General features: G+C 42.2%; 53 protein-coding genes, 1 tRNA gene, 1 pseudogene and 1 riboswitch. Of the genes and pseudogenes, 33 read left to right on the top strand and 22 right to left on the bottom strand.

Features of this window, described 5'->3' with window-relative positions:
- Positions 1 to 219: 219 nt before the first annotated feature.
- On the bottom strand, positions 220 to 1,110 hold the full coding sequence (locus tag AC3WLU_RS06515; protein WP_492597011.1) for a TetR/AcrR family transcriptional regulator: 891 nt from the start codon (positions 1,108 to 1,110) through the stop codon (positions 220 to 222).
- Positions 1,111 to 1,729: 619 nt separating this feature from the next.
- Between AC3WLU_RS06515 and katA the strand changes: the two genes are divergently transcribed.
- The 3 genes and pseudogenes from katA to AC3WLU_RS06500 all read left to right on the top strand — a co-directional run bounded on the left by katA (position 1,730) and on the right by AC3WLU_RS06500 (position 6,169).
- Positions 1,730 to 3,184: a catalase KatA gene (gene katA, locus AC3WLU_RS06510; protein WP_440439562.1), complete on the top strand. Its 1,455-nt coding sequence runs from the start codon at positions 1,730 to 1,732 to the stop codon at positions 3,182 to 3,184.
- Between the two features lie 197 nt (positions 3,185 to 3,381).
- A complete protein-coding gene (locus AC3WLU_RS06505) occupies positions 3,382 to 4,914 on the top strand; it encodes a glycosyltransferase (RefSeq protein ID WP_492597010.1) in 1,533 nt (510 codons plus the stop codon).
- A gap of 60 nt (positions 4,915 to 4,974) precedes the next feature.
- A pseudogene (locus AC3WLU_RS06500) lies at positions 4,975 to 6,169 on the top strand (M14 family metallopeptidase).
- Positions 6,170 to 6,609: 440 nt separating this feature from the next.
- Here AC3WLU_RS06500 and AC3WLU_RS06495 read toward each other — a convergent pair.
- Positions 6,610 to 6,936, bottom strand: coding sequence for a hypothetical protein (locus tag AC3WLU_RS06495; RefSeq protein ID WP_241636476.1), 327 nt, complete (start codon positions 6,934 to 6,936; stop codon positions 6,610 to 6,612).
- Positions 6,937 to 7,211: 275 nt separating this feature from the next.
- Between AC3WLU_RS06495 and purT the strand changes: the two genes are divergently transcribed.
- The 9 genes from purT to rpsN all read left to right on the top strand — a co-directional run bounded on the left by purT (position 7,212) and on the right by rpsN (position 14,788).
- Positions 7,212 to 8,372, top strand: a complete 1,161-nt coding sequence (gene purT / locus AC3WLU_RS06490) for a phosphoribosylglycinamide formyltransferase 2 (protein WP_106027105.1) — start codon at positions 7,212 to 7,214, stop codon at positions 8,370 to 8,372.
- A gap of 891 nt (positions 8,373 to 9,263) precedes the next feature.
- The gene (locus tag AC3WLU_RS06485; RefSeq protein ID WP_413008086.1) at positions 9,264 to 10,631 is read left to right on the top strand and encodes an alkaline phosphatase; all 1,368 of its coding nucleotides are present in this window, start codon (positions 9,264 to 9,266) and stop codon (positions 10,629 to 10,631) included.
- A 20-nt stretch (positions 10,632 to 10,651) separates the two neighbouring features.
- Positions 10,652 to 11,299 carry a DUF4352 domain-containing protein gene (locus AC3WLU_RS06480; RefSeq protein ID WP_413008088.1) on the top strand — a complete coding sequence of 216 codons (648 nt, stop codon included), beginning with the start codon at positions 10,652 to 10,654 and terminating at the stop codon, positions 11,297 to 11,299.
- A gap of 103 nt (positions 11,300 to 11,402) precedes the next feature.
- The gene (locus AC3WLU_RS06475; RefSeq protein ID WP_072272311.1) at positions 11,403 to 11,555 is read left to right on the top strand and encodes a YpzG family protein; all 153 of its coding nucleotides are present in this window, start codon (positions 11,403 to 11,405) and stop codon (positions 11,553 to 11,555) included.
- A 194-nt stretch (positions 11,556 to 11,749) separates the two neighbouring features.
- Complete coding sequence (locus tag AC3WLU_RS06470) at positions 11,750 to 12,130, top strand: nucleotide excision repair endonuclease (protein ID WP_413008149.1); 381 nt, start codon at positions 11,750 to 11,752, stop codon at positions 12,128 to 12,130.
- A gap of 157 nt (positions 12,131 to 12,287) precedes the next feature.
- Entirely contained in the window at positions 12,288 to 12,458 is a 171-nt protein-coding gene (locus AC3WLU_RS06465; RefSeq protein WP_400450258.1) for a hypothetical protein, read from the top strand.
- A gap of 411 nt (positions 12,459 to 12,869) precedes the next feature.
- Complete coding sequence (locus tag AC3WLU_RS06460) at positions 12,870 to 14,057, top strand: GTP-binding protein (protein WP_492597059.1); 1,188 nt, start codon at positions 12,870 to 12,872, stop codon at positions 14,055 to 14,057.
- Between the two features lie 22 nt (positions 14,058 to 14,079).
- Positions 14,080 to 14,229 (top strand): 50S ribosomal protein L33, encoded by a 150-nt coding sequence (gene rpmG / locus AC3WLU_RS06455; RefSeq protein WP_034310390.1) that lies wholly within the window; start codon positions 14,080 to 14,082, stop codon positions 14,227 to 14,229.
- A 289-nt stretch (positions 14,230 to 14,518) separates the two neighbouring features.
- Complete coding sequence (gene rpsN / locus AC3WLU_RS06450; protein ID WP_057277996.1) at positions 14,519 to 14,788, top strand: 30S ribosomal protein S14; 270 nt, start codon at positions 14,519 to 14,521, stop codon at positions 14,786 to 14,788.
- Positions 14,789 to 15,546: 758 nt separating this feature from the next.
- On the opposite strand, the gene AC3WLU_RS06445 is transcribed toward rpsN, so the two are convergent.
- On the bottom strand, positions 15,547 to 17,190 hold the full coding sequence (locus AC3WLU_RS06445) for an alkaline phosphatase (RefSeq protein WP_492597058.1): 1,644 nt from the start codon (positions 17,188 to 17,190) through the stop codon (positions 15,547 to 15,549).
- Positions 17,191 to 17,367: 177 nt separating this feature from the next.
- Positions 17,368 to 17,772, bottom strand: a complete 405-nt coding sequence (locus tag AC3WLU_RS06440; protein WP_054398933.1) for a VOC family protein — start codon at positions 17,770 to 17,772, stop codon at positions 17,368 to 17,370.
- Between the two features lie 304 nt (positions 17,773 to 18,076).
- On the opposite strand from AC3WLU_RS06440, the gene AC3WLU_RS06435 reads away from it, so the two are divergent.
- The 3 genes from AC3WLU_RS06435 to AC3WLU_RS06425 all read left to right on the top strand — a co-directional run bounded on the left by AC3WLU_RS06435 (position 18,077) and on the right by AC3WLU_RS06425 (position 20,570).
- Complete coding sequence (locus tag AC3WLU_RS06435) at positions 18,077 to 18,346, top strand: DUF1292 domain-containing protein (RefSeq protein WP_413004459.1); 270 nt, start codon at positions 18,077 to 18,079, stop codon at positions 18,344 to 18,346.
- 176 nt (positions 18,347 to 18,522) lie between these two features.
- Complete coding sequence (locus AC3WLU_RS06430; protein ID WP_430187395.1) at positions 18,523 to 18,957, top strand: cell wall hydrolase; 435 nt, start codon at positions 18,523 to 18,525, stop codon at positions 18,955 to 18,957.
- Between the two features lie 146 nt (positions 18,958 to 19,103).
- Complete coding sequence (locus tag AC3WLU_RS06425; RefSeq protein ID WP_230135493.1) at positions 19,104 to 20,570, top strand: PAS domain-containing sensor histidine kinase; 1,467 nt, start codon at positions 19,104 to 19,106, stop codon at positions 20,568 to 20,570.
- A gap of 37 nt (positions 20,571 to 20,607) precedes the next feature.
- Here the strand turns inward: AC3WLU_RS06425 and AC3WLU_RS06420 are convergent, their stop codons facing one another.
- Positions 20,608 to 21,600, bottom strand: a complete 993-nt coding sequence (locus AC3WLU_RS06420; protein WP_440439566.1) for an NADPH:quinone oxidoreductase family protein — start codon at positions 21,598 to 21,600, stop codon at positions 20,608 to 20,610.
- A gap of 162 nt (positions 21,601 to 21,762) precedes the next feature.
- Between AC3WLU_RS06420 and AC3WLU_RS06415 the strand changes: the two genes are divergently transcribed.
- A complete protein-coding gene (locus AC3WLU_RS06415) occupies positions 21,763 to 22,203 on the top strand; it encodes a peptidylprolyl isomerase (protein ID WP_034310415.1) in 441 nt (146 codons plus the stop codon).
- A 77-nt stretch (positions 22,204 to 22,280) separates the two neighbouring features.
- Here AC3WLU_RS06415 and AC3WLU_RS06410 read toward each other — a convergent pair whose 3' ends face one another.
- Both AC3WLU_RS06410 and AC3WLU_RS06405 read right to left on the bottom strand, forming a co-directional pair.
- Positions 22,281 to 23,219: an oxidoreductase gene (locus AC3WLU_RS06410; RefSeq protein ID WP_492597009.1), complete on the bottom strand. Its 939-nt coding sequence runs from the start codon at positions 23,217 to 23,219 to the stop codon at positions 22,281 to 22,283.
- A gap of 107 nt (positions 23,220 to 23,326) precedes the next feature.
- Entirely contained in the window at positions 23,327 to 24,097 is a 771-nt protein-coding gene (locus tag AC3WLU_RS06405; RefSeq protein WP_492597008.1) for a sulfite exporter TauE/SafE family protein, read from the bottom strand.
- 214 nt (positions 24,098 to 24,311) lie between these two features.
- On the opposite strand from AC3WLU_RS06405, the gene AC3WLU_RS06400 reads away from it, so the two are divergent.
- Entirely contained in the window at positions 24,312 to 25,094 is a 783-nt protein-coding gene (locus AC3WLU_RS06400) for a TrmB family transcriptional regulator (protein WP_034310422.1), read from the top strand.
- A 274-nt stretch (positions 25,095 to 25,368) separates the two neighbouring features.
- Here AC3WLU_RS06400 and AC3WLU_RS06395 read toward each other — a convergent pair whose 3' ends face one another.
- On the bottom strand, positions 25,369 to 25,722 hold the full coding sequence (locus AC3WLU_RS06395) for a hypothetical protein (protein WP_106027115.1): 354 nt from the start codon (positions 25,720 to 25,722) through the stop codon (positions 25,369 to 25,371).
- A gap of 165 nt (positions 25,723 to 25,887) precedes the next feature.
- Between AC3WLU_RS06395 and nagZ the strand changes: the two genes are divergently transcribed.
- The gene (nagZ, locus tag AC3WLU_RS06390) at positions 25,888 to 27,123 is read left to right on the top strand and encodes a beta-N-acetylhexosaminidase (RefSeq protein WP_492597007.1); all 1,236 of its coding nucleotides are present in this window, start codon (positions 25,888 to 25,890) and stop codon (positions 27,121 to 27,123) included.
- Positions 27,124 to 27,213: 90 nt separating this feature from the next.
- Entirely contained in the window at positions 27,214 to 27,402 is a 189-nt protein-coding gene (locus tag AC3WLU_RS06385; protein ID WP_063234131.1) for a hypothetical protein, read from the top strand.
- Positions 27,403 to 27,998: 596 nt separating this feature from the next.
- Here the strand turns inward: AC3WLU_RS06385 and AC3WLU_RS06380 are convergent.
- Positions 27,999 to 28,400 carry an SET domain-containing protein gene (locus AC3WLU_RS06380; protein WP_133351407.1) on the bottom strand — a complete coding sequence of 134 codons (402 nt, stop codon included), beginning with the start codon at positions 28,398 to 28,400 and terminating at the stop codon, positions 27,999 to 28,001.
- 272 nt (positions 28,401 to 28,672) lie between these two features.
- Positions 28,673 to 30,298 (bottom strand): M4 family metallopeptidase, encoded by a 1,626-nt coding sequence (locus tag AC3WLU_RS06375; protein WP_057277987.1) that lies wholly within the window; start codon positions 30,296 to 30,298, stop codon positions 28,673 to 28,675.
- 442 nt (positions 30,299 to 30,740) lie between these two features.
- On the opposite strand from AC3WLU_RS06375, the gene AC3WLU_RS06370 reads away from it, so the two are divergent.
- The 3 genes from AC3WLU_RS06370 to AC3WLU_RS06360 all read left to right on the top strand — a co-directional run bounded on the left by AC3WLU_RS06370 (position 30,741) and on the right by AC3WLU_RS06360 (position 34,353).
- Positions 30,741 to 32,222, top strand: coding sequence for an amino acid permease (locus tag AC3WLU_RS06370; RefSeq protein ID WP_492597006.1), 1,482 nt, complete (start codon positions 30,741 to 30,743; stop codon positions 32,220 to 32,222).
- 243 nt (positions 32,223 to 32,465) lie between these two features.
- Positions 32,466 to 33,566 carry a CaiB/BaiF CoA transferase family protein gene (locus tag AC3WLU_RS06365; RefSeq protein WP_492597005.1) on the top strand — a complete coding sequence of 367 codons (1,101 nt, stop codon included), beginning with the start codon at positions 32,466 to 32,468 and terminating at the stop codon, positions 33,564 to 33,566.
- A 262-nt stretch (positions 33,567 to 33,828) separates the two neighbouring features.
- Entirely contained in the window at positions 33,829 to 34,353 is a 525-nt protein-coding gene (locus tag AC3WLU_RS06360) for a hypothetical protein (RefSeq protein WP_492597004.1), read from the top strand.
- A gap of 103 nt (positions 34,354 to 34,456) precedes the next feature.
- On the opposite strand, the gene AC3WLU_RS06355 is transcribed toward AC3WLU_RS06360, so the two are convergent.
- From AC3WLU_RS06355 to AC3WLU_RS06345, 3 genes are all read right to left on the bottom strand, one after another.
- Entirely contained in the window at positions 34,457 to 35,632 is a 1,176-nt protein-coding gene (locus AC3WLU_RS06355; RefSeq protein WP_492597003.1) for an MFS transporter, read from the bottom strand.
- A gap of 156 nt (positions 35,633 to 35,788) precedes the next feature.
- Complete coding sequence (locus tag AC3WLU_RS06350; RefSeq protein ID WP_061466270.1) at positions 35,789 to 36,091, bottom strand: ArsR/SmtB family transcription factor; 303 nt, start codon at positions 36,089 to 36,091, stop codon at positions 35,789 to 35,791.
- A 209-nt stretch (positions 36,092 to 36,300) separates the two neighbouring features.
- A complete protein-coding gene (locus AC3WLU_RS06345) occupies positions 36,301 to 37,404 on the bottom strand; it encodes a 5-methyltetrahydropteroyltriglutamate--homocysteine S-methyltransferase (protein ID WP_492597002.1) in 1,104 nt (367 codons plus the stop codon).
- A gap of 81 nt (positions 37,405 to 37,485) precedes the next feature.
- A riboswitch (SAM riboswitch) is annotated at positions 37,486 to 37,587 on the bottom strand.
- Positions 37,588 to 37,743: 156 nt separating this feature from the next.
- On the opposite strand from AC3WLU_RS06345, the gene AC3WLU_RS06340 reads away from it, so the two are divergent.
- The 6 genes from AC3WLU_RS06340 to AC3WLU_RS06315 all read left to right on the top strand — a co-directional run bounded on the left by AC3WLU_RS06340 (position 37,744) and on the right by AC3WLU_RS06315 (position 43,933).
- Complete coding sequence (locus AC3WLU_RS06340; RefSeq protein ID WP_413004479.1) at positions 37,744 to 38,163, top strand: hypothetical protein; 420 nt, start codon at positions 37,744 to 37,746, stop codon at positions 38,161 to 38,163.
- Between the two features lie 172 nt (positions 38,164 to 38,335).
- Positions 38,336 to 38,878 carry a glycerol-3-phosphate responsive antiterminator gene (locus AC3WLU_RS06335; protein WP_283906240.1) on the top strand — a complete coding sequence of 181 codons (543 nt, stop codon included), beginning with the start codon at positions 38,336 to 38,338 and terminating at the stop codon, positions 38,876 to 38,878.
- Positions 38,879 to 39,104: 226 nt separating this feature from the next.
- Complete coding sequence (locus AC3WLU_RS06330; RefSeq protein ID WP_034310441.1) at positions 39,105 to 39,929, top strand: MIP/aquaporin family protein; 825 nt, start codon at positions 39,105 to 39,107, stop codon at positions 39,927 to 39,929.
- A 21-nt stretch (positions 39,930 to 39,950) separates the two neighbouring features.
- Positions 39,951 to 41,441 carry a glycerol kinase GlpK gene (gene glpK / locus AC3WLU_RS06325; RefSeq protein ID WP_413004482.1) on the top strand — a complete coding sequence of 497 codons (1,491 nt, stop codon included), beginning with the start codon at positions 39,951 to 39,953 and terminating at the stop codon, positions 41,439 to 41,441.
- Positions 41,442 to 41,932: 491 nt separating this feature from the next.
- Positions 41,933 to 43,585 (top strand): glycerol-3-phosphate dehydrogenase/oxidase, encoded by a 1,653-nt coding sequence (locus tag AC3WLU_RS06320; protein ID WP_492597001.1) that lies wholly within the window; start codon positions 41,933 to 41,935, stop codon positions 43,583 to 43,585.
- A 192-nt stretch (positions 43,586 to 43,777) separates the two neighbouring features.
- A complete protein-coding gene (locus AC3WLU_RS06315; RefSeq protein WP_098187451.1) occupies positions 43,778 to 43,933 on the top strand; it encodes a sugar diacid recognition domain-containing protein in 156 nt (51 codons plus the stop codon).
- Positions 43,934 to 44,107: 174 nt separating this feature from the next.
- Here the strand turns inward: AC3WLU_RS06315 and AC3WLU_RS06310 are convergent, their stop codons facing one another.
- The 4 genes from AC3WLU_RS06310 to AC3WLU_RS06295 form a co-directional block, all read right to left on the bottom strand.
- Complete coding sequence (locus tag AC3WLU_RS06310) at positions 44,108 to 45,328, bottom strand: PucR family transcriptional regulator (RefSeq protein WP_492597000.1); 1,221 nt, start codon at positions 45,326 to 45,328, stop codon at positions 44,108 to 44,110.
- 133 nt (positions 45,329 to 45,461) lie between these two features.
- Positions 45,462 to 46,928, bottom strand: coding sequence for a sodium/proline symporter PutP (putP, locus tag AC3WLU_RS06305; RefSeq protein WP_440439576.1), 1,467 nt, complete (start codon positions 46,926 to 46,928; stop codon positions 45,462 to 45,464).
- 167 nt (positions 46,929 to 47,095) lie between these two features.
- Positions 47,096 to 48,637 (bottom strand): L-glutamate gamma-semialdehyde dehydrogenase, encoded by a 1,542-nt coding sequence (gene pruA / locus AC3WLU_RS06300; protein ID WP_034310468.1) that lies wholly within the window; start codon positions 48,635 to 48,637, stop codon positions 47,096 to 47,098.
- Positions 48,638 to 48,694: 57 nt separating this feature from the next.
- On the bottom strand, positions 48,695 to 49,612 hold the full coding sequence (locus AC3WLU_RS06295) for a proline dehydrogenase family protein (protein WP_413004494.1): 918 nt from the start codon (positions 49,610 to 49,612) through the stop codon (positions 48,695 to 48,697).
- Positions 49,613 to 50,000: 388 nt separating this feature from the next.
- On the opposite strand from AC3WLU_RS06295, the gene AC3WLU_RS06290 reads away from it, so the two are divergent.
- Positions 50,001 to 50,165 (top strand): hypothetical protein, encoded by a 165-nt coding sequence (locus AC3WLU_RS06290; RefSeq protein ID WP_156500233.1) that lies wholly within the window; start codon positions 50,001 to 50,003, stop codon positions 50,163 to 50,165.
- Between the two features lie 322 nt (positions 50,166 to 50,487).
- On the opposite strand, the gene AC3WLU_RS06285 is transcribed toward AC3WLU_RS06290, so the two are convergent.
- Positions 50,488 to 50,718, bottom strand: coding sequence for a helix-turn-helix domain-containing protein (locus AC3WLU_RS06285; RefSeq protein WP_034310472.1), 231 nt, complete (start codon positions 50,716 to 50,718; stop codon positions 50,488 to 50,490).
- Between the two features lie 237 nt (positions 50,719 to 50,955).
- On the opposite strand from AC3WLU_RS06285, the gene AC3WLU_RS06280 reads away from it, so the two are divergent.
- The 3 genes from AC3WLU_RS06280 (at position 50,956) to AC3WLU_RS06270 (ending at position 53,159) form a co-directional block, all read left to right on the top strand.
- Positions 50,956 to 51,351: a VOC family protein gene (locus tag AC3WLU_RS06280; protein WP_278089181.1), complete on the top strand. Its 396-nt coding sequence runs from the start codon at positions 50,956 to 50,958 to the stop codon at positions 51,349 to 51,351.
- 24 nt (positions 51,352 to 51,375) lie between these two features.
- Positions 51,376 to 51,747, top strand: coding sequence for an MmcQ/YjbR family DNA-binding protein (locus tag AC3WLU_RS06275; protein ID WP_063574829.1), 372 nt, complete (start codon positions 51,376 to 51,378; stop codon positions 51,745 to 51,747).
- Positions 51,748 to 51,956: 209 nt separating this feature from the next.
- Positions 51,957 to 53,159 (top strand): aminotransferase-like domain-containing protein, encoded by a 1,203-nt coding sequence (locus AC3WLU_RS06270; protein ID WP_413004498.1) that lies wholly within the window; start codon positions 51,957 to 51,959, stop codon positions 53,157 to 53,159.
- Between the two features lie 234 nt (positions 53,160 to 53,393).
- On the opposite strand, the gene AC3WLU_RS06265 is transcribed toward AC3WLU_RS06270, so the two are convergent.
- The 3 genes from AC3WLU_RS06265 to AC3WLU_RS06255 form a co-directional block, all read right to left on the bottom strand.
- Positions 53,394 to 53,466, bottom strand: a tRNA-Ala gene (locus AC3WLU_RS06265).
- Between the two features lie 267 nt (positions 53,467 to 53,733).
- Positions 53,734 to 54,750, bottom strand: coding sequence for a YVTN family beta-propeller repeat protein (locus AC3WLU_RS06260; protein WP_492596999.1), 1,017 nt, complete (start codon positions 54,748 to 54,750; stop codon positions 53,734 to 53,736).
- 501 nt (positions 54,751 to 55,251) lie between these two features.
- Entirely contained in the window at positions 55,252 to 55,959 is a 708-nt protein-coding gene (locus AC3WLU_RS06255; RefSeq protein WP_057277968.1) for an MgtC/SapB family protein, read from the bottom strand.
- Positions 55,960 to 56,110: 151 nt separating this feature from the next.
- Between AC3WLU_RS06255 and AC3WLU_RS06250 the strand changes: the two genes are divergently transcribed.
- Positions 56,111 to 57,010, top strand: coding sequence for a DMT family transporter (locus tag AC3WLU_RS06250; protein ID WP_413004506.1), 900 nt, complete (start codon positions 56,111 to 56,113; stop codon positions 57,008 to 57,010).
- 32 nt (positions 57,011 to 57,042) lie between these two features.
- Here AC3WLU_RS06250 and AC3WLU_RS06245 read toward each other — a convergent pair whose 3' ends face one another.
- Complete coding sequence (locus AC3WLU_RS06245) at positions 57,043 to 57,228, bottom strand: hypothetical protein (protein ID WP_034310479.1); 186 nt, start codon at positions 57,226 to 57,228, stop codon at positions 57,043 to 57,045.
- Positions 57,229 to 57,671 lie beyond the last annotated feature (443 nt).

Raw genomic sequence — 57,671 nt, 5'->3', positions numbered from 1 at the left:
GCGAGGAGGCTCCCGGACCGCCCGCGGAAAGGGAGCGCCTGTAGTGGAAATCAACGTTTCTTTTTACAAACGTTTCAGCTAGTTTTCTTCAATCCGTTGCGGATTTTATAAAACAGTAAAAAACCATGAAGGATAACTTGGTTTTTTATAAAATTATGGTTGGTGATAAGGCCATTCCGAACCCTATTTGTCTACAAAATGGGATTCATTAGGTTCTCTTTAGTTGTTGGCAATGATCTTTTCGAATTCACTTAATTCCAAAGTGTTTTTTAATTTGGGATTGGTGTTTAAGGAAAGAAGGGCACTTTCAATAAGAAAGGTTCGCGGTTCAACGTTTTGTAATAATTCCTCTTGGATAAAGTGAATCAATTTTAAGTTTTTAACCCGTTCCGCTTCATCATCTTGGCAAAGCCTCAAGATCATCTTTTTTAGGTCATTTGCAGAGTGCAGGAGTGCTGTATTAAAATCTTGCTGGTTATGGAAGCACTCAGGCAGCCATTGCTTGATGAGATCGGGTTCCAAAAGCTGTGCATTTGACTTGCTGACATCTTCGAAAATCGATTTAATCCTATCCACACAATAACGGATAATTTCAGTAGGGTTGAACTCGGGCTCTTTAGCCAAGGCATTAAAATGAATCGTTTGATGCATCATTCCCGAGTAAAGAATGGCACAGTCCAAAATATAAGGTTTTTTATCAGCACCGAAAATATCCAGAAACCGTTTTGATAACCAATGGATATGCTGGAATTTAGCATGTGTTATGAAGTTCTTAAGTTCGTTATCATTTGAAATCATTACTTCTTCATATAAGAAAAAGATTTTGTTGTTTTTGTTTGAGTGCATTTGTAATTCTGATTGTTTGATGAATATTTCAATATCTGCAAGGTTTTGCCCAATCAGCAATTCATTCCGCTCTTTTTCGAATTTTTCTTGCGAAGTTAGGAAGACTGCCTTAAGCAATTCGCTTTTAGAAGAAAAATAGTTGTAAAATGTTCCTTTTGAAATGCCGCTATAATCTAAAATATCCTGAATGGAAGTTGCTTGGTAACCCTTTTCAATAAATAATTGGTGCGCATATTTAACTACCATTTGTTTGCGCTCATTCATATATATCACCCTTACTCTTATTGGACGGTCATTTTAACGTAATAGTATCTTATTTTCTATATGAACACAAACCAGTATGTTTATAAATTCCCTAGCAAAATAAGGGGGATGGCCTTTTGTTTCAGCTGATTCAGGAAGGGCTCTGTTGAAAGATAGGATTCACAAAAACAATGATAAATTCAGTTTCTATGCATCCGGCTATTCGTCATTCTGTAAATAAAGTCTGCAGAAGTGAACAAAGTCACAGGAGAACAATTCGGTTTGTTATAAGATGAATAGAAGGAAAGAGGTAAAGTAGTTCAAAGTATCTATGATTATTCGTCAACCATTCTCGATTGCTATCCCATTGGTAGGGGAAATGATAAAATCACTCGTCATGAAGGAAAATCGCCTATAAGGGTCGTATACCATTATTAGGAATGGAATTATGTGAATAGGCTGTTCCTCCAGCGTTTATACCTTTTACACTATTCATATTATGGATGTGTTTGGTGTTGTATCATCAACGAATGAATAATGAATTGATTATTATATTAAAATTATTATAAATAAGTATTGATTTTTTTCTGAGAAGCTTTATCATTATATACATAAATAATAATGAAAAGGTGGTTCAATTATGTCGAATAAGAAAAACCTTACTACAAGCTGGGGAGCACCAGTTGGAGACAATCAAAACTCTATCACTGCCGGCGAACGCGGCCCTGTGCTCATTCAAGATGTACACTTATTGGAAAAGCTAGCCCACTTCAACCGTGAACGTGTCCCTGAACGTGTGGTTCATGCGAAGGGTGCCGGTGCATACGGCACTTTCGAAGTAACGAACGACCTTTCTCAGTACACGAAAGCTAAACTTTTCAATGGTGTGGGCAAGAAGACAGATCTTTTTATCCGTTTCTCCACAGTTGCAGGTGAATTGGGTTCTGCAGATACAGTCCGTGATCCGCGTGGATTTGCCGTTAAATTCTACACCGAAGAAGGAAACTACGATATTGTCGGAAATAATACGCCAGTATTCTTTATTCGCGATGCGATTAAATTCCCCGACTTCATTCATACACAAAAGAGAGATCCTAAAACACATTTGAAAAATCCTACGGCTGTTTGGGATTTCTGGTCACATTCACCGGAATCTCTGCACCAAGTGACGATCCTGATGTCCGATCGGGGCATTCCTGCTACACTTCGCCATACACATGGTTTCGGTAGCCACACATTTAAATGGGTGAATGCAGAAGGAAAAGGCGTTTGGGTGAAATACCACTTCAAAACAGAACAGGGCATCAAAAACCTAGATGTGGATCTTGCTGCAAAACTAGCAGGGGAAAACCCTGATTACCATACGGAAGATCTTTTCAATGCCATTGAAAAAGGGGACTTCCCTGCCTGGAAATTATATGTTCAAATCATGCCTCTGGAAGATGCGGATACATACCGTTTCGATCCATTCGATGTGACGAAGGTATGGTCTCAAAAGGATTATCCGCTGATTGAGCTTGGCCGTATGGAATTGAACAGAAATCCTGAAAACTACTTTGCTGAAGTAGAGCAAGCCACATTCTCACCGGGAACATTCGTACCGGGAATTGAGGCTTCCCCGGACAAGATGCTTCAAGGGCGTCTATTCGCATACGGAGATGCACACCGTTACCGTGTGGGCTCGAACCATAACCAGCTTCCGGTTAACCGTCCGAAAGTGGAAGCGAACAACTATCAGCGTGATGGCTTCATGCGTGCAGATGACAATGGCAAGGGATCTGTTTATTATGAGCCGAATAGTTTTGGCGGCCCTGCCGAATCAACGGAAAATAAAGTCACTCCTTTCGAGGTGACCGGGAAAGCTGCACAAGTTGGTCATAATAGTGAAGATCACTACACTCAAGCAGGTGACTTATACCGTCTATTGAGTGCCGAAGAGAAAACGCGCCTTGTTGACACGATCGTGGGTGCAATGAAACCTGTGGAATTAGAGGAAATCAAGCTTCGTCAAATCGGTCATTTTTATAAAGCCGATCCGGAATACGGAACGCGCATAGCCGAAGGTTTAGGTTTATCAGTACCGCAGGAAGTGTAATATATGGTTCTCCCAATCTAGTAAATGCAAAAGGCATCCATTCATGAATGGATGCCTTTTTTGTGTACGCAGGACGCCGTTTTTAAATGACATCCGACAAGTTCGTTAAGAATATATAGTTATAAATGTCTTCAGGGGAATTTTTGCAGTCAGATTAATTGGGGGCCAGTTAAGATCAACAGTAAAGGGTGGTATTAATGACCAGTAAAAAGGTTCGGGTGTTAGTGGGCAGTCCAATTTACCAAAAACCACATATTTTACAAAAGTTCCTGCTTTCACTCAAACGGTTGGATGCGGAGGGGAAGGAACTTGCCTATTTCTTCATTGACGACAATGAAGATGAGCGATCAAGCCAGATGCTCGAAGATTTCAGTCAGGAGCAGAACAATGTCAAATTACTGGCATCCAATCAAAGCGATGTTTATGTGTGTAATGGCACTACCCATTACTGGAATGAAAATTTGGTATGGAAGGTCGCGGATTTCAAAAATATGATAATCGAACATGCGATCAAAGAACAATATGATTATTTATTTCTAATCGATTCAGACCTCCTGCTATATCCTCAGACCATCAACCAGCTTATATCTGCAAATAAGGATATCACCTCTAATATCTTCTGGACAAAATGGCAGCCTGATGCCGAAGAGCGGCCTCAAGTATGGTTATATGATGAATATACCCAATGGGAGATATCACGCGGTCAGGCGTTGACGGACTCGGAGATCAACACACGTTATCAATCGTTCATCCGACAGATGCGAACACCTGGTGTTCATAAAGTTGGGGGACTGGGTGCCTGTACACTCATCAGCCAAAAAGCTTTGAAAGCTGGGGTGAATTTTAATAGAATCGAGAATCTGACATTTTGGGGTGAAGACCGGCATTTTTGTATCCGTGCAGCAGCTTTAGGGATTTCGATGTATGTTGATACCCACTTACCCGCTTATCATATATACAGGGATTCGGATTTGGAAGGTGCGATGGAATTTCTTGATCGAACGGATATGGGGGAAGGTTCAAAGGTAGCATCACATCCTAAATTAACGCTGAGCATGGTCATGAAAAATGAAAGCGAGCGCTATCTAAGGAAGGTTTTAGAGGAAATTCGTGATTATATTGATGAAGCCGTGATTATTGATGACGGCAGCACGGACAATTCCGCAGAGGTTTGTTTAGAGGTATTGAAAGGGATACCCGTGCGTATCATCAGGAATGACATCTCCAAGTTCTCCAATGAAATTGAACTTCGTAAGATGCAATGGACAGAGACAGTGAAGTCAAATCCCGACTGGATTTTAAATCTTGACGCCGATGAAGTGTTTGAAAATAGGTTCAAAGAGGAAGTCAGGCAGCTGATAAGCGATCAAGAAGTGGATGTATATTGCTTCCGGTTATATGACTTTTGGAATGAAACCCATTACAGGGAGGATGAACACTGGTGCGCTCACCAGTATTACCGGCCGTTCCTGGTCAGATATCGGGAGGGGTTTGAATGCAAATGGAACGATAGGCCGCAGCATTGCGGTAGATTTGCCGAAAATGTCTTTGAATTGCCTCACAAGTTATCCGACATACGATTGAAGCATCTGGGCTGGGTCAAAAAAGAAGATCGGATGGCGAAATTCAAAAGATATCGGGAATTAGACCCTGATGGTACGTATGGAAGTACTGAGCAATATCAAAGCATTCTGGATGAAAAACCCAATTTGATTCGTTTTGAGGAGTGACTTTTGCTTTGGCAATAATTGAATCGAATCTGCATACATTTGGTTAAGAGGAGGTGCAGTATGGACGTTTTTGTGCGGCAAAATGATTCCTTGTGGTATTATAGCCAATTATTCAAGGTGAATTACCAACTTATCATTGATTCCAATAGTGGGATTGATCCACTTGCACTTATGATTGGCCAACAAATCAAAATACCTGGCTTTACGACGACCGGCTATACCATAAAGCAAGGTGATTCGTTATGGGCAATTGCCAGGTCACGCAATCTTTCATTGGATGCCCTATTTTTAGTTAATCCCAATCTCAACCCGAATGCCTTGCAAGTCGGTCAGACAATTTCCGTGCCATTAAGGATTACGTGGAGGCTCATTCAAGGTAATCGGGAATATGCTTATGAGACGATGATGACCGATGGTAGACGTTTGAAAACAATCTATCCATTTATAAAAACCTCCCCCATCGGAGACTCCGTGCTTGAAAGGGATATCCCCGAAGTTCTGATTGGAAATGGCAACAAACGAGTTCACTTATAATGGTTCCTTTCATGCGAATGAGTGGATAACGACGCCTGTGATCATGACCTTTTTAAATGATTATTTACTCGCAATCACGAGTCAGGCTGACATCCGCGGTCTAGATATGTTTCCCTTTTATCAACAGACGATGCTGTCGATCGTCCCAATGGTGAATCCGGACGGAGTGGAGTTGGTTTTGAAAGGACCGCCTGCAGATGAGTCTTTGAGAGGACGGCTCATCGAATGGAATAATGGCAGCGAAGACTTCTCTGGCTGGAAAGCCAATATTAACGGGGTGGATCTGAATGATCAATTTCCCGCCAAATGGGAACTGGAGCAAGCTCGCAATAATGTAACGGAGCCAGGTCCGGCAAATTATCCAGGGGAAGGGCCGCTTACACAGCCAGAGGCCATTGCAATGTCAGAGTTGACAAAAAAACGTGATTTTGGCAAAGTCCTTGCTTTCCACACCCAAGGAGAGGTCATTTATTGGGGGTTTGAAGGTTTGGAACCACCCGAGTCGGAAACGATAGTCAATGAGTTTGCGAGGGTCAGTGGATATGAGCCTGTCTAATCCGCCGGTAGTTACGCAGGGTATAAGGATTGGTACATTCAGGATTGGCGCAGGCCCGGGTTTACCGTGGAGCTGGGCAAAGGAACGAATCCCCTTCCCATATCACAGTTCGATGAGATTTATCAGAAGTCGCTTGGGATTTTATTGGCAGGGTTATATATGTGAAATTTGACCAAATAAAAAAGCTCAACTCCGTTTCCATGGGGTAGAGCTTCTTAGTCTTATAAACTATTAGACTTGAAACGATGAGGGCTGCTGCAAAAAATAAGTAAAGTTATGCTTTACTTATCGATTGCATGATTAAATTGCTTTTTAGCTTGAAATGAACGGACATTTTCCATGCCTCGGTTATATTGCAGCCCCTACCAAAAGGAAATCTAATAGTTTTACGGTAAAGAAGTTAACCTTCCTTAGCGCTAGTATTGGCCCCACCTACGCCATATACTGTGACGGCCACGCATGCCATCCAACCTAATTTCATTATAATAGAAAGCGCTTACATTTTCAAAAATAATCGTATTGCAAATTTCGACATTTGTATAAGTGTCCCTTACCAGTAGGTGGAGAATGGGCATATTACTGATAAGGGCCCTATAAGATTCAGGTTAATTTGCAATGAATTCCTGTAGCTTTTGCCTTAGGCCACCATTGCCGAATTTAATGAACTTTGTCTTTCCGGCTTCCTGTTCCGAGGTAGAAGCGAAATCCAAAAAGGCTAAAAGGTTGATCCGGCGGTGAAGAATATGGACAATGCCGTATTCATAGAACCAATGATCGATCGTGTTGTAAACCCCTTTATTCAGTCGATATTTCTGCTGGCACCAGTGGAAAAATAGCCTGTCAGGAAGATTAAGGTACTCCATATCTTCTAAGCCCCCATTTTTCTTCTCATTCATGACAGGGGAAATGGTCCTTAGCAATTCCTTTTGCATAGTAAACTCCTCCCTCATTGTAAAAACGAAAAAACCCCCTATTCCTGTTGAATAGAGAGCCTCCAGTAGACTAGTCAGCTTATATATATTCCTTATATAAAAGCAGTATAAAGTGTATTAATCCTATTTGTCAAGTTGGTATTTGATAACGGGAAATAAATCTATTCATTTCCTGTTTTCAGTGTGATTTTAAATGAAAATACGAATAAATATTTATGTTTATTCGTTTATAGTTCGTATATAATGTTTTTGAGGAATTAAGGAGGAGAGACTGAATGTATAAATCGAAAAAGATTTTATTATTGGGCTCGGGTGAATTGGGGAAAGAGGTCATACTTGAAGCTCAGCGACTTGGTGTGGAGACCGTTGCTGTAGACCGCTATGAACATGCCCCTGCCATGCAAGTCGCTCATCGCAGTTATGTGATCGATATGCTGGATGCGGAACAACTAAGGGGAGTTGTAGAGAAAGAACAACCCGATTTGATTGTACCGGAAATAGAAGCCATCGCCACATCCGAATTAGTCAAGTTGGAAGAGGAAGGCTTTCAAGTCATTCCGACAGCAAGAGCCGCTAAATTGACGATGGATCGTGAGGGGATCAGGAGGCTGGCTTCTGAAACTCTGGAGATTCCGACAGCAGCCTACAAATTCGCAAACACTTATGAAGAATTTGTCCAAGCTGCCAAGGAAGTTGGGTTTCCCAATGTCGTCAAACCGCTGATGAGTTCTTCAGGTAAAGGGCAAAGTGTGTGCCGCACGGAAGGTGACCTGGAGGATTGCTGGAAAATCGCGATGGAAGGCGGCCGGGTTCAAAATGGACGGGTGATCATTGAAGAATTTATCCGTTTTGATTCGGAAATCACGCTGCTTACTGTCCGGGCCGTAAATGGTACCATGTTTTGTGCTCCAATCGGTCACATTCAGCAGGGCGGGGATTATATTGAATCCTGGCAGCCGCATAATATGACAGAAGCACAAATAATGGAAGCGAAAAGAATTGCCCATGCCATTACGGATGAACTTGGCGGGTACGGATTATTCGGGGTAGAGCTGTTCCTCTCAGGGGATAAAGTTTATTTCAGTGAAGTTTCCCCACGTCCGCACGATACGGGGCTAGTGACATTGGTGACTCAGAATTTGTCCGAGTTTGCCCTTCATATTCGGGCGATTCTAGGATTCCCCATCCCGGAAATCAAGCTGATCAGTCCGGGTGCCAGCCGTCCATTAAAAGCGCAAGATGAGTTATCGGAATATTCAATAGTCGGTGTTGAACAGGCTTTGGCTTTACCTAATACACAAGTGCGTCTTTTCGGAAAACCTGTTACAAAGGCAGGTAGAAGGGTTGCGGTCGCCCTGTCGTCTGCCGATTCCATTGAGGTGGCGAGAGTGAATGCGGCCCGTGCTTTGGAATGTTTAGTTATAGAGAAAGAATAGTGAAAAAAGCGCTCTTTGAATGGAGCGCTTCAGCTTGTCGACAAGAGGGAGCAGATTTCTTAAATCAAATGGAACATGATCTTCACTCCAGGTACTCGCTTTCCGCGGGCGGTCCGGAAGCCTCCTCGGCGCCATTTGCGCCTGTGGGGCCTCCCTTGGACACGTTTTTCCCGCAGGAGTCTCGAACACCCGCTCCAATCAACTGGAATGGTTTTTAAAGTAAAACGTAGGCTGGTCTCATCCCGAACGGTTTAAGAATAGTTTTTACTTCATGATTTTCCTGCCGAATAACTGGCTAGCCGAGACTCAGCTAGATGCTTGCGGCAGACAGTCAGTCGGCGAAAATGCAGATTTTCAAAAAAATGTAACGTTTCTCAAAGATGACTTTGTCTGCTGTCTTACTCTAAAGCATCCTTATTTGGATGCTTTATTTTTTTGGCTCTTTTCGTAAGGATTGTTGTTTTTAAAACGAAACTATTTAAGGTTGATTGGAGCGGAAGTGCGAGACTCCTGCGGGAGCAGCGGGACAGATGAGACCCCACAGGCGTTTTCGCCGAGGAGGCTCACCGCCGCCCGCGGAAAGCGAGCATCTGGAGGGGAAATCAACCACAACTCACTACCTGGTAAATAGCAACAAAGTATGTGAAAACAGCCATTTTTTTCTCCATTAATAGCACATTAAACTCCTAACAATCATCCGATTTGAAGATGTTCAATGGCCTGTAAATATACCCTAGCTACTGATGACTTCCCTGAATAACCAATTCCACATGCTGTCTTTACTTTGTCTTAACAATTATCCTGTCACTTTTTTACATAGCCTTGACATTGAGTTCATTTTCTTCACCTATAGTTAAATTAAATAGAAAACATTAACGGGAGGTCATTCATTTGAATCGCAATTGGAGTAAAAAGGTTTTACCCATCACGCTCGTTTCTGCATTGGCATTTGGAAGTTTATCATGGTCCGGTGCGGATCGTGTTTCGGCAAAGGGGAACCCAAATAAAGAACCGGAAATCAAGAACGTTATTTTCCTTATCGGTGACGGCATGGGTGTTTCCTATACCTCCGCTTACCGGTATTTAAAAGATAATCCTGGTACGAAGGTGGCAGAACGGACAGAGTTTGATAAATACTTGGTTGGCCAGCAGATGACTTACCCAGAAGACTCTGCACAAAATATAACGGATTCAGCTTCAGCCGCTACGGCAATGTCTGCAGGAGTGAAGACTTATAACGCTGCCATTGCAGTTGATAATGATAAATCCGAAGTCAAAACCGTATTGGAAGCAGCAAAGGAAAAAGGAAAAGCGACGGGATTGGTTGCCACTTCGGAAATCACTCATGCTACGCCTGCATCTTTTGGCGCCCATGATGAAAATCGGAAAAACATGAATTCAATCGCAGACGATTATTATAACGAATTAATCAAAGGCAAACATAAAATTGACGTCCTATTGGGCGGAGGGAAGTCCAATTTTGTCCGGCCTGATGTCAATTTGGCGAAAGCCTTCGAAAAAGACGGTTACAGTTATGTGACGGATAAAAATCAAATGCTAAAGGACAAAAATGATCAGGTTCTTGGTTTATTCGCTTCTGAAGGACTTCCGAAAATGATAGACCGCCCAAGTGAAACGCCTTCTTTGGCAGACATGACAAGTTCGGCGATCCAGCGCTTGAATAAAGATAAAGATGGATTCTTCCTTATGGTCGAGGGAAGCCAGGTCGATTGGGCAGGACATGATAATGATATCGTAGGTGCAATGAGTGAAATGGAAGACTTTGAAAAAGCATACAAAGCGGCCATGGAATTTGCGAAGAAAGACAAACATACCTTAGTGGTGGCTACGGCGGATCACTCTACAGGAGGATTCTCGATCGGAGCAAAAGGAATATATAACTGGTACGGTGAGCCAATCAAGGCAGCCAAACGCACTCCTGACTTCATGGCGGATGCCATCGTCAAAGGCGCTGATGTCGAAAAGACGCTAAAGCAATTTATTAACCAAAATGTAGTGAAGTTAACTGAAGGTGAAATCAAAACGGTAACTGAAGCTGCCAAATCAAAAAATGTGACGAATGTCGATAATGCCATCGAAGCCATATTCGATAACCGGACCAATACTGCCTGGACTACTGGGGGACATACGGGTGAAGATGTTCCAGTCTACGCATACGGGCCATATAAAGATCGTTTTGCCGGGCAGGTCGATAACACGGATCAAGCCAAAATCATTTTTGAGCTATTAAAGAAATAATGACTTCAGGGAGGGATTCAATGAACAGACTGATAATCGGTGCCCTGTTATTAACGGCATTTGGTGCTCTTAATACCCAACCAGCTTACGAAGAAGAAACGACAGCTAAAGAAAAAACAGAGGAAATTGCACGACCACTGGAAAAAAAGGATGTCTATGTTCCGAATCCGCAGCTTCCTGATGATAGAAACTTGAACCAGATCGGACAGAACGTTTCCGATGCCAAAGGCGAATTAACCTTGAAGGCCTATAAAAAAGTGAATGAAACGTTGAATGTTGGCCCGATCGAGGTTAACATCAAAGAAATGAAAGTGATGCATGCCACTCCGGATTACAGCATGATCGATTTCTTCCACGGCTATACGCATGATGAAGATTTCGATATCGTAAAAGTGAACGTGGAAATCAAAAACAATTCGGATAAAAAAATTAAGTTTTCGCCAGTTGCTTTCCTTGAAACGGACAGAGGAGAACATCTGACATGGGAAGATGAGATCTATTTGGAAGAACTTACTGGTGAAATAGAAGGAAACGGTTCAAAAAGCGGAAACATTGGTTTCATTCTAAATGATGGAAACATAAAAGGCATATCCGTCATGTCAAGTGATGCGGTGAATGACGAAGGGAAAGTCCTTGCAAAAGGCAAGTCAGCTGAATTCGCTTTTTAAAGAATATGTATAAATGGCTTGGAAAAATAAAATACTAGAACAAGTGATGGGGATTACTATCACTGAACGGAATATCCAAATCCTAATGATGAGGTGACACAGAATGAGCTATAAAGATCAATTAGATCCACATTCTCAAAAGTTTCACCATAATTGGACAAGACCTAAGCGTTCGAAATCTCAAGTTAATGGCCACACGCAAGAATCACAAACAAACATTATACTAAGAAGCAATGCAAAGGCTCACAGGTGGTAACGGATATTTCCGACAAAGAAGGAGGCTCCCAGCGAGTCTTCTTCTTTATATTTAGAATCATCTTAATCCAAGTAAGGCATTCATGGCTTTTCACTCATAATTATGATACCATTTACCTTTGAGATTGAAGTGATGAGCTTGGCGTGAAACTGAAGTCGATTGAAAGTTTCACCTTATACAAATAGAGGACGTGAATTGTATTGATTAAAATTGAAATCCCTGCAGCGGATATAAGCATCAAACAAAGAAAGCAAGTTATAGAAGGAGACGAAGCTGTCATTCCTGAAATTTACGGGTTTATCGATTTTCATTTGATTCCCCGTGATAAAGGCGGAATCATCTTGTTTTACAATGAGAATGATGAACTGATTTTTGTCGGTAAAGCCCGTAAATTAAGACCAAGGGTCAAGAAGCATTTCGAGGATAATGTTTCTCCGATTAAAGAGCACCGTAATGAAGTCAAGAAAATTGACATTCTTTTAGTCGAAGACGCTATGGAACGTGAAATCTATGAAACGTACATGATCAACAAGCTTCATGCTAAATACAACGTCGATAAAGTGTTTTATAAATAAGAAACACCTATGAAAAGCTGACTGCATATGCACTCAGCTTTTTTTGTGTTTAGGGATATGTACAGAAATAATTTCGTACATTTACAGCAGCTACATGTTAGGTTAACAATGTTGGTTTATATTTAGAGTATTCCAATACATTCTCAGGAGGAAGCTATTGAAGAAAATACTTTGTAAAAAGGTGTTGGTTATCTCGATCGGGACAGTGATTGCCTTTGGGAATTTAACGTGGTCCATATCACAAGCTTCTAAGCTGGCGAAACAGAGAGAGATTGAAACTTTTGAACAAAAGACAGTAACATCTTCAGGGTGGGAAATGGCGGAATAAGCACAATGGCCAATAATTTTTTTCTCGATTTGCAACAAAGAAAAAGAAAAATGTATTGGATAATGAAACGTTGTTAATGATCAGCTGTTTGTAAATATAGAGGTACATTAAAATGATTAAACTGCAATGGAGGTTCCTTACACATGATGTAATGTGTGATTGGGCTTCCATTTAATTTTATTGTTTTAATGTCAGACCCTTTCATTTATCCGTGGTGTGTCGGAGCAAGCGTGATTACATGGGTTCATGAGAAGTATTCGGAGGCAATTTTAAAAAAACTTGCAAATAGTAATGATTACGTTTTATTATTAGAGAGTGTCTTTATATGGTGATTGCTTCGGCATTTAAATCGTAATGATTTTGATTTACTTGAAGCAAAGATATTAGGTAAAGGAGTGGTAAGGGTTGGAGATGAAGAAAATTCCGATTACGGTATTGAGTGGATACCTTGGAGCAGGAAAGACGACGCTTTTGAATCATATTCTTGAGAATAGGGATGATCTGAAGGTTGCCGTCATCGTTAATGATATGAGTGAAATCAATATTGATGCTTCGCTGGTCAAACAGGGAGGGTTTACCCGGACGGATGAAAAACTGGTGGAAATGCAGAATGGCTGCATTTGCTGTACGCTTCGTGAGGATTTGATGATTGAAGTGGAGAGATTGGCGAAACAAGGGGACATTGATTACATCGTGATTGAATCGACTGGGATAAGCGAACCGGTCCCTGTAGCCCAAACCTTCTGTTATGTTGATGAAAGCATGGGAATTGATTTATCGAAATCTTGCCGGCTTGATACGATGGTTACCGTTGTTGATGGGTATAATTTTTGGCAAGACTTCACTTCCGGAGAAACGCTTATTGACAGGATGCAGGCAACTGATGCTGCGGATGGCAGGGAAGTGGTCGATCTATTAATAGATCAGATAGAGTTCGCCAATGTCATCCTGTTAAATAAGATCGATCTGATGGATGCTGATGCCGTTGCGGAATTGAAGGCGGTTCTTCATAAAATGAATGCCGATGCGAGAATTATCGAAACAAACCATTCCAAGGTGCCGCTAAAGGATGTATTGAATACACATTTATTTGATTTTGAAGAGGCAAGCCAAGGAGCCGGCTGGATAAAGGAATTGAATGAAGAGCATATCCCGGAGACCTTGGAGTATGGGATTTCTTCCTTCGTTTACAGGAGGGGAATACCCTTTCATCCCGAACGGCTGATGGAGTGGTTGGAAAACTGGCCCGTACAAGTGGTGAGGTCGAAGGGATTCCTTTGGCTGGCATCGAGAAATGATACGGCAGGCTTGCTTTCGCAGGCAGGACCGTCATTGACTTTACAAGCAGCCGGTAAATGGATTGCAGCTTACCCTGAGGAAGAACAGCGCCAAATTTTAAAGGAAGCACCTGAATTATTGGAACGGTGGAATGCAGTATACGGTGACAGGATGACGGAGCTTGTGATGATTGGCATTCAAATGAATCAACAGGAAATCGAAAATGAATTAGATCAATGCTTATTGACGGAAATGGAGATGCAGCAGGATTGGTCTCTTTATGAAGATCGATTGCCTGCATTTACGGAAATCGTTCATTAAAAAACTTTAGGAGGAAATAGAAATGAGAGTAAACATTACGTTAGCATGCACAGAATCAGGGGACCGAAATTATATTACGACGAAAAACAAGCGGAATAATCCGGACAGGATCGAATTGAAAAAGTACTGCCCGCGATTGAAGAAACACACGCTTCACCGTGAAACGAAGTAATTTTAAGGTTTAAATCGTAATGATTATGTTTTATCGAAGAGAATGGATGTAAAAGGAGGGAGGATTGGCTGAACAATTGGATAACCACATTCCGCTCAGCGTAAATCATGTGACCGGTATCGCAGTCGTTGCAATGGCACCCACCCGTGACATATAAACCAAGCATTGGCTGAACTTGAAATGCTCCCGATATCCAGGAATATATCGGGAGCAAGACAGGCAGCGGAACGAATTGTGAATAGTTTATAGATTTTTCATACAATCAAGATTTAAAAAAAGGAGAATATAAATGGCGAAAAAATCCAAGGTGATAAAAGCGCAAAAACAGGTGGCAATGGTCGAAAAGTATGCAGAACTTAGAAAGGAATTGAAGGAGAAAGGGGATTATGCCGCATTGGCCAAACTCCCTCGTGATTCCTCGCCGACAAGGGTTCACAATCGTTGTGGAGTAACGGGGAGGCCCCGTGGATATATGCGCAAATTCAACATGTCGCGTATCGTTTTTAGGGAACTTGCTCATAAAGGGCAACTGCCGGGTGTCAAAAAGTCAAGCTGGTGAAGCGGGGAGTTCTAAATCATTCATAAGAAAAGGGCCCTTGTTAAAAAAGGGCCCCTCAGTTTGGCGACAAAAAGGGGATGGAGTCCGAATAAAGGGCAGTGTAGTGCTTGTTTATACGGACGAAACCTCATTAGATTGAAGAAAAATTGCGGCACTCCTGCCGAAAAACTGGCTAGCCGAGACCCCACAGGCGCTTGCGGTGGCTTGGCAGACAGTCAGCGGAAAGGGAACGGATTTCTGAAATCTACTGGAATGTTTTCTAGAAAAAACTGAAGGCTGTCTCATCCCAACTTATATTTAGGACTAGTTAATCCTTTAAGTTTTTTACCTGTAATCCTCATTGGATGGAAGAAATCTGCGACAATCCTGCCGAATAACTGGCTAGCCGAGACCCCACATGCGTTTGCGGTGAGGAGGCTTGGCAGACAGTCGGCGGAAAGGGAGCGGATTTCTGAAATCAACTGGAATGTTTTCTAGAAAAAACTGAAGGCTGTCTCATCCCAACTTATATTTAAGACTAGTTAATCCTTTAAGTTTTTCACCTGTAATCCTCATTGGATGGAAGAAATTTGCGGCACTCCTGCCGAAAAACTGGCTAACCGAGACCCCACAGGCGTTTGCGGTGGGTGAGATGGCTTGGCAGACAGTCGGCGGAAAGGGAGCGGAATCTGAAATCAACTGGGGCTTTAATTGATTTGTTTACAGTCTGAGGAGCCCTTGTTAAAAACAAGGGCTCCTTCCCATTCAAAAGTGTTTGCTTACTTGACTGCCTTTAATGCTTGTTCGGATATATAAAAGTCTTTTCCGTTGTAAACGGTGATCGCATTAATTTCTTTTTCTTTAGTGGATTTAGGAGTCTTGCTGATAACGATATTCTTATTTGCAGGCAACTCCACTTTTTGCTGCCCCTTTTTCGCTACGAAAACCGGGTTATTCGGGTCTGTAACATCAATGCGGGTTGAATATCCTTTTTTCTCAAAGGAATCTTTAGCATTCATGTATAGTTTGTTCGATAGTTTTTGTAAATCAAAGCCCATGAAATCGGCCATTTTTTTAGCGAGGTCTGTATTCTCCACTAATCCAGTCGGTTTTGAAGGGCCATAAGAATAAAGGAATACGTCTTCCCCTGTATGCCCGCCAGTTGTAAAGCCAATGTTGGCACGGTTAGCAAGCAGCTTTGTCATTTCTGCACCTACATTTTTAGAAGAGGTAAGTTTTGCTGTTTCTTCAGAAGTCAGATTATCCAGTCCATACAGTGCTGCAACTTCTTTCAGATTGGAATGATCTGGTTTTAGCTTACTTAAGGCCCCTTCAACAGTCATTTTCGCTTTCTTTAATGGATCGATATAAGCTGATACGGGTGTTTCCGGGTAGGAGGAGTTCGTGTTTCCGTTACCCATTGTAATTCCGCTGTTCCCATGGTCCGTTACAGCAATGACCATCGTGTTTCCGTCATTTTTTGCAAACGTAAGGGCTTCGTTCACGGCATCATCAAAAGCTAAAGTATCACTAATCATTCCGATCGTGTCGTTTCCGTGAGCAGCCCAGTCAATCTTGCTTCCTTCAACAAATAAGAAGAAGCCATCTTTATCTTTTTTCAAGGTTTTAAGGGCTTTATTGGTCATTTCAGCTAAAGTGGGTTCACTTGGCTTTGTTGTTTTACGATCTAAATCATATGCCAGGGCGCTTGGTGCAAAGCTTCCCCAAATTTTATTCGATTTGGATTTTAACAGCTCGTCACGGGTTTCAACAAAATCATATTTGTCTTCATCGAGCACTTCCAAAAGGTTTTCTCCATCCATTCTTGCATTTTTTGTTTTACCTGGTAAAAGGGATTCTTTGCCGCCTCCCAAAACGACGTCAATCCCCTGATAAACCTGCTGTTCCGCAATATCACCATAATTGCTTCGATGTGTCACGTGAGCGGAGAAGCCTGCGGGTGTAGCATGCTGGATTTCAGATGTAGAAATGATGCCAGTAGCCTTTCCGGCTTGTTTCGCACCCTCCAAAACGTTAGCGACTGGTTTATGGGCATTTTTCGGATTAACCGGATCGAGCCCTGGAGAATTAACGATGGTTGGCAGGACACCGACAAATTTATCATTTGATTTATTTCCTGTCGCAAGCGCTGTTGCTGCAGGAGCTGAGTCGGTAATCGCCGATTCAGCCGAGTATGTACGCATGCCGCCAGACAGCATTTCGTCCATGGCTAGATTATCGCCTTTATACCACCTTGAAAGGGTTGTTGCTCCTGTGCTTGTTCCATCCATCACCATCATGATGACGTTGGTTGGTTCTTTTTTCTTGTCTTTAGCCTGAACATCTTCCTTCATTGTTGAGATACCAAGTGATGATATGGCCACCGCGCCCGCTAAAGTAATTCCTGCTACCTTTTTGCTCATTTTCCCCAAAATGCATACCTCCAAAAATATGATTACATTTAGGATAAATGCAGTATATTAAGAAATTACTTCATGTAAGTAAAGAAAGGATTTTTATCCTGTAAATTTTGTTTGGAGAATAGAGTGAATGTTAAAAAAAGCAGAAGTCTATAAGACTCTGCCTTTTTAGGATGGTTTTTACCTTTGGAAAAATTCAATCCACTCTTTTTCCGGTCCATATACGTAGAAATAGCGATAACCATTCGGAAGGGTGACAATCTCTTCATCAATCAGTTCGGTGTTATCCAAGCTTTTGATCCGGGCATATTCTTCTTCGATATCATCCACGGTAATGGCAAAATGGTGGATCGTTGCTTCGGAGGGAAGTGTGTCGCTATATCCCTGAATCAATTCTATTTCTGTTTCGTCCGACTCTTCGTAACCGAGGAATGCCAGTTCGATCACTCCATTAGTATGAGTCATGCGTTCCTTTAATTTCAAATCCAGCACATCTTGATAAAAGGCGATGGATTTTTCAAGATCTTTTACAACAACGCCAATGTGATCGACCCTTTTTACAGCCAAGAAATCTTCCTCCTTCATTAAAACCGTATGCAACTTGCTAATAGTAGTATATATAAGATTATTCGGAATTAAATTACTTTTTTATAGCCGTTTTTAGATAATTTTTAAAATGATGTTAATAAAGAGGAATTATTGGTAAATAATGAAAAAATGATAAATGGCTATGGGATAATACTTTTCTTCCATAGTATCTCTTGATAGATTCTTTTATTGGAAAGAAATGTATTCATCATTTTCCAGGGCAAAAATTTGTTTCTAAATGGAATAGTCGATATACTATGGAAACAACTCCATTATTAATGGATAGGAGAGGAGAGGTAGTATGGGAAAAATTCGTGAAGGTGAAGTTTTCACTCTTACTGATGACAGTGATGAAGGCCATGAAGTTGAGGTTTTAGGTTCATTGGATGTAGAAGGAACGGAATATGTTGCAGTAGGCTTGCTTGAAGATATTGAAGAGGATACGGATGAAGATATCGATATTTTCTTTTTCAGGGTCGAAGGCGAAGGTGAACTGCTCGATATCGAATCGGATGAAGAATTCGAAAAGGTATCATCGGCGTTTGAAGCGGCATTTGAAGCGAAAGAATGACAAGATAAAAGACGGCACAATGTGTGCCGCCTTTTTTATATGTATAAGGAAAGTATCGGCCCCGCCTTCGCCAAATACCATGATAGCCACGCGTGCTATCCAGCCTTACTTAAGTATAGGGTTGTATTATTGATAGGACGTGTACTACATATGAAGATTTTGTTAATAAACGGAGTATTTTTCCATATCGAAGACATAGGACTGATGCCGATATTGCCTTATTGGCAAGATTGCTTAGGGCGGAAGGCGAGGGTGAAGGTGATCAAGGTATGCTGATGATCGGTAATGTCGGGGTCAATCGGATTAGGTCGAATTGTTCCGATTTCAAAGGGTTGAGGACGATTCCAGACATGATTTATCAGGAGCATGCCTTTGAGGCTGTACAGAAGGGGTATTTTTATCAGCGGGCAAGAGACAGGGAAAAGAGGCTTGCACGCCGTAGCGTAAGCGGCGAAAGGCTATGGCCTTCGAAATTTAGCCTATGGTACTTCAGGCCACCGGGAGATTGCCCGGCAACCTGGTATAATCAGCCCCTTGTCGGGCGTTTCAAGCTCCATTGCTTTTATGAACCAACAGGTACAGAATGTCCGAATATTTATAATACATTTTAAGGAAATGGCTGAACCTGATGGGGGTTTGGCCTCTTTGTGCATCAATCCTTAACTTGGAAAAAACATATGATAAAACTGGCAAATGATTTACTGATACTGTAAAATTGAGACTGTAAATTTCCGGATAAGAAAGGAATAAAAAATTGATGAGTAAAAGGCTTATTGATTATGGACAAGGGCAAATGGGAGAACAGCCGGAGGATAGTACCGAGAAATTCAAGTCTTTCATGGAGAACAACCCGGACGCCATTTCAATTGTTGATCTGGAAGGAAAGACCCTTCAGGTTAATGCAGCTTTTGAAGAGTTTTTCGGATGGACGAATGAGGAGCTCATTGGCATGCCGTTTCCAATTATTCCTGATTTCTTGAAGGAGTCAGTCAATGAATTGCATGACCAAATTAAGGCTGGGGTACAAAAGAAAGGCTTTGAAACGGTCAGGTTAAGGAAGGATGGCCAGTTAATCGATGTAAGCATCTCCCTGTTTAATATCCGCGATAATGAAAATGAGCCGTGCGCATTGGTTTTCGTTTATCGGGATATTACGAATCAAAAACTTGCTGAAGCTGCCTTGAAGGAAAGTGAACAAAGGTATCGCAGTTTAGTGGAGGTGTCACCTGAAGCGATTTTTGTACATCGCAATGGGATCATCGAGTATATGAATCCCATGGGGGCAAAAATGCTTGGGATGGATAGTGTGGAAGATATTATCGGTAAATCGGTTTTTCAGTTCGTCCACCTGGAGTCCCGGGAAAGTGTACAAAAAAGAATCGAAATAATGAGGGACGATCATCAGGCGGTTGGTTTACTGGAACAAAAGTTCATTCGGCTTGACGGACAAGAATTTTATGGAGAAACACTCGGTCTTCCGATTATTTATAAAGGGCAACCAGCCATACAGGTTTTCTGTAGGGATATTACGGAGCGTAAAAAGACCGAAGAGCTGCTCTGTAAATCCAATATGTTATCGGCAGTGGGACAGATGGCTGCAGGCATCGCACATGAAATAAGAAATCCATTAACTACGGTCAAAGGGTTTTTGCAATTATTAAGGGAAGACCCTGAGCAAAAGGACTATCTTGAAATGACGGTCAGTGAAGTTGAAAAAATCGAAATCCTGGCCAATGAGTTTTTAAGTTTAGCAGAGCCTGAAGCGAAGGTTTGTGAACTCATTCAGCTTAACGAGATATTGGACAGTGTGATTACGTTAGCCGAATTTCAAGCGATATTGAATGATGTCGAAATCATCAAGGAATATACTACGGATACGGCATCAGTCTTTGGCGAACCGAATCAGTTAAAACAAGTATTCACGAATGTCGCCAATAATGCGATAGAAGCCATGCCGAATGGGGGCAAACTTCATATACAGTTAAACCATGAAGGTGACTCTGCGATGATCCGGTTCATTGATCAAGGCTGCGGAATCTCAAATGAACGCATGAAGCATCTAGGGCAGCCTTTTTATAGTACATCTGAAAAAGGAACAGGGTTTGGGCTCATGGTCAGCACCAAAATCATCCATGAACATAATGGGGAAATTCATTTCACTAGCGAAGTGGGAGAAGGGACGATTGTAGATATCAGTCTCCCTATCTATGAAAGTTCACAATGAAAAGTGACGAGAAGCCATGCTCTCGTCACTTTTTGGTTCATAGTTTAACGATCGTCCTGCCTCTTGCTTCCCCTTTTAATAGGGTAGGAAGGACGTCAGGCAATTCTTTAAGTGTAATTTCCTGTTGAACGAGCTGTTCCAAATCCTCCAGTTTAAAGTCGGTGGCAAGTCGGTGCCAAACTTTCAATCTTGTATCCATCGGGCAATTGACCGAATCGATCCCAAGTAGATTAACACCTCTTAGGATGAATGGAAAGACGGTGGCAGGAAGGCTTGTCCCAGCTGTCAATCCGCTGACCGCCACAGCTCCGCCATACTTGATTTGGCTAAGGACCGAAGCTAACGGTTCACCGCCGACGGGATCTACCGCCCCGCTCCACTTCTGTTTGCCCAGAGCCCGAAGCTTGCCATCATATACATCTTCACGCGATACAATGGTCGACGCACCGATTGCCTTCAAATATCCATGTTCCGATTCCTTTCCTGTACTAGCCTCAACGGAATAGCCAAGTTTGGAAAGGATCGAGACGGCAAAACTGCCGACCCCGCCAGTTGCACCAGTGACAAGAACGCTCCCTTGCTCAGGTGTGAGGTTGTTTTCTTCCAGCCGCAGAACCGATAGTGCTGCAGTGAAACCGGCCGTTCCGATGATCATCGCCTCTTTCATTGTTAGGCCATCAGGAAGCGGGACGATCCACTCTGCAGGAACACGGGCAAATTGACTATAGCCCCCTGATTGGGAAACGCCAATTCCATAGGAGGTCGCAATGACTTTGTCTCCTTCTTTAAAGCGGGAATCCTCAGATGAAACGACAACACCAGCCATATCAATTCCCGGAACGATCGGATAGCTGCTGACAATGTTTCCATTTGGAATGGCTGCAAGGCTATCTTTATAGTTCACACCGGAATAATGAACACGGATGAGCACTTCACCTTGAGGTAGATCATCAAGTGATAGCTCCTGAATGTTAACGGTGAATTGATCATCTTGCTTATTCACGACTAATGCATCAAATTGCTGTATCATGGTTCGTTCCCCCTTATAATAATGAATCTATCCCATTATAAAAGAAAAAATAGAGGAATGTATAATGATACAATTCGAAATAAGTAGCGCTTCCTTTTCTTTCTGCTACTAAAAATGGTACTATTAGATTTGATTCAGTTCATATTAAAGGAGATGTTTAACATGGCTAAAAAAGGATACATACTTATGGAAAATGGAGAAAAAATCGAATTCGATCTTTTCCCGAACGAAGCACCTAACACAGTGGCTAACTTCGAAAACTTGGCAAACACAGGATTTTATAATGGCGTAGTCTTTCACCGTGTAATCCCTGGTTTCGTAAGCCAAGGCGGAGATCCAACAGGTACAGGCGCAGGCGGAAGCGGCACACAAATCAAATGTGAAACAGAAGGAAACCCTCATAAACATGAGGCAGGAAGCCTATCTATGGCACATGCTGGAAAAGACACAGGCTCAAGCCAATTCTTTATCGTGCATGAACCCCAACCGCATCTTAACGGTGTTCACACAGTATTCGGTAAAGTGACTTCTGGACTTGAAACAGCCAAAGCTATGAAAAATGGCGACAAAATGGAAAAAGTCGAAGTTTTTGACGCTGAATGATGGAAGCGAAAAGAGGGGGCATTATGCTCCCTCTTTCTTTTTGCTCTGTTCATGAGCGAAGACAGGGAAATATAGAGTCATTTTGGCGTCATGCTTTCAGTGAAACGATATTTGACCTCTGTCAAGGTTTCTGAAATATCCCATAATCTTTTCGACGTTTCGTCATTATATAAGGTGTCGATGATCTCGTCTTTTCTGGGAAAGCCTTTTCTGCCCTTCTTTCCATCGGGTCCGATATACTCCCCGCCTGTCAATGCAGGTTCCGTTGCGGCATAAAGGGTAGGCAATGCTCCCATACTTGCCGGCTGGGTGATGGTTTTGGAAAGAAAGTGCACGAATCTATTTATGGGTTTGCCAGAACCGCGTGACATGAGATTAGTATGGGAAAGGCCCGGATGACAGGCAACACTGATCGGGGGTGCGCCATGCTGGTTGAATTTATTCTGTAATTCGCGGGCGAAGAGTAGATTGGCCAGCTTGCTTTGCCCATAGTATTTCATTGGTTTATAACCGTTTTCACCATTTAGATTTTCGAAGTCTATATATCCATTGATGGCGGCCAAGCTGCTCAATGTGACCACACGCGATTTTGGCGTAGAAAGGATACACGGAAGAAGGAGGCCTGTCAAAGCAAAATGACCGAGGTGATTGCTGCCGAATTGCAGCTCGAAGCCATCCTTCGTCCTACTGTAGGGCGGAATCATCACACCTGCGTTATTGATGAGGACGGAGAGAGATTCATAGTTTTCCTGAAAGGAAGCGGCAAAATGCCGAACGTTGCTCAAATCACTTAAATCCAGCTCCATCACACGTACATTTGCCTTTGGATGGACCGATAAGATTCTATCGACCGCCTTTTCACCCTTTGAAGCATTCCGGACCGCAAGGATGATCTCTGCCCCCTTACCGGCCAATGCAAAAGCCGTTTCGAAGCCAAGCCCGCTATTTGCACCAGTAATCACAATGGTTTGCCCCGATACATCTGCCATTTCTTCGCCATTCCACTTTTCAATCATCCAATCACACCTTTCCACACAGTCTTTACCTATCATATACCCAAATAATCCCTATATGTCACATTCTGTGCGGGGAACAGTGTGCTGTCGTCTATTTTTTAATAAGATTAGCCGCCCATTAAGTAATCCATTATATTTTTCACGATCAAAATGACGGTCACGATGATAAATAATACTCTTACATATGCCACCCCTTTCTTAATGGCAAATTTAGAACCGGCCAACGCTCCTGCTATCATGGAGATTCCCATTGGAATTCCGTAGGAAAAGTTGACGGTATCAAGGAATATGAACATGATCAGTGCCGCCAAATTACTTCCGAAGTTCAAAAATTTGGCATTTCCTGCAGAGTTCAAAAAATCAAAGCCAATCATTAAAAAGGCAAACAAAATGAAGGATCCCGTTCCAGCGCCCAAAAAGCCATCATAAAAACCAATGGCAAATATAGCGAACGCAAATAGTGCAGCCTTTTGCCATGTGAGTGTATGGTAAGTCGATTTCTGGCCCCAGTCCTTTTTAAAAAAGGTATAAATGGCAATAGTTATTAATAGAACCAAGATCATTGGCTTTAATAATTCAGGCGAGACGAAATTGACAACCCAGGCTCCTAGCAGGGAACCTATGAAAATCAATGGGAAAAGTTTTGAAACCAATTTGAAATCAACCTTACCTGAGCGAATGAAAGCAATGGTGCTTGTTAAAGACCCCATGGAACTTGCTAACTTATTCGTAGCGATCGCTGCTGACGGGGAAAGTCCTGAAAATAATAAAGCGGGTATCGAAATCAGGCCGCCGCCGCCGACCACGGAATCAATGAATGCTGCCAAAAATCCGAAAAACATCAGCAGCAAAAGTGTCGAAATTTGTATATCTTCCATCCAAGAAGCCTCCGTATCGATGGCATTATGGCTGAAATGCTTGTTTTGCTGGAGCCATAATCCATGCGTTCATATTAGTCACTATTTAGATAGTAACTAATAAGAACCATTCTGTAAATAAGAATATTTGAGCCATACTGTTTGAAATCGAATAGATTTCGATAAGAGATTTGGTATGATAGGCATATAACTTACCAAAGCACTAGGAGGTACTATGCAAGATATCATTCAAAAACTACAGTCTCTCGGGTTTAGTCAATATGAAGCAAAGGCTTATGTTTCTTTGGTTCGCCAAGGCCCAACCAGTGCCTATCAAGTAAGCAAGGAGTCAGGAATTCCAAGGGCCCGCATCTATGAAATATTAAATGGACTGCAAGAAGAAGGAATCGTCTTAAAAGAGGAAATCAATGACTCGATAAAATATTCACCGCTGCCAGTCGATGTTTTTTTGGAATCGGTTCAATCAAAATGGAACAATACCTATCAATCCATCAGCCATACATTAAAGCAATTCGAGAAAAACGAACCGATGTCCGACAATCGTGTAATGACGCTTAAAGGTGAAGGGCACATCCTATCCTTCTGCCGTACCTTGATTCAAAAAGCCGAGAAAAGGGTGGTGGTTTCCCTATGGGACGAGATGTATGGAAAACTTGAACAAGAGCTAATAGGGGCCGCTGCGCATTGCACGCTGAAGGGGATTGCATTTCAGGTTGAAAACCCATTATCAGGTATAGATATACATCGCCAAACAAGCTATGTGGAGAATATTGGAGAAAACAAATGGTTCATCTTATCCATTGACGGCAAGGAGACGATTTACGGCCCTTCGCCCGAAACGAGAGAAACGGCGTTTTACACAGATGATCCCATTCATATCAATTTTCTCGAAAATTACATTTGGCATGATATCCTCGTTAACCGCTTGGTTAAAAAGGATGAAGAAGATGCCGAGAAATGGATTTCAAGTGAAAGAGACCGTTTTTTCTCCCTATAAGATTTGAAAAAAAGCTGATAACCCCATATGCAGGGGATATCAGCTTTTTTATTTTGGCTCTTTTCGAAAAGATTGTTGTTTTTAAAACGAAACTATTTAAGGTTGATTGGAGTGGAAGTGCGAGACTCCTGCGGGATTAGCGGGACAGGTGAGACCCCACAGGCGTTTATGCCGAGGAGGCTCACCGCCCGCACCAAGGAAAGCGTGCATCTGGAGGGGAAAACCGAACTACTTGTTAAATAGCAACAAAGTATGCGAAAACAGCCTTTATTTTTCATTCGGCTAAAAGGGTTTTAGGAAATCTGATGGCCGTGGGCAAGCTGGATTTATCTCGATAAGACCTGTAAGACACAATCGTATGATTATGCGCTTGAACATCCAACTGGAGAACCTGTGAGCTTTTCAATTCCAAATAGTACGTAACGTCTTCTTTTTGTAAATGATAAAAGGAAAAAGGTATCCCTAAAAGGTTTTTCCTGATTAGTTTTGTTTCGGGCTGATTGATGATGTGCTCACTCAATTCCGCTATCGTAACAGAAGTTTTTCCTGTAATGGCTGTTATTTTTTCTTTTGCATAATCGACTGCATGACTGAAAGTGCCGGCAATGTTCTTCAAGATTCCGTTCATGGGTGCATCTCCTTTGAATTAGGCTATGTATGTAGTATTTATACGCGGCTAATGGTTTATGCAAAAAATCGGCAATGATGATATAGAATCGTCACTTTATGAACATGATTAAGAAGTGTGCAACAAATATAAAAGGGCAATCAAGAAAGGACAGAAGGTCAAAGCATGAGGAATAAAAAAATATTTATGGGCCTGCTTTTCATCGCAATCCTCGCTTTTTCAGCCGTGTTCATTCAGTTGAATATGGATGTCGATTCCAGAGCGGAAAAAGGGGAGGACGACGATGCGGATAATCATGAGAGAATAGAGAAATTGCTGAATAAAATGACGCTTGAAGAAAAAATCGGACAGCTTATGATGGTTGGTTTCAGGGGGACTGAAAAGAGCGATGAAATTACGGAGCTCATCGAACAAAAACATATAGGAGGTGTCATCTATTTTGACCGCAATATGAAATCACCTAAACAAGTGGCCCGGTTATCCAACTCGCTTCAGCAAACGGCCAATCAAAGTGCACATTCGCTTCCGTTGATGGTGGCCATCGATCAGGAAGGCGGGGACATCATCAGGATGAAGGAAAGGGTATCGCCCCTCCCTGCGCAACAGGATCTTGGGAAAAATGCCTCTATTGAAGACATGTACAAGGTGGCCAGGTTGAATGGGACAGAACTGGGCTCCATGGGGATTAACATTAATTTTGCCCCTGTACTTGATCTATCAAAAACGGATAAACGTTCATTGGGGCAAGATCCGGAAAAGGTCTATCAATACGGGAAGAAAGCCATTCAAGGCTTAAATGATGTATCGATAACGGGTGCATTGAAGCACTTTCCCGGCAACGGACGCAGCGAAATCGATCCGCATGTCGAAACTTCATCCGTGGAGGCAAACCAACTTGATCTGGAAAATTCGGATATCTATCCCTTCAAGCAAATCATAAGTGAAATGGATAACCAAAAGTTTTTCGTGATGGTGACCCACATTAAATATCCAGCCTATGATAAAGAAAAACCAGCAAGCCTTTCTAAAATCATCATAGAAGACCTGCTTCGGGGGAAACTCAAATATGAAGGACTTGTCGTTACCGACGATTTGGAAATGGGAGCCGTGAACAAGTACTTCTCCTATGATGAGATGGGGAAGCAGGCAATCCTTGCAGGAGCTGACTTATTACTCGTCTGTCATGAATATTCCCATGAGCTTGAGGTATATAACGGTTTACTGCAATCAGTAAAAGCAGGGGAAGTTCCAATGGATAGAATTAACGAGTCAGTAAAAAGAGTGTTGACATATAAACTTAACAACATGAAGCAAACGAAAGCTGACCCTGATCAAGCTGAAAAAGTCGTGAAAAATCCCGAAAGCATAAAGTTCATCGAAAGCCTGAGCGAGGATGAATAAAGCGAAACCGCTCTCTCAAAAAGGTGCTTTTGTTTAAATCAGCTGATAGAGGGAATACTATATAGGACTAACTTGAAGGAGGAAACGAACATGCCATCAAACAAAATGCTTGGAACCGTCCTGATAGGAGCAGCCGCATTTTTAATGCGCAATAAGAAAACCCGTGAAAAAACCATGGGTCAAATAAGATCTCTAGCCACCCCAGAAACCATTGATAAGGTGAAGAGCCAATTCCAATCAATAACCAAAACAAAATCAAGTAACCCATCCGTTCGTTAAGGTGAATTGACCCCATTAGTAATTCTTAATGGGGTCAAACTGTGGACAAATTAGAGAAGAACCAGTTTTTTAAAAAAAGTTCCCGCTGATTGAAGAAATCCGCTCCCTTTCCGCCTGTCTCCAAGCCTCCTCGACGCAAGCGTCCGTGGGGTGTCGTCTAGCGGATTTGTAAATGAGGGTTTCACCTTACTTTAAATGAAAAGTTGAATGGAACGGAAGGTACGAGACTCCTGCGGGAAAAGCGAGTCCAGGGGAGACCCCACAGGCGCAAATGCGCCGAGGAGGCTCCCGGACCGCCCGCGGAAAGCGAGTGCCTGGAGTGGAAATCATATTACTAACCCTCAAATCTGCTGCTTCCGCCCGATTGTCTGCCAAGCCTAATCAAAGCAAGCGGTTTCGGCTAACCAGTCATTCGGCAAGAGTGTAGCAACTTTATTCAATCGTCTTCAAAAAACTAACCCCATTAAGTTAATCTTAAAGGGGCTTTTTTATGGTTTAGTGAATTCATCATGCCGGTAAAAGGAAAAGCACTCGTTTCTTTCGAAGACCATGGACAGGCATTCAAAAGTACAAGTGCTTTCATGAGGGATCAATGATCATTCAGCTACATCTTCGCCGTCATTTTCTTTATTGAACCAAAGCGGATCCTCATTATCGACTTCACCATTATAATTAATCAGGATTTCTTCTCCTGCTTTTATGTCGGTATAAGCAAAGAAATCAAACGTATGATTCTTGAAGTTTATGTCATACGTAGCGTTGGGTGTATAAGAATGATTAAACAGCATGCCATAGCCTAAAAGCATGGCAGTATGGTTAATTCCATATTCAAACGCATAATCAGCCAGCAATGTCTTCTCAATGAAAACATGCTCCTCGTTCGGATATGCAATGACTGGTGCCTCATGCAAAAGCTCACCTTTTTTAATATCTCGTGTTGCGAATACGCCTCTATTGAACTCGCCATCACTGAGTGTGGAAGTTTTAACTTCAATCATGTTCGTCACCTACTTGTTCTATTCAATATAGTCCAGATCATCTAAGCTTGACAGTTAATAAGAAGAAAAGCAACTATTTTACGGAATTAATCATTTTTAGTATACGACGCAGTTTGTTTTTAGTAAGGATCTACCTGTACCGGAGGACGGAAAAGGACGAAAAAAGGGAACGAACGGCCGAAATGATCCTCGGAAGGTAGACCGATACATAAGATCAAAACACCTCCGCTAGCAGGGAAGCTAGGGAGGTGTTTGATTTATAGGTAAATCTGTTAATTCACACCGACAGCAGTAAAGGCATTTTTGACAGCCGTGACTTCTGCACTGCTTGAACCGTATAAATCAGAGGCCGATTGTATGACGGCCGCTCTGGCTTGTGAAAAAGTAGACGACGAAGTTAAATATGTTGTGTTTGCCCGATAAAAGATGGTTCCTAGTTTATCGATGCCGATTCCGGATACACTCACGCCATGGTGGGTTCCGCCTGCAGAGATTAAATAAGCTGCCTTATTAATGATTCCGCTGTTCGTGTGGACTCCGCCATTATCACCCGTTCCTGTATAACGGTTCGAATAATGGTCAGGGTCCCCATTCAATGTTGGATTAGCCATCGAGCGGAGTGCATCACCGGAAATGTTAGGTGTGTAAATATCTTCCCCGACCAAATAGTCGGCTTTGGCACTCTGATTCTTAAATTCTACGACAGTGCCAAAAATATCAGATATCGCTTCATTCAAAGCACCGGATTCATATTGATAGGTAAGGTTCGATTCCGAGGAAGTGACGGCATGCGTCAATTCATGCGCAACGACATCGAGCCCGCCGGACAATGGGATGAACGTCGTGCCATCTCCATCACCGTAAACCATTTGGGTGCCATCCCAAAAAGCATTATTGTATCTTGAGCCATAATGGACGGTTGATTTCAGGATGGTTCCATTACCATCATAGGAGTTCCGGCCAAATGTGGATTTGTAATAATCATAGGTTTTACCCGCATAATAATGGGCATCCACCGCAGCTTTATCGGCAGAAGCAGTAAAAGCATTTGTTGTGTTGGAAAAGAGTGTACCAGGCAATCTTGAACGGTTATTGGCGTTATACGTGTAGATGCCTTTACCGCGTGTATTGTCTTGTAAGTAGTATTGACCGTTGGATAAGGTAGTGTTCAGCGACACCGTATTGTTTAAGACGCCAGTGCCCGTTCCGACGGAGTTGGTCCCCGTCACTTCATCCAATGTATTATATTTATTCAGGATTTTACCCGTTTTGACTGAAATGAAATAATGATGATTTCCTGGTTCCGGACTTAAGAATTTCAAATTGACTTTATATACATAATCGGCCTTGCCTTCATTTGCGTATACATACAGGTCAGATTCAGGTGATTGCTCGTAGGCAGGTGTGAACCCCAGATCCGCTTCAGCTATTTTGATAGCTTCGGATTCACTGATGCCTTTTTTAGCCTTTTTCCCTAATTTCGTGTTTAGATTGGCTTCAACCGTACCGGACACGACGGTCAATACACCTTTAGCGTCAATCAATACGGCTTGTGTGGAATTCCATACTGGTACGCCTTTATAGGTTTGTTGCAATTTAAGGACGGTATTGCCCAGTTCATCCTTGCTTTCTTTCTCGATCGTGAAGGAGTCCTTCGCCTTTTGCTTTTCTAGCTTGTAAGACTTTTTGTTCTCATCAAAAAAGGTAAGAATGATATCTTCTGCCGTTTGCTTTGAGGGGTCCGTAAGCTTCCCAGACTTGTATTCTAGCGAATCCCTATGCTTATTGTACTTTTCAACACTTAACACATTTTTTGCCGCTAAAGCTTCTTGATGGGGAATAGCAGAAAATAATAGACCGATTGATAGTGCAGTTCCTAAAAATACCTTACCTTTCATAACACTCAACTCCTTCATGAGAATACCTCATTTTTACATCGTTTCATAATTATTATCAAATGGAGAAAACTTGCGAAAAATATGACATTTAAAGGGATAAAATGGAGAAAAATGGATTTTAATAGAAATATTCTTTGGATATATTCTTTTAGTAATATTTGGAATGTATTTAAATTAAACCAAATGAATAAATGTGCAAAAAACCATGGCATAATGTGCAAAAAACCATGGCGTAAAGTGCAAAGAAATTTGTCTATTGAAGGCATTTTTTTGGATAATCTGTTGAATATTGCGCTTTGTAAATTTGGCATGAAAATTGCATATATTCAGAAAAGGAATTCGGATTGTAAATTAGGTCTATTTGAGAGTCTATGAAATAGGAAAATTTATTAAATGATTTCCCCATATATGAAAGCGCTTATATAGAAAGGGATGAAAAATTATGATACCAAAACAAGAAAATGACATCTTGCATCCTCCAAAGCAAGAAGAACAAGGGTTAAAGCGCGGTTTGAAATCCCGCCATTTAACGATGATTTCCATTGGCGGGGCTATTGGTACCGGGCTGTTCCTCAGCAGCGGTGCAGCCATTCATACAGCTGGGCCAGGCGGGGCATTACTTGCTTATGCCTTAGTTGGGGCAATGGTGTACTTCGTGATGACGAGCTTAGGGGAATTGGCAGCCTTTATGCCGACAAGCGGCTCCTTCAGTACCTATGGATCGAAATTCGTCGATCCCGCATTTGGTTTTGCCTTGGGATGGACGTATTGGTTCAATTGGTCGATGACGATAGCCGCAGAGTTGGCAGCCTCGACAATGATCATGAAATTCTGGTTTCCGAATAGTCCATCATTGTTATGGAGTTCATCATTCTTGGTGCTCATTTTCCTATTGAACTATTTATCCGTTAAAGGATATGGTGAAGGGGAATACTGGTTTTCCTTCATAAAAGTAACCGCCATCGTTATTTTTATTATCGTCGGGCTGCTAATGATCGTCGGCATTATGGGCGGCGAAGCGGTAGGCTTTAAAAACTTCACCGTCGATGACGCTCCTTTCCCGGGCGGGTTCATGGGTGTCTTCATCGTTTTCATAGCGGCTGGCTTTTCTTTTCAAGGTACCGAAATTGTCGGTGTGGCTGCCGGGGAAAGTGAAGATCCTGCACGGAATATACCGAAGGCCATTAAAAGTGTCTTCTGGAGGATCTTGCTCTTTTACGTATTGGCAATCTTCGTAATTGGACTGCTTATCCCTTATACGAGCTCGAGTTTGCAGGGTGATAACGTCATGGTCAGTCCATTCACGCTCATTTTTGAAAAAGCTGGAGTCGCCTTTGCCGCTTCGCTTATGAATGCCGTCATATTAACAGCGGTATTATCTGCAGGTAACTCAAGTCTATATGCATCAACGCGTATGTTATACTCAATGGCAAAAGATGGGCAAGCACCGCGTATTTTTGCAAAACTTAATAAACGCGGCGTACCGGTTGCAGGCATGATTTTGACATGCTCCATCGGCATGCTGGCCTTCTTAGCCTCCGTATTCGGCGATGGTAAAGTGTATATTTGGTTAATGAATGCCATCGGAATTACAGGATTCATCTTTTGGCTCGGAATATCCATCAGCCATTACCGTTTCAGGAAAGCGTTCATCGCTCAAGGCCATTCATTGGAGAAGCTGCCATATAAGGCATTATGGTTCCCAATCGGCCCGATCTTTGCCATTTTAATCGGCATGATCGTCATCCTGTCCCAAAATATCCAAGCCTTTTTCTCAGACCACATCGATTGGGGCAGTGTTGTAGCTGCATACTTGGGGATTCCGCTTTTCCTTGGTCTATGGCTTGGCTATAAATTTATAAGAAAAACTAAATTCGTTAAACTTGATGAAGTCGAATTTGACTTTGACAAAAAATATGACTGAACAAGCTTAAAGTAAAAGCAGCCGGACAATGCAGTTTTAAATTGTCCGGCTTTTCCTTGTTTTCTATAGGCTCATTATCAAAAGCCAGGAAGCTGATTCCTGGTTTTTTATTTTTATTAAATGGAAATTTATACAAATGTTATGGGAGGTGTTATATGATAATCGTAAACTCAGCTAAATTGCATGTACGGAATGACTGGAGGGCTTTTACTATTTTAAAGGGAAAGGGAAGGTGCACAGCTGATGACCTTATTGACTCATTTAAAAGTATTGGACTTTTCAACGTTACTGCCAGGCCCATTTGCCACTTTGATGCTAGCGGATTTAGGAGCGGATGTTTTGAAGGTGGAGAGGCCGGGGACAAAGGATTCATGGGGTGTGAACCAATATCTTAACAGATCTAAGAAGTCGATCACACTGGATTTAAAACAATCCGAGTCTATCGAATCCGTAAGAAACCTAGTGACGGAATACGATATCGTCATTGAACAATTCCGTCCAGGTGTCATGGAACGTCTGGGACTGGGGTATGGGGCATTAAAATCGATCAACCCGAAGCTGATTTACTGTTCCATCACGGGCTATGGCCAGACTGGTCCCTATAAAGACCGGCCGGGACATGATATCAATTATATTTCGATAGCAGGCTTATCAGGCTATTCCGGTACGAAAAAGGAAGGTCCGGCAAAAAACGGAACCCAAATAGCAGATCTTGCCGGAGGCTCATTGCATGCTGTCATCGGAATATTATCTGCAGTCATTCACAGGGAAAGAACAGGATTCGGCCAAGCCATCGACATCAGCATGACCGACTGCAGTTTTGCCTTGAATGCCATATCCGCACCTCTGAATTTACAAGGTGGCCTTGAACTTGAACCAGAAAAACTGATGCTGAACGGAGGGTCTTTTTATGACTTTTACGAAACGAAAGATGGACGCTATTTTTCGGTAGGCAGCCTTGAGCCCCCTTTTCGAAAAGCATTATGTGAAGCAATCGGTGCACCCGAATTATATGAGCTGAGCATGAAAAGCGATGAAGAAAGCGGAATCAGGTTTAAAACGGCCGTCCGGCTGGCTTTCCTTGAAAGAGATTTTCATGAATGGCAGGAGATATTCGCTGAATTCGAGGCCTGCGTAGAACCAGTGCTGACTTTCACCGAAGCGGCCGAGCATCCCCAATTGAAGGAGAGGGGAATGATCGTCGAGGTTCCTGACGGAAAAGGGAATGTCCAGAGGCAAATCGCCTGCCCGATCAAAACATCGGTTTTCACCCCTGGATATAAACATGCAGGCTTGGAGCCAGGACAAAACAACGCAGAAATCCTTCGAACCCCCAATCGCTAAATAAAGATGTAAAGGCTATCGCTTTTCCGAGTTTTTTGGAAGGTGATAGCCTGTTTTTTTGAACGCCGGAAAAAGCAGGGGGAGGGTCGATATGATCGTTCGAAGGTCGAAGTGAAGCGGAAGGAGAATAATTATCCTCTTATCATTTGTGGAAAGCAACATATTACCACTGTGAAAATTTACTAGTTATAACCAGTGTGGGCAGGGTATCAGAGTAGCATCCTGGTAAGGAAATCGCTGGTAAGGAGGGGGTTAGTTAAATATGTTTGGTCTCTCTGATATCATTAAATTTCTATTTTCCTTTTTTTTGATCATGCCGATCGTTACGCTGATACATTTGAGCGGGCATATTTTCTTTGTTACGCTCTTTGGGGGATCAGAAAAGAAAATCTTGATCGGTTGTGGCAATAAACTTTTCGCCTTTCGGAACATAGAGGTGAGGAAATATTATTTTTGGAATGGGACTTGCGAGTTCAAGGGATTGAAACATGATAATCGATTGACGAATACGCTGATATATTTAGGGGGGGCTATCTTTAATTTAGTCAGCATGCTGATCATATATAGCTTAGTGTATCAGAATATCCTGGACAGCTCGGTGATCTGGTATCAATTCATCTATTTTTCTTTCTACGTTATGTTTTTCTCCCTGTTTCCGATGTATTTCTCGGACGGATCGCCTAGTGATGGGAAGGCTGCGGAATTGGCCTTGAGGAACAAGCTGAAAGATAGGGTGACGGATGATATATTCGTGAAGAAAATGGAGGATGATGATAGCTGCAAGTAAAAAGGGAACGTCCAGATGGCCGTTCTTTTTTTTGTTTGCTTTCAGTTTTAGGATTCATCATAAGGCTAAAATCTAGCCTTATGATAAATGTTTATATAACGGTCTAGGATTTTATGGACTGTGCTATTTTCCTGCTTGACGATGAACTTGAAAGGACCAGAACAATGACCATGGCAATGGCAACCCCTGTTGCACCGATCCAGGTTATGGAAGCAAGGGATACTTGTTCTACAGCAACACCGCCAATTCCAGCACCGGCGGCCATGGCCAATTGCATCATCGACTGATTCAGACCGAGCATGACTCCTGATGATTCAGGCTCAAGGGTCGCTAAATGATATTGCTGTGTCGGCCCTGATGACCATGCTGCGAACGACCATAATGTAAGGATTATCAAAACGGCCATCAATGAATTCGTAACGATGGATAACATGATGATCATCACAATATGAAGCGCCATTCCGCCAACTAGTGTAAATGATACACCCCATCGATCCGTACTATATCCGCCAAACTTTGATCCGATCAGGCTTGCGATACCGAATATAAGCAAGGCCGTGCTAAGTATAGAGTCACTTATCCCTGATACTGATAGCAGGTAAGGGGATAGATAGGTATAAGCTATCGAGTATCCGCCAAGCCAGAAGAAGGTTATCGATAATCCAAGGGCAACTTTCCTTTTTTTAAGAAGGGCCAGTTGCTGGAGAAGCGGTACTGGTTTATCCCCTTTGGTGGGAGTAATGGTAAAGAATAAAACGATCATGGCAATCAGGCCGAATAGGGCGATTCCGCCAAAGACGGATTTCCACCCGAATGCATCTGCCATGATTCTTCCGAGAGGTACGCCAATGATAAGGGAAGCTGTAAACCCCATGACAACTGTCGCAATAGAACTGGCTTGTTTATCTGGCGGAGCAAGCTTAGCGGCAATATTCAGAGCGGTGACTACAACCAATCCTGCACCAAGTGCCATGATTATGCGTGCAAATAGAAAAGGGCCAAAGCCTGGTAATAGAAAGGCAAGCAGATTGGCCACTACGAATAGTCCAAGGGAATACAACATTAATCTTCGTCTGTCTAAACTTGCTGTCAAAGCCATGAGAATGGGTGTACCGATTGCGTAGACAAGGGAGAAAATTGTAATGAGCTGTCCTGCGGCAGCAAGGGTCACTCCAAGAGAATCCGCAATCTTATCCAAAATTCCGGATATGATGAATTCGGATGTTCCTACTAAAAAACTGATGATCGCTAACATGTAAATTTTCCATGTATTAAGCAAAATAGATTCACTCCTCATTAATGATTATTAATTTTATATAAAGACATATCGCAATATGTTAATATGTATAAATAAAAAAATAAACATATCGCGAAATATCGAAATGTTAGAGAGAAAAATGAACCCAACCCTCTAAGGTACGGATCAGGCTCATTTTCATACTTCTTCTTTCAAGAAATCAGTAATTTTTGAGATTGCCTCTTCATCTCGTTTGTAATACGTAAACTTTCCTATCCGCTCCGTTTTAATCAATCCTGCTCTAAGAAGCATCGAGAGGTATTGAGAGGCCGTGGACTGGGTCATGTTTAATTTTTCCGTAATCTGACTTACGCAAACGCCGGTTTCCTTCATGTCTATTCCCTCATGAGGGGTGAAGTGGAGTTCAGGCGCCTTGAGCCATTGCAAGATTTGCAACCTGGATTCATTGGATAATGCTTTAAATATCTCGATTGTTTTCATACATTTCATTATATCGAGAATTATCGATATGTCAAATGGTTTTATCATTCATCGTTATTCATAAATAGTAAAACTTGATACCGTTATCTAAAGAGTCATTAAAGGAATGGAAGTGTATTATTGCAAGAACCTAATCGGCTCCCATATCAGTGCGGGCCGATTAGGTTGTTCAAATCCTGTAAATCAGAATTAAAGTCTCCGCTAAATAATCATTCCCATACTTCTTTCGCTATATCAACGACGAATTTCAGTTTTTCCCATTGCTGTGCTTCGGTTAGCTTGTTGCCGTGATGTGTGGAGGCGAAGCCGCATTGAGGGCTTAAGCATAATTGTTCGAGCGGAACGAAGTGCGATGCTTCTTTAATGCGTGCCTTAACAGCTTCCTTGTCCTCGATTTCTCCATTTTTTGAAGTGACGACACCCAGTACGACCCGTGCACCGCCATTTGGAATGTAATCCAATGGTTTGAAATCCCCTGAGCGTTGATCATCATATTCCAAGAAGAATCCATCCACTTTTTCTTTTGCCAATAAAGTTGGGGCGATACGGGCATAGCTTCCTTCAAACGCCCATGTCGACTGGTAGTTTCCGCGACATAGATGGGTAGTGACGATAAGGTCTTCTGGTTTGCCTTCCAATGCTCCATTAATGACCCGAAGTGCAAGATCAATTAATTGTTCCCTCGTATATTTTCCATCTTTGAACTGGAAATCCGGGGCTGAAAGTCTGGCAATATATACATCATCCAATTGAAGATAACGCACACCTGCTTCATAAAAGGCTTTCAAAGCATGCTGATAGGCGTTGATGATATCATTTGCATAGTCTTCAATATCAGGGTAGACGTCTTCATTATGAATGCCTGCAGCAAATAATTGATTCGGACTGGGGATGGTTTGCTTGGCAACGGCGCGTCCGTTCACGATTTTGTTCAATTCAATGAAATCACGAATGAAGGGATGTTCAGGGTTGAATGAAACCTTCCCGGTATTGCGAACATTATATCTCTCTGTTTCGACACCATCGAATGTGAGGCCTTTTTCAGTCACATATCCCTCGATGCCATTTAAATGCTCGAGGAAGTCGAAGTGCCACCATGTTCGTCTGAACTCACCGTCCGTAACAGCCTCCAATCCAACTTCAATTTGTTTATCGACGATCCGATTGATTTCTTCGGTTTCAATTTCACGAAGCCGCTCTGCTGAAAGGGTACCTTCCTTAAAGTCCTTCCTGGCAATATGTAAACGTTCCGGTCTTAATAAACTTCCGACGTGGTCCGCCCTGAATGGTGCTTTCGTTAATGTGATTGACATGTTGATTCCTTCTTTCCTTTTAAAAATAAAAAACCTCTTCTTAAAAAAAAGAAGAGGTGTTGGCAACAAAGCTATATACTCTTCTTATCTTCAAGTTTTTACACTTCTGGAATTAGCACAGTACAAGATCGGTCTGTTGCTGAGGCATCAAAGGGCCAGTCCCTCCACCTCTCTGGATAAGAGTTGTCTATTAAATTAACTATGACTATACAGGTAGTTTTTACGAAGGTCAAGGGGTGGAGCTGGAATATTTCGAATATACCGTTTATTAATCCGGGCTGAAATGTTAACGGCATCAGGGAGTCCGGCATATGCTTTGAGTGGGGAGGGAATGCAAGGATGAGTCCATTCAAAAACGGCATACCGATTACGGTAACTGATGCCATGATAGAGAGAATCATAAAAATGAAATCATCTGATCAGGATATTAAAGTCGAAATTAAGCCAAAGCATATTGTGCTTTCCGGAACGATGGAAGTGAAAAAAATGATGTTTAAGAAAAACGTGGCTTTCCGAATTACATTAAAACCGGTTCATGTGGAAAAAAGAACGATTTCATTTGAATTAGTCGAAATGGAACCAATTGACAGGGATTTCATCAACCAAAGGATATTTAACAGACCGCCATTTTTTGAATATGAAAAAAGAACGATCAAAATGAATGTTAATGCTTGGAGCATCGTGAGAAAAATTCCAATTGGCACAATTAAATCGTATGAACTCGTCGAAGGTGCATTGAAAATGAAACTCTCTTTATGATTCAAGGGGATATTTTACATATATCCTTTGCCGCAATCTATAAAGGGTGTGAAAGGTATGATAGTGTTAAGGTTACATGGTTCATGAAAAAATGTGTTTGATAAATCAAGTTCTTTAAAATATACTAAATGACTTGAAGTTTTGAGTTTTTCTGGTAATGAGGAGGATAATGATGGATCAGAAGATTTTGCCTGCTTCAGCAAGCATGAAGGATTTTGAAAGATTTCTAGAAAGTTCCTATGAAATAGGTGTGTTTCTTGATTTGCATATCTCACAATTGAAAAATGTAAGTATGATGGCAAAGCAGCATAATAAGAAAATGATTTATCATGTCGATTTGATCCATGGCATAAGAAGTGATGAGTACGCGACAGAATTCATTTGTCAGGAATATAACCCCTATGGGCTGATTTCGACTAAATCAAGCGTTATATTGAAGGCGAAGCAAAAGGGGGTCATTGCCATCCAGCGAATCTTTTTAATAGACTCACATGCGCTTGAGAAAAGTTATAAGCTGGTGCAGAAAACCAAGCCAGATTATATCGAAGTATTGCCGGGCGCCATGCCATGGATGATAAAAGAAGTGAAGGAACGATTGCAGACACCGATTTTTGCAGGCGGCCTCATACGTACTTCGGAGGAAGTCCTGAATGCCCTTGATGCCGGCGCCTCGTCAATCACCACTTCAAAAACTGAATTATGGGATATCGTCTAATAGGGAAAAAATGAAAAAAATTACAGAATAATAGATTAATTTTTCACAAAATATTGACAGCGTTTTCATAACCTAGTATATTTTACAGTACAAGTTAATATATGTGACGGAGACTAGGAGATTCACAACAGATCTATTCATAATTTTTTTATGAAGATGGTTCTGCTGTGGATCTCCTTTTATTTGTTGGCAAGGTTTAAAAAATTATCAGGGGAGGGGTTTTATCATGACTCCATTTTGGGGAGAAGTGTTAGGCACGATGATTTTAGTTTTATTCGGAGCAGGTATTGGGGCAGGTTCATCCTTAAAGGGTTCCTATGCAAAAGATGCCGGCTGGATCGTTATCACGATTGCGTGGGGATTGGCGGTTACCATGGGTGTTTTTGCAGTGGGTTCCATAAGCGGGGCGCATTTAAACCCGGCGGTCACAGTAGGGTTTGCCATTATTGGAGAATTTCCATGGAGTGATGTGCCCGGTTACATCGTTGCCCAGATGATTGGCGCGATACTCGGCGCAACTCTAGTATTCCTGCACTATTTGCCACACTGGAAAGCTACGGATGATCCAGGGGCGAAGCTTGGTGTATTCGCGACTTCACCTGCAATCCCGCACACATTTTCAAATCTATTAAGTGAGATGATTGGAACTTTCATCCTTATTCTTGGTCTATTATTTATAGGGGCCAATAATTTTACAGAGGGCCTAAACCCATTCGCAGTCGGGTTATTGATTGTCGTGATCGGGATGTCACTTGGGGGAACAACAGGATACGCCATTAACCCGGCCCGCGACCTGGGGCCGCGCATCGCTCACTTTTTGCTGCCGATACCTGGTAAAGGAAATTCCAACTGGGGCTATTCATGGATTCCGGTCGTTGGACCGATTGTAGGGGGTTCACTTGGTGCCGTTTGTTATAAAGCATTCTTTATGGGGGAAATAACGGCAGGATTTTGGTCTGTTATGGGTGCAAGCCTGGTACTATTGATAGTAGCCTATGCTTTTGGTAAAAAACAGTCACATGAATTGGATAGCAGAAATATCGCTAGTTAATTAAAAGGAGGGGCATACACAATGGAAAAATACATTTTATCATTAGATCAAGGAACAACAAGTTCGAGGGCGATTTTATTTAATGAAAAGGGGGAAATCGTCCATTCCTCCCAAAAGGAATTCACGCAGCATTTCCCTAAACCAGGCTGGGTCGAACATAACGCCAATGAGATTTGGGGGTCGATCCTGGCGGTGATCGCCGGTGTACTATCTGAATCCGGTGTAAAGCCAGAGCAAATTGCCGGTATCGGGATCACCAATCAGCGTGAAACGGCAGTCGTTTGGGATAAGGAAACAGGTACGCCTGTCTATAATGCGATTGTATGGCAGTCCAGGCAAACAAGTGGAATCTGTGATGAGTTGAAGGAAAAGGGACTTAATGATCTATTCCGGGATAAAACGGGATTGTTGATAGATGCCTATTTTTCCGGAACGAAAGTGAAATGGATCCTCGATAATGTGGAAGGGGCGCGGCAAAAGGCGGATGAAGGCAAGCTGTTATTCGGTACCATCGATACTTGGCTGATCTGGAAGCTATCAGGAGGCAAGGCTCATGTAACGGACTATTCCAATGCATCCCGGACATTGATGTACAATATCCATGAACTGAAATGGGATGAAGAACTGCTTGAGATATTGACTGTACCAAAGTCGATGCTGCCGGAAGTGAGGCCTTCCTCTGAGGAATATGCACGTACGATCGATTATCATTTCTTCGGCCAATCGATTCCAATCGCCGGGGCAGCCGGTGATCAGCAGGCAGCATTATTCGGCCAAGCCTGCTTTAAGGAAGGAATGGCTAAAAATACGTATGGAACAGGCTGTTTCATGCTCATGAATACAGGAACCAAGGCTGTCAGCTCCGAACACGGACTATTGACGACCCTTGCTTGGGGCTTGAATGGGAAGGTCGAATATGCACTGGAAGGCAGTATATTCGTAGCTGGCTCCGCCATCCAATGGCTGCGCGATGGCCTGCGGATGCTGCATGATGCCAAGGACAGTGAAGCCTATGCAAAACGGGTGGAAAGTACGGATGGAGTATATGTGGTACCGGCCTTTGTAGGACTTGGAACTCCATATTGGGACAGCGAAGTGCGGGGTGCCGTTTTTGGTTTGACGCGTGGCACATCAAAAGAACATTTCATTCGCGCCACACTTGAATCACTTGCGTATCAAACGAAGGATGTCCTTGATGCAATGGAGGCGGATTCAGGAATCGAGCTGCAAACATTAAGAGTGGATGGCGGGGCAGTCAAGAATGACTTCTTGATGCAATTCCAGGGTGACTTATTACGTGTGCCCGTCGAGAGGCCGACCATAAACGAAACTACAGCATTAGGTGCTGCATACTTAGCAGGCCTTGCTGTCGGGTATTGGAAGGATCAAGAAGAAATCTCCCGGCAATGGGCGGTGGACAAAACCTTTGAACCATCCATGGAAGAGCAAGAAAGTGAAAAATTATATGAAGGCTGGAAGAAAGCCGTACATGCCGCTATGGCATTTAAATAAAAAACAACATGAATTCTTTCTCAAATGAGCTGGAGTATGCTATAATGAAATCAAGTTAATAACTCGGCCGGAGAACAGGAGAGACCATGAATGCGTTATCGTTAATTCGATAATGTGCATTTATGGTCTCTTTTTTTGTTTTTAACGGCAGATTAGGGATATTAATATCTATATAACTTATGCGAACAAATGAACCAATTGAATATAATGACCGAATTCACGAGTAAACCGTGTAAATTCACGAGTAAATGGAGCGAATTCACGAGTAAATCGTGTGAATTCACGAGTAAATGGCGCGAATTCGCGAGTGAACGCAGAATTCAGAGTAAAAGTGCAGAATTCACGAGTAAACCGTGTGAATTCACGAGTAAATCGTGCGAATTCACGAGTAAATCGCGCGAATTCATGAGTAAAAGTGCAGAATTCACGAGTGGACAGCGCCAATTCATACAAAAAACAATAGAATGCAATACTTAAAGGAGGAGTCAAGCATGAGGTTTTCAAATATATATCGGGAAGAAACGGTCGAAACTCTCAAAAAAGAGAAATTTGATGTGGTTGTCATTGGTGGGGGAATTACCGGTGCAGGGATCGCTCTGGATGCAACGACCCGGGGGATGAAAGTGGCTTTGGTTGAAATGCAGGATTTTGCTGCTGGTACTTCAAGCCGCTCGACAAAACTTGTTCATGGCGGATTGCGGTATTTGAAGCAATTTGAAATAAAAATGGTTGCCGAGGTTGGTAAAGAGCGAGAAATCGTATATGAGAATGGACCGCATGTGACCACCCCGGAATGGATGCTGTTACCGATGCATAAAGGAGGCACCTTCGGGAAATTCAGTACTTCGATTGGACTTCGGGTCTATGATTTCCTTGCAGGGGTTAAAAAATCTGAACGCAGGAAAATGCTTTCGGCGGATGAAACACTAAAACGGGAGCCTCTCGTTAAGAAAGAGGGACTGAAGGGCGGAGGCTACTATGTTGAATATCGGACAGATGATGCACGTCTTACGATTGAAGTCATGAAGGCGGCTGTCGATAAAGGTGCAACACCGATAAATTATACAAAAGTAGATAAATTGTTATATGAAAACGGTAAGGTGAACGGAGTCCAAGTGGCCGATTTGCTTTCAGGTGATGCTTATGAAATATACGCAGACAAAGTTATTAATGCAGCAGGTCCGTGGGTGGATTCCATTCGTGAGAAGGACCAATCGAAAAATGGGAAGACGCTGAAGTTATCCAAGGGTGTGCACGTGGTCATCGACCAATCGAGATTCCCGTTGAAGCAGGCACTTTATTTTGATACGCCTGATGGCCGGATGATTTTTGCCATCCCGAGAGCAGGTAAAGCTTATGTAGGGACTACGGATACTTTTTATGATGGTGATCCTGCAGTGCCGACCGTTACTTCCGAAGACCGTGCCTATCTATTAAAGTCCATACATTATATGTTTCCAGAAGTGAACATTACGGATGATGATATCGAATCCAGCTGGGCTGGGGTAAGGCCGTTGATTCTTGAAGAAGGGAAAGATCCTTCTGAGATATCAAGGAAAGATGAAATCTGGGAGTCCGATTCTGGCCTTATCACGATTGCTGGTGGGAAATTGACCGGTTATCGCAAAATGGCCAAAACGACGGTCGACCTTTTGTCAGGGAAGCTAGCCCAGCAATCCAATAAAACTTATCCAGCCAGCAGCACGAAAGGCATGCCGATTTCCGGAGGGGATGTCGGGGGATCAGGAAACTTCTCCGATTATATCAAGCAACATGTTCAAATGGGAGTTGACTCAGGGCTCGCTGCAAAGGACGCCAAAGAGATATTGGCCATGTACGGGTCCAACGCACCTGTACTATTCGATATCGCCAAAAACGAAGGAGACGGAGGAGCGAACAGCGGTCTTCCAAAGAAATTGTTCGTACAGCTGAAATACGCAGTTGATCATGAAATGGCCGCAACCCCAGTGGATTTCTTTTTCCGCAGGACGGGGACACTGTTATTCGATATCGATTTAGTCCAAACGCATAAACATGCAGTGATCGATTATATGGCTGGATATTTTGGATGGACGGAATCAACAAAAATGGAGAGAACCAATCAATTGGAACAGGAAATATTGGGTGCGATTAAAGTATCTTGATTCATATGCAAAAACATACGCCGGCGGAATCGCTGGCGTTTTTTTTGTATTCGGAATGTGATTATCGGGGTATTTGCATTCTAGAGGGAAAATGCCCTTGAATTCATTTGATAGAAGAAGATACATGAAAAACCAGCTCAAGTTATTTACGAGCTGGTTTTTCATGGTTTTGCGATAACCAGGTGGGATAATATGTTAGCCAAATTAGCTCAAGAAATTGTGAACATAACAAGTGAAGTAATCGGTCATGATGTACTTATCACGGATAAAGACGGAATGGTTCTTGGTTCAAGCGATAAGCCGGGAAATTCTTGTTGGGGGCACTCCGCAAAGTGGAAGAACCATTGAAACTCTGGGTCTTAGCAAACTATCGAAAGAGGAAACCATGGATTTTGTTCGTACTGGGTGGCCTAAAGTTTCCGCATAAGGTGAGTCCAGTAAAGAGGTAAAGCATGAGAAGAAACCGGCAGTCCTCGCCGCGTTTCTTCTCTCCTTCGCTTATTGAATCACCCGGGACGTTCTTTAAGATCTCTGCTTTATAAGCTGTAAGTCGATGTATAGTTGCATTCTCGAATGAAAGTCATCAAAATCGATTGAGGTGAGATCGGTTATTTGATTCAATCTATATTTCAATGTGTTGGTATGAATGTATAGCTGTTCCGATGTCGGTTTGATCCGGCAATTGTTCAAGAGATATATTTCCAGTGTTTGAAGGAGTTTGGTTTGGCTTTCCAGGTCCTTCTTTTGAAGAATTTCTAAATCCGTATTGATATAACTCGTTTTAGTATGATGGTTGGAGATCATTTCGAGGTAACGGAAAATCCCAAGCTTGCTATATTGGAAGGGAAGCTGTTCGGGTTCACCGATGAATTTGGCTGCGTTGATCACTTCCAGGGCTTCGAGATAGGATTTTCTTAATTGAAGAATCGAAGAGTACTCATTTCCGATTCCCGGGAATACCTTTTTGTCATTGAATTGGGAAAGAACGGTGTTCGTTAAATCATTGGCGCTATCGATAAGCAGGTCTTTCCCTTTTCCGTTGCTGCCAATCAGGACGATGATCTTCAATTGGTTTGTGAATACATGGGTAAAATGATTCAATGCATTGGCGAATAGACTGACAGTATCCGTTAATTCATCGAAATGTTCCGCATCGGATTGAGCGATGGTAAAGACATTGATAAGGAAGGTTTCCGGAATGAGAAGACTCATATTGGCGGCTTCCCATTTTATTTGATTTTCCGTTTGATAGACTTCGTCAATGATCTTTTGATAAAACTCATTTTTTCCTTCATCTTTTTTCATGTTTATCTGTTTTTTCTGATAAAGGAGCTTGCCGATATGATGGGAAACTTCGTGTAAAAATTCCAGATCGGAATCAGTCATCATTTCCGTTTCTTGGACCCAAATGAACCCGAAGACCTGTCCTTTATGAACGGCGCTCACAACGACCCTTTGATTTAACCCGATTTCCTCGATTTGTTTCACCCTAAAGGGATGCTCCACTGTTTTAAGCTGTTCGACAATGCCCTCATCCATGAATTTTTCCAGGATTGGAATCGGCCAATGCTTTGTGAAGATGGTTTGCCGATTGGCTTGGTCGAAGTGTTCGATATAATATGAACTATATGCCAGCAATAAAAATTGGTCATTTTCGATGACGACTGGTTTTTTTAAATAAGTGCTGACCATATCCGTTATATCGTTGATGTTTGTGAGTGTCAGGATTTTTTCTAATGACATATATGGCCCCCTGCAATTTTTTGAAGTATATGACAACTTAGTTTAATAATACTTTTAAACTAATGATGTGTATAGGGGCAAGAACAAAGAAGGAACGGTATATGAAAAAATACCGTTCCTTTTAGGGGGTTTATTATTGTTTTAAAGTTTTTTCGAATTCCTCGAATTTAGCTTCTACTTCTTTTGATGGTTTCGCTGTTAGGAGACTGACCACGATGATGGCAATCAAGCTTGCGCCAAAACCAGGAATCATTTCATAAAGCGTATCGGATAATCCGGCCATGGACCAGAAGATTACAGTGCCTGCACCTACGACCATCCCTGCTAATGCCCCCCATTTTGTCATCCGTTTCCAGCAGAGGCTTAGTAAGACCAATGGACCGAATGAAGAACCGAATCCAGCCCAAGCATACCCGACAAGTCCAAGAATCGTGTCATTTTTCTCCCAAGAGAGAATAAGCGCGATGATTGAAATGATTAGTACAGAAAGTCTGCCGAGAAAAACAAGTTCTTTGTCTGAAGCGGAGCGACGAAAGAAGGTTTTGTATATATCCTCGGTTAAAGAGCTGGCGGTAACCAAAAGCTGCGAAGAAATCGTGCTCATGACGGCTGCCAGTATTGCTGAAATCAAGAAACCAGTAATGAATGGGTGGAATAGTATTTCCCCTAACTCTATGAAAATCGTTTCAGGATCAGCTAACTTGAGTCCGTTCTGGTGATAATACGTGATTCCGATGAATCCAGTCAACATAGCACCGACACTGGAGAAAATCATCCAGCCCATCCCGATATTACGGGCTTTCCTGATTTCCTTAACAGAGCTGATCGCCATAAAGCGGACAATGATATGCGGCTGTCCGAAGTAACCCAGTCCCCATGCAAACAATGAGATGATGCCTAAAAAGCTCGTCCCTGTGAAAATATTCAATAGAGCTGGATCAATGGAACGTGGCGTGTCGATCGAAGGACCGAAACCGCCAACATGGAAAAGGGTGACGATCGGTACAAGAACCAAGGCGACGACCATGATGATACCTTGAACAAAGTCTGTCCAGCTTACTGCCAGGAATCCGCCGAATAAAGTATAGGCGACGACGACACCTGTCAAAATCCATAGACCTGAGTGGTAATCAAGGCCAAATGTACTTTGGAATAAGACTCCGCCGGATACCATTCCGGAAGAAACGTAAAAGGTGAAGAATATCAGGATAACCAATGCCGAAATGAGCCTTAAGATCCGTGAGCCCTCGCCAAAACGATTTTCCAGGAAAGCGGGAATCGTAATCGAGTTATTGGCGACTTCCGTATAAGTTCTCAATCTTGGTGCAACATACAGCCAGTTCGCATAGGCTCCTAACGTGAGACCGATTACAATCCAGATGGAACTTAGTCCTGTTGCGAACATGGCACCAGGCATACCCATTAAAAGCCAGCCGCTCATATCCGCGGCACCTGCGCTTAATGCAGTGACAGCAGGTCCAAGACCCCGGTCGCCCAGCATATAATCATTTAAATTGGAAGTCCTTTTGTATGCGAAGTAACCGATGAGAAGCATGCCAGCCATGTAAATGCTGATCGAAATTATTAATGCGTAATCCATAAAAGACTCCCTTCAGGTTGAAATTTATATTTTTTTGTTTTAAAAGAGGAAGCAACCTATTTGTCACTTCCTCCATTTAACCTCATTTTGGTTTCCGTATCCAGAATGGAGGATACGGAAACCATAGGGATTTCAAATCATCTTCAAAATTGCTCTATGGAACATTATCAGAATGTTTCGGATGTTGTTTTTGCTTGCATATGAAGCTGCAAGTAGTCCGGTCCGCCTGCCTTGGAATCAGTTCCTGACATGTTGAACCCGCCGAATGGCTGATAACCTACGATTGCACCAGTACAGCCGCGGTTGAAATACAAATTCCCGACATGGAATTCTTCGCGTGCCTTTTCCATGTTAAGGCGATTTGTCGTAATGACAGCCCCAGTCAAACCATATTCAGTGTTATTGGCAATCTCAAGTGCTTCGTTAAAGTCCTTCGCTTTTGTGAAGGCAACGACTGGCCCGAAGATTTCTTCTTGCATCAAGCGGCCTTGCGGATCGACATCGGCAACGATTGTCGGTTGAACGAAGTAGCCTGTAGAGCTATCTCCTTCTCCTCCAGTCAGAATGCGTCCTTCTTCGTTCCCGATTTCAATATAGCTCATGATTTTGTCAAAAGCAGCTTGATCGATAACCGGTCCCATGAAATGATTTTCTACAGGATTACCAACTGTAAGCTGTTTTGTTAATTCAACAGCGCGAGCTAAAACTTGATCATATACATCTTCAACGATGACAGCACGGGAACAAGCAGAACATTTTTGGCCAGAGAAGCCAAATGCAGATTTCACGATCGATTGAGCAGCCAATTCAAGATCTGCCTCTTTGTCGACGACGATTGTATCTTTTCCGCCCATTTCAGCGATGACACGCTTCAGCCAAATTTGGCCTTCGTTCACTTCTGAAGCACGTTTGTAAATGCGCAGACCTACATCACGTGAACCTGTGAAGGAGATGAAACGTGTTTTAGGATGATCGACCAGGTAGTCGCCGACCTCTGCTCCGCTTCCTGGAACGAAATTCAACACACCTGCTGGAAGGCCTGCTTCAAGCATCACTTCAACGAATTTCGCAGCAACGATAGGAGTAGTAGAAGCTGGTTTCAACAGGATCGTGTTCCCGGTAACGATAGCGGCAACAGCTGTACCTGCCATGATCGCAAATGGGAAGTTCCAAGGAGAAATGATGATGCCTACTCCTAATGGAATGTAATCATAGCGGTTGAATTCTCCCGGACGGCTTTGAACAGGCACACCATCTTTAAGAGTCAGCATTTGACGAGCATAGAATTCAAGGAAATCGATTGCTTCCGCTGTATCAGCATCAGCCTCATTCCAAGGTTTTCCCGCTTCTTTCGTCAATAACGCAGAGAATTCATGCTTGCGTCTGCGAATGATGGCAGCCGCTTTGAACAAAACGTCAGCGCGGATTTCTGGCTTCACTTTTTTCCAGCTTTCAAAAGCGGTAACAGCTTCCTGCATGGCTTTTTCAGCAAGGTCCCTATTCGCTTTTGATACGCGGCCGATGACCTCTTGCTTATCTGCAGGGTTGTATGAAACGATTTTCTCATCAGTCGTCACTTGCTCTGCTCCGATATAAAGAGGGTAGTCTTGCCCTAAGTAGCCCTCCACAGTTTGAAGTGCTTCCTGATATGCTTTTTTGTTTTCCTCGTTTGTAAAATCAACAAATGGTTCGTGTTTATATGAAATCATTGATAATCACACCTTTTAATAGATTTTTTGTAGCAATTAATAATGTTAAAAGTATATTTAGCTTCTGACCATCCCTTTGAAGGCGAAGGCAATATTGGATGGCCTTTCTGCAAGCCTTCTCATGAAGTATCCATACCAATCCAGACCGTATGGTACATAGACGCGCATTTTGTAACCTTGCTTGACCAATTCGTATTGAGTCTTGTTCCTCATGCCATAAAGCATTTGGAATTCGAATTGTGTATTTGGGATGTTATATTTCTTGGCCAGCTCTTTTGTATATTCGATGATTTTGTCATCATGTGAGGCAATGGCCGTATAATTTCCGTTAAGAAGACTTTGCTTAATCAACTTTTTATAGTTTTCGTCGACATCATTCTTCTCGGGAAAAGCCACCTCCGGAGATTCCTTGTAGGCACCCTTTACGAGACGCAGGAATGGCTTATATTGGCCAAGGTCCTCCAAATCCTTCTCTGTGCGGAATAAATATGCTTGTAGAACAGTACTTATGCAGCTGTATTTTTCTTTGAACTGTCTAAAGATATCGATTGTTGCCTGACAGCGAACTTCATCTTCCATATCGATCGTGACCATGACTTTATGTTTTTCGGCTGTATCAAGAATTTTCGTCATATTCTCAATCACTAGTTTATGATCGATATCAAGTCCCAAAGAAGTCATTTTCAGAGAAACCTGTGAATCAAGTTTTTCCCTGCTGATCATTTCGATGGTTTCGATGCATTCTGCCGTACGTTCCAGAGTCACTTCCTTGGAATCAACGAATTCCCCAAGATGGTCGACTGTAACCGACAAGCCGCTATTATTAAGTTGTTTAATGAATTTAACGGAACTTTGGAAATCAGTTCCCCCAATGATCTTTCCAGCAGCAAAATTTCCTCCGCTTTTTTTAGCAATATTATTAAGCAGGTTATTCTTAGATAAAAATAAGAAAAAGTCCCTTGTAATGGCTTCCATATAAAGCGCACCCCCTAAGAAGATGTATTTCTTAAATTAAGCTTAAGGTTTTTCGACAATATTCTCAATGTTCTTAAAAAACAATAATTCTGTCATTTCTTTGTCGGTTTTGGACAAATGAAAAGGTTTACATTTCTGCAGTTGTAATGAAGGTTTATCTTTTGACTTAAAGAGAAACGCTAGAGGTAAAGCCTTTATTAGTGATTAGGACTAATATGAATGCGTTTAAAAGTGGCAGCTCGACCATAATCATCCAATGCGTTATAATGAACCTTATTTAAAAGAATCGGTCAATGTTCGAAGAAAAAACGATAAATGAAGCTTTCAGACTTGAAATCGGTGAAAAACCGTAAAAATAAGTGCATCGGCAAGCCGGGGAGGATAATGAATGGATGCTGTACTTGAAGAACTTAGAGAAACATCGGGATTGATAGTAGGATTAATAATGGCCCTGGTAATTTTGGGTCTGATCGGTTATGCCCTTACGAATGTAAATGAATCCATCGTGTCACCTGTGGTTCAGTTCATAAAGAAAATGGTCGGCCGAAAATAGCTCAAGCGGAATACATAACCTTTTGTCCCTAATCGATAACTAGCCCTTGTTTAAAGAAATCCCTGCAGGGTTTGTCTAAAAGGGACAAAAGAACCTCAATACATATCAGCCGAGGATGAAGAAAATCCCCCGCTCCTAATGGAAGTGGGGGATTTTAATTCAGGGGATGTCGTTGAATCTCAGCTGAATTTTGAAAAGCCGGGGCCGTTGGAATGAAGGTTATTTCCGAAAGGAAAGCTTGGGTTTTGGGAGCATGGATAGGAGAGTATGAACAAGAATTGAAAAATACATTTAGGCCCGCCCATAAGCCAGGCCTTTTTGTTTACAAATCAAAGTAGTCATCTGCCTTTGCGCCTGCATCTATACTTCGAACCGCCTTCATGATTTTCTTTAAAACCCCGGCTGACGGCACATACCTTGGATCGCTGCAAACTCTGCTTATCGTATTGCGTGAAATTCCTGACGCACTTACAAACTCCTCTTGGGTATATCCGTGCTTATCGATTAATTTACCGACCTTGCTTCGCGGCTTTCTCTTCCCGAATCTAAACATTTGATAACCTCCTAGAATGATTTACTAGCAGTATCGTCCAGCTTTCACAAAAATATACACATAGTTTCGCAAATGTTTGGGATTCAAAGTTGAAAAGCGGTTCCCGGGTTGGTTGTATGATGAAGCTTCAATTTGTTTGAATTTATTTCCATTTAAATTATAATGATAAATAGGCAGCGAACACAGACTGAATAATGTAAGTGAATGGATAATTCATATGTACCTTAGGAGGAAATCATGGGAAGAATAGTTCATTTCGAAATTCATGTGAATGACATGGAACGGGCAAAGGCGTTTTATGGAGAGGTGTTCGGATGGTCATTTCAAGACTGGAGTGATTATGCAGGGATGCCTTACTTTGGAGCAGTGACTGGCAATGAGAATGAACATGGCATCGATGGTGCTTTGATGCAGCGCCAAAGTGCTCCGCCGGAAACAGGCCAAGCGTTAAATGCATTTGCGTGTACCATTGGCGTGGAACACTACGATTTAACGGAAGCTAAAATTATCGAGAATGGCGGCAAGCTCGCAATGCCCAAATTTGCCCTGCCCGGAATGGCTTGGCAAGGATACTATATCGATCCCGAAGGCAATACTTTTGGAATTCATCAACCCGATGTGAATGCAAAATAGAGTGGATAATAGGTGAATTAAAACATGGAATCACGATACACGGAAGCCGTGCTTGATCATGTACGCAATATCTGTCTTGCACTGCCGGAAGCTGTTGAACATATTGATGGTTTCGGTCACAATACTTTTAAAATCAATGGAAAATCCTTCGTGATTTCTGGTGAAAGCGAGAAAGGATTCAGCTTGTCATTCAAGTCAGATCGAGAAACTCAAGAATTATTGCTACAGAAAGAGAAATATTTCAAAACCCCATATATAGGACGTCACGGTTGGGTTTCCATTCAAAATCCGGATAGGGAAGACTGGGATGAATTGACCTCTCTAATTCAAGAAGGTTATTTACGTGCGGCACCGAAACGTATGGTAAAGAAATGGAATGAGTTGAATACAAAGTGAAGAAAGGCGGACGATCTGCCTTTCTTTATTTTTTACGTGTAAGAGGGACTCCGGAATTTGGAAAATATAAAGAGAGGGATTGTTGTCCCTCATCAGAAGAACGTTTAAAATTAATAGTAGGTTATGATTTGTATCTTATAATAAGCAGCTAACTTTAAAGATTGCGAGAATCAATCAAGATTTGATTGAAGGAAAGGTGTTTGGTTGAAGTGAATGTTGAATCTTTTTTTTCTGAGAACATTAAAGCGGCACTTAAGAATGATCCGCCCGGTGCATGGATGCCAGATCTGCCAGATGGTTGTATTCGCTTGAGTTCAGGCTATCCTGATCCTGCTCTCGTTCCTGCTGAGGAGCTTAAGGAAGCTGTAGCCAGACTTCTTGATGAGGAGCAGGATTTGCCGCTCCATTATCTCGGAAGTCCGCGAATTCCAAGACTAAAGAAGCAAATCCAGAAAAGGTTGGCAGAGCGTGGAATTTGCGTTGTGGAAGAACAGCTTTTGATTACATCAGGAGCTTGCCAGGGGATTGATCTTATTGCCCGCGTTCTTCTTGATGATAAAGCGGTTGTAGCAGTAGAGTCTCCCACCTACATGGAGGCTTTGGAGATTTTTCAAAACTATACGAAACGGATTATTAGTATACCCATAGATGAACAGGGACTCCAAACATGCCGATTAAAGGAAATGCTGGATGAAAGGAAACGCACAGGTCAAACCCTCCCGCGTTTTTTATATACAATCCCCACTTTTCAAAATCCAACTGGAACAACTATGACAAATGAGCGCCGGGAGCATTTATTGGAGCTTTCCATCGAGTATGATTTCCTCATTCTGGAGGATGATGCATACGGGGAATTATCCTTCGATGAAAATCCGGTACCAATAAAATCTATTGATAAATGCGGGCGAGTCCTCCAAGTCGGGTCATTATCCAAGGTTGTTGCGCCAGGAATGCGGATTGGATGGATAGTGGGAGAAAGTGAATTCATCAAGGCTTTTGAGTGGTTTAAAAAAGATTTAGACCATCCGTTTGCTCAAAGTTCAATGGCTGTATACTTAGAAAACACCGATTTTGAGAAACGGCTCGACCTTTTAAAAAATACGTATCGTTCTAAATGCACTGCGTTAATCCATTCGATGGAACAATTCCTTCCAGAATCCGTTTCCTGGTATGTTCCAGATGGCGGTTACTTTGTATGGGTGAAAACTCCAGGAGTGGACACATCGCTGTTATTATCACAGGCTCTGGCTAATGGTGTTTCGTATGTTCCAGGGAAATACTTTTTCTTGGATCAAAACGATGGAACTGAGTTTCTCCGACTCTCGTTCAGTTATGCCGATGAGAAAGAAATGATCGAGGGAATACGAAGACTAGGACAGCTTATCGCATCTAGTGTCCTGAAGGATTGTTAATTTGTTAATCTATTAGTTATTTCGATGTATTTGTGCGCCTGCTTCCTTAAAGGAGGTAGGTTTTTTATTATAAAAGCAAAAATATGTTCCGAGCATGAGAGAGGAAAAGGCTCATACATTACGTTTAAAAAAAGTATGGAAATTTTATCGCAGTGATTGAAGAAATATTAGGGGGCAGTGGTGGACAAATTGACAAAAAGAAAAAACCCTTGATATATCAAGGGTTTTCGGAAATGGAGCATAGCGGGATCGAACCGCTGACCTCTACGCTGCCAGCGTAGCGCTCTCCCAGCTGAGCTAATGCCCCGAATTGAGGTACAATAATTATTTTATCGGATTTTGGTGAAAAGTCAATATAAAATATGAGATTTTTGCAAAAATGATAAAAAATCCGTTTGAGGACAGTCAAACGGATCAGACTAGAGACGCGATGAATCACGTAGCTACAGATTTTTTGTTTATACGATTGGATGTAAAAGACCTGCCGCAAAAGATTTCATGTTAATCCATCTCTGGGTTCATTTTCATTTATCACGTGCTTCATCAGATTCTAGTATTTTAAGTTTATATTTTTTTACTTATCCTGAATTATATCCGTGATGGTGTATGTTTTAACATCAACACGTGCAATGGAGAGATCCCGGTTTAATACATAAGCCTGATCCCCATCCTGGCTAAAGACGATTGCTTGCCTTGGTTCTTTGACCCCCCCGATTGTCTTAACTACGCGGTGATCAGCGACATTGATCACGTCAATCGTATGATCAGCTTTGTTGCTTGCGAAAAGGAGTTTATCATCAGGAGATAGAGCGGCGCCATATGGCTCGCGTCCCACTTTGATTTCACCCTTTATAGTACCATCTAGCGTATCCACTGCGGAAATGCTGTTGCGTCCGCTGTTGGCTGCATATAATGTTCCTCCATCAGCGGTAATCGAGATTCCGCGAATACTGGAGAACCCTGTTATTTCACGAATGATTTTTTTTGTGGCGGCATCAACGATAGACACTTTATCTCCTTGAAAGTTCGTGACAAAGATATATTTTCCGTCCGAAGAGACTTTAATGCCTTGCCTTGGTTGGGCGAAACCGGTAATGACGTCAATCGGTTTTCGTTTTTCCAGATCCACAATCGTGACGGAATTGTGTGCTTGATTGTTCACATACAATGTCTTGCCATCCGGACTGACAGCGGTCCCGAATGCACCTGGACCAACGACAACTTCATCTTTCAAGGTGAAGTTTTTTAAGCTGTAAAAACGAATCGTACCGAGAGTACTATCAGAGACGATAAACTCTGAGCCGCCATCAATAAACACGATGTTTCTCGGTGAACCGAAGCCGTCGATCTTTTTACGCAGCTTGCCTTTGGTAAGATCATAGACCAGGATGGATTGTTCACGGCTATCCGAGACAATCGCTATTTGTTCATCCGGGCTTACGGCAAGGGAATTGTTGGTGATGTGGGTGTCAAAGCCTGTCGCCAACTCTGGGCTTTTACTTTCAATAGAAGAAGCACCTAATACATTTGGTATGAAAAACACAAATAGTAAGGATATCCATTTACTTTTTACCTTCATTTTTTTAAACATCACTCACCTCGGGAAATTATTTTCTTGATAATGGTTTATATCCCTGTCAATATCATGCTGGTTGTCCTGACCACCTTCCTTTAAAATGTTTAAGTTAAGCCGGAGTTCGTCCTTTCACTATATATAAACGAATAGAGCAGGATATCGGTTTGGTCATTTTGTAATTATAATAAATGTATAGAGTGGACCCTTAGATGAATAATGGATTAGGCTACAGTGAAGTCACGTAACACTAGACTTCCTCCCTGACAGATGGATGATAGTAAATGTCCATATATATAGGTGTTAGATTCTGATGCTGGAGATAAAAACTGAGGATTGTGGAAGTTTCGATTGGTTTAAGCAGGCAAGACTTAGCCATTCATTGATGCCCAACTGGACTTGCCAAGGGGTCAAAAATGGTTTAACGGAAAGTTAAGGAGAATTTCAAAAGGGGTTTGGAATGTTTAATTCCCAACCCCTTTTATGAACTGTTTGAGTGCAGTCAAACGGCCTTTAATTTTATACATTTTCGATTTCCACCCGTGCAATTTCCTTAAGATTGGAGACGGTGTAATACACTTCCGATGTTCTGACTTTGTGATCGACCAGAACTTTAAGGGTCAAAAGGTGGTTGTCATTTGCCACATCTTTGATTCTGAGATTCTTGATGAATATTTTTTCGTCTTTGATTTTTTTCAGTACGATTGCAATGTCATCTTTATTTTGTACGACCAGCTGCAGAAAGATTTCTTTTTGCCGTAACTTCATCGGTCCGAGCCAGGTGACGATTGCGGGCACCAATTCCACACTAATGATCAATAAGATGACGCCGGCTATGGCCTCGAGAAAAAAACCAGCTCCAACGGCAATCCCGATTCCCGCTGCTCCCCAGATGATGGCGGCTGTCGTTAAACCGGATATGCTGTTGTTGTCACGCCGGAGAATGACGCCAGCACCTATAAAACCGACGCCGGAAACGATCTGGGCCGCAAGACGCAAGGGGTCCATTGTGATATTAACGTCTTCGCTACCCGGGAATTTATAAGCGGATTCCATGGAAACGATCGTTAATAAACAGCTGACGATTGAAATGACCAGGCTTGTTTTTAATCCAACGGGTTTCCGTTTCATTTCTCGCTCTAGGCCGATAATTAGTCCAAGTAGAGCTGAAATCCCCAATTTGATTAGGATTTGCAGTTCCGATTGAGGGTCGAATGTCCATTCCATTTTGTTTCACCACTTCCGAATTATTATCGAAGAATAAAATCGTCTGTTGCCATATACCCGTTTTTCAAAAAAAACTACCCTAATAATTTTAACATAGTAGAATAGAGTTCTATGTAACGTAATTCCGTTGAAAGGAGGAATCTAAGTGCAAATGCCAAAAGTGAATCCCTATGTAGCGTTGGCAATCGGTGTGGCATCCGTATCGTTTTCAGCCATCCTTGTTAAATTGGCGACCGCTCCATCGGGTGTTATCGCCTTTTACCGTTTATTATTTACCGTCATTCTTATGTTGCCGGTTTTCGTGGTGAAATACCGTCATGAACTTAAATTCATTGAAAAAAAGGATTGGCTGTATTCGATTGCGGCAGGAGTGTTTTTGGCTTTTCATTTTATCTTATGGTTTGAATCGCTTAATTACACATCGGTCGCAAGTTCAACCGTCCTTGTAACCCTCCAGCCTTTATTCGCTTTTGCCGGAGCCTACCTGTTTTTTAAAGAAAGATTTTCAGTGAAGGCAATATTGAGCGGCATCATTGCGATAGCAGGCAGCCTTGTAATTAGCTGGGGTGATTTGAGAATCAGCGGCATGGCGCTTTGGGGAGATGTTCTTTCGCTTGTCGCATGTGCGCTCGTAACCGGATATTTACTGTTTGGTCAAAATGTCCGAAAACGCATCTCTTCTATAACATATACATTTGTCGTGTATGCAATCAGCGCCGTCGCCTTGTTTTTTTATGTGATCTTCAAGGGAGAGGCATTGGCGCCTTATCCTGCTTCCGATTGGATCTATTTCGTTTTGCTTGCCATTTTCCCGACTTTATTAGGACATTCTTTATTCAATTGGTCACTAAAATGGTTAAGCACATCGACGCTTTCGATGGGAATATTGCTTGAACCGGTGGGAGCGACAATTCTGGCTTACTTCATATTAGATGAACCGATACTCTGGACGCAGGTCCTTGGAGGTACCATCATATTGGGTGGTTTGATGATGTTCTTAAAGGATGAAAAGAAAAGCAAGGAACATAAAGAGGCGCAAGTCTCCGTATAAAAGCAGTAAGTCTCCCGACTTACTGCTTTTATCTAATATGGGTGAAACAAATAGGTGATCCGTGTGAAAATCAAAGCGAAAGTAAAGCTGAATAAAAACGTCGTACCATTCACCTTGCCTTTTTCTCTGCTGAACTTGATGGCTTCATAAAAAGCGGTACTGAATAAGTAAAGGGCCATACTGTAGGAAATGAGTAATCCGATTAATGGCAGATTCATTGCTTCACCTCATGGAAAAAAGATATCTATATATGACTATTTGTGTTTCTTTGGAAATATGCTTCGTTTAATCATAAAACATGGGCATGGCCCGGATGTAGGGGAGGAGTGTGATGATGTAAAGAATATATAGAAGGAAATAGGTGAATATGTTTTTTTTTGAAAAAAGTTTTAAAAAACGTATTGCAAACATTTTTAGTACATGGTATATTATTTCTTGTCGCTAAGACAGCAACTTAAACAGCTAACAAGTTGTTGAAAAAGATTTTAAAAAAAGTTGTTGACGAAACGTGACAGAATGTGTTACATTATAGAGGTCGCTTCTGAGAGAAACGACATCGAAATTGCTCTTTGAAAACTGAACAAAACAAAGCGCCAACGTTAAATTTTAAGTGAGCACACACTATCAAAAAAGCAAATGAGCAAGTCAAACATTTCTTCGG

The sequence above is a fragment of the Peribacillus sp. FW305-BF15 genome, assembly GCF_058783805.1.
This window is presented reverse-complemented; position numbering and strand designations above follow the sequence as displayed.

Bases quoted from the DNA above. Each gene is read 5' to 3' on its own strand.
- AC3WLU_RS06380 (WP_133351407.1), bottom strand. From the start codon at position 28,400: ATGATTGAAGTTAAAACTTCCACACTCAGTGATGGCGAGTTCAATAGA.
- glpK (WP_413004482.1), top strand. From the start codon at position 39,951: ATGGAAAAATACATTTTATCATTAGATCAAGGAACAACAAGTTCGAGG.
- AC3WLU_RS06445 (WP_492597058.1), bottom strand. From the start codon at position 17,190: ATGAGCAAAAAGGTAGCAGGAATTACTTTAGCGGGCGCGGTGGCCATA.
- AC3WLU_RS06275 (WP_063574829.1), top strand. From the start codon at position 51,376: ATGGAATCACGATACACGGAAGCCGTGCTTGATCATGTACGCAATATC.
- pruA (WP_034310468.1), bottom strand. From the start codon at position 48,637: ATGATTTCATATAAACACGAACCATTTGTTGATTTTACAAACGAGGAA.
- AC3WLU_RS06330 (WP_034310441.1), top strand. From the start codon at position 39,105: ATGACTCCATTTTGGGGAGAAGTGTTAGGCACGATGATTTTAGTTTTA.
- AC3WLU_RS06295 (WP_413004494.1), bottom strand. From the start codon at position 49,612: ATGGAAGCCATTACAAGGGACTTTTTCTTATTTTTATCTAAGAATAAC.
- AC3WLU_RS06340 (WP_413004479.1), top strand. From the start codon at position 37,744: ATGAGTCCATTCAAAAACGGCATACCGATTACGGTAACTGATGCCATG.
- putP (WP_440439576.1), bottom strand. From the start codon at position 46,928: ATGGATTACGCATTAATAATTTCGATCAGCATTTACATGGCTGGCATG.
- AC3WLU_RS06335 (WP_283906240.1), top strand. From the start codon at position 38,336: ATGGATCAGAAGATTTTGCCTGCTTCAGCAAGCATGAAGGATTTTGAA.
- AC3WLU_RS06280 (WP_278089181.1), top strand. From the start codon at position 50,956: ATGGGAAGAATAGTTCATTTCGAAATTCATGTGAATGACATGGAACGG.
- AC3WLU_RS06310 (WP_492597000.1), bottom strand. From the start codon at position 45,328: ATGTCATTAGAAAAAATCCTGACACTCACAAACATCAACGATATAACG.
- AC3WLU_RS06505 (WP_492597010.1), top strand. From the start codon at position 3,382: ATGACCAGTAAAAAGGTTCGGGTGTTAGTGGGCAGTCCAATTTACCAA.
- AC3WLU_RS06405 (WP_492597008.1), bottom strand. From the start codon at position 24,097: ATGGAAGATATACAAATTTCGACACTTTTGCTGCTGATGTTTTTCGGA.
- AC3WLU_RS06475 (WP_072272311.1), top strand. From the start codon at position 11,403: ATGAGCTATAAAGATCAATTAGATCCACATTCTCAAAAGTTTCACCAT.
- rpsN (WP_057277996.1), top strand. From the start codon at position 14,519: ATGGCGAAAAAATCCAAGGTGATAAAAGCGCAAAAACAGGTGGCAATG.
- AC3WLU_RS06410 (WP_492597009.1), bottom strand. From the start codon at position 23,219: ATGATTGAAAAGTGGAATGGCGAAGAAATGGCAGATGTATCGGGGCAA.
- AC3WLU_RS06320 (WP_492597001.1), top strand. From the start codon at position 41,933: ATGAGGTTTTCAAATATATATCGGGAAGAAACGGTCGAAACTCTCAAA.
- AC3WLU_RS06365 (WP_492597005.1), top strand. From the start codon at position 32,466: ATGACCTTATTGACTCATTTAAAAGTATTGGACTTTTCAACGTTACTG.
- AC3WLU_RS06395 (WP_106027115.1), bottom strand. From the start codon at position 25,722: ATGAACGGAATCTTGAAGAACATTGCCGGCACTTTCAGTCATGCAGTC.
- AC3WLU_RS06400 (WP_034310422.1), top strand. From the start codon at position 24,312: ATGCAAGATATCATTCAAAAACTACAGTCTCTCGGGTTTAGTCAATAT.
- AC3WLU_RS06260 (WP_492596999.1), bottom strand. From the start codon at position 54,750: ATGTTTAAAAAAATGAAGGTAAAAAGTAAATGGATATCCTTACTATTT.
- AC3WLU_RS06245 (WP_034310479.1), bottom strand. From the start codon at position 57,228: ATGAATCTGCCATTAATCGGATTACTCATTTCCTACAGTATGGCCCTT.
- AC3WLU_RS06345 (WP_492597002.1), bottom strand. From the start codon at position 37,404: ATGTCAATCACATTAACGAAAGCACCATTCAGGGCGGACCACGTCGGA.
- rpmG (WP_034310390.1), top strand. From the start codon at position 14,080: ATGAGAGTAAACATTACGTTAGCATGCACAGAATCAGGGGACCGAAAT.
- AC3WLU_RS06255 (WP_057277968.1), bottom strand. From the start codon at position 55,959: ATGGAATGGACATTCGACCCTCAATCGGAACTGCAAATCCTAATCAAA.
- AC3WLU_RS06315 (WP_098187451.1), top strand. From the start codon at position 43,778: ATGTTAGCCAAATTAGCTCAAGAAATTGTGAACATAACAAGTGAAGTA.
- purT (WP_106027105.1), top strand. From the start codon at position 7,212: ATGTATAAATCGAAAAAGATTTTATTATTGGGCTCGGGTGAATTGGGG.
- AC3WLU_RS06370 (WP_492597006.1), top strand. From the start codon at position 30,741: ATGATACCAAAACAAGAAAATGACATCTTGCATCCTCCAAAGCAAGAA.
- AC3WLU_RS06460 (WP_492597059.1), top strand. From the start codon at position 12,870: ATGAAGAAAATTCCGATTACGGTATTGAGTGGATACCTTGGAGCAGGA.
- AC3WLU_RS06495 (WP_241636476.1), bottom strand. From the start codon at position 6,936: ATGCAAAAGGAATTGCTAAGGACCATTTCCCCTGTCATGAATGAGAAG.
- AC3WLU_RS06435 (WP_413004459.1), top strand. From the start codon at position 18,077: ATGGGAAAAATTCGTGAAGGTGAAGTTTTCACTCTTACTGATGACAGT.
- nagZ (WP_492597007.1), top strand. From the start codon at position 25,888: ATGAGGAATAAAAAAATATTTATGGGCCTGCTTTTCATCGCAATCCTC.
- AC3WLU_RS06425 (WP_230135493.1), top strand. From the start codon at position 19,104: ATGAGTAAAAGGCTTATTGATTATGGACAAGGGCAAATGGGAGAACAG.
- AC3WLU_RS06350 (WP_061466270.1), bottom strand. From the start codon at position 36,091: ATGAAAACAATCGAGATATTTAAAGCATTATCCAATGAATCCAGGTTG.
- AC3WLU_RS06440 (WP_054398933.1), bottom strand. From the start codon at position 17,772: ATGAAGGAGGAAGATTTCTTGGCTGTAAAAAGGGTCGATCACATTGGC.
- katA (WP_440439562.1), top strand. From the start codon at position 1,730: ATGTCGAATAAGAAAAACCTTACTACAAGCTGGGGAGCACCAGTTGGA.
- AC3WLU_RS06515 (WP_492597011.1), bottom strand. From the start codon at position 1,110: ATGAATGAGCGCAAACAAATGGTAGTTAAATATGCGCACCAATTATTT.
- AC3WLU_RS06360 (WP_492597004.1), top strand. From the start codon at position 33,829: ATGTTTGGTCTCTCTGATATCATTAAATTTCTATTTTCCTTTTTTTTG.
- AC3WLU_RS06385 (WP_063234131.1), top strand. From the start codon at position 27,214: ATGCCATCAAACAAAATGCTTGGAACCGTCCTGATAGGAGCAGCCGCA.
- AC3WLU_RS06290 (WP_156500233.1), top strand. From the start codon at position 50,001: ATGGATGCTGTACTTGAAGAACTTAGAGAAACATCGGGATTGATAGTA.
- AC3WLU_RS06250 (WP_413004506.1), top strand. From the start codon at position 56,111: ATGCCAAAAGTGAATCCCTATGTAGCGTTGGCAATCGGTGTGGCATCC.
- AC3WLU_RS06480 (WP_413008088.1), top strand. From the start codon at position 10,652: ATGAACAGACTGATAATCGGTGCCCTGTTATTAACGGCATTTGGTGCT.
- AC3WLU_RS06285 (WP_034310472.1), bottom strand. From the start codon at position 50,718: ATGTTTAGATTCGGGAAGAGAAAGCCGCGAAGCAAGGTCGGTAAATTA.
- AC3WLU_RS06415 (WP_034310415.1), top strand. From the start codon at position 21,763: ATGGCTAAAAAAGGATACATACTTATGGAAAATGGAGAAAAAATCGAA.
- AC3WLU_RS06375 (WP_057277987.1), bottom strand. From the start codon at position 30,298: ATGAAAGGTAAGGTATTTTTAGGAACTGCACTATCAATCGGTCTATTA.
- AC3WLU_RS06420 (WP_440439566.1), bottom strand. From the start codon at position 21,600: ATGATACAGCAATTTGATGCATTAGTCGTGAATAAGCAAGATGATCAA.